Origin of the sequence: Nonomuraea sp. NPDC049607 (assembly GCF_040675375.1) — a bacterium.
In the GTDB taxonomy this organism is placed as follows: Bacteria; Actinomycetota; Actinomycetes; order Streptosporangiales; family Streptosporangiaceae; genus Nonomuraea.
The window spans coordinates 1-57,498 of sequence record NZ_JBFAOV010000029.1; the positions used below are offsets into that span (position 1 = coordinate 1).

Annotated in this window: 46 protein-coding genes (1 of these 46 only partly in view); 14 read left to right on the forward strand and 32 right to left on the reverse strand. The window is 73.2% G+C overall.

Features of this window, described 5'->3' with window-relative positions:
• Positions 1–396: 396 nt before the first annotated feature.
• The 3 genes from AB0J97_RS38295 to AB0J97_RS38305 form a co-directional block, all read right to left on the reverse strand.
• A complete protein-coding gene (locus AB0J97_RS38295) occupies positions 397–2,400 on the reverse strand; it encodes a M14 family zinc carboxypeptidase (RefSeq protein ID WP_364098312.1) in 2,004 nt (667 codons plus the stop codon).
• 103 nt (positions 2,401–2,503) lie between these two features.
• Entirely contained in the window at positions 2,504–3,439 is a 936-nt protein-coding gene (locus AB0J97_RS38300; RefSeq protein WP_364098315.1) for an alpha/beta hydrolase, read from the reverse strand.
• 87 nt (positions 3,440–3,526) lie between these two features.
• A complete protein-coding gene (locus tag AB0J97_RS38305; RefSeq protein WP_364098318.1) occupies positions 3,527–4,945 on the reverse strand; it encodes a helix-turn-helix domain-containing protein in 1,419 nt (472 codons plus the stop codon).
• A gap of 89 nt (positions 4,946–5,034) precedes the next feature.
• On the opposite strand from AB0J97_RS38305, the gene AB0J97_RS38310 reads away from it, so the two are divergent.
• The 5 genes from AB0J97_RS38310 (at position 5,035) to AB0J97_RS38330 (ending at position 11,487) form a co-directional block, all read left to right on the forward strand.
• A complete protein-coding gene (locus AB0J97_RS38310) occupies positions 5,035–6,102 on the forward strand; it encodes a DUF917 domain-containing protein (RefSeq protein ID WP_364098321.1) in 1,068 nt (355 codons plus the stop codon).
• Complete coding sequence (locus AB0J97_RS38315; protein WP_364098324.1) at positions 6,099–7,415, forward strand: hydantoinase/oxoprolinase N-terminal domain-containing protein; 1,317 nt, start codon at positions 6,099–6,101, stop codon at positions 7,413–7,415. Before AB0J97_RS38310 ends, AB0J97_RS38315 begins: the two co-directional genes overlap by 4 nt.
• A gap of 101 nt (positions 7,416–7,516) precedes the next feature.
• Positions 7,517–8,836: a cytosine permease gene (locus AB0J97_RS38320; protein WP_357705804.1), complete on the forward strand. Its 1,320-nt coding sequence runs from the start codon at positions 7,517–7,519 to the stop codon at positions 8,834–8,836.
• 76 nt (positions 8,837–8,912) lie between these two features.
• Positions 8,913–10,430 carry a hydantoinase/oxoprolinase family protein gene (locus AB0J97_RS38325; RefSeq protein ID WP_364098327.1) on the forward strand — a complete coding sequence of 506 codons (1,518 nt, stop codon included), beginning with the start codon at positions 8,913–8,915 and terminating at the stop codon, positions 10,428–10,430.
• A complete protein-coding gene (locus AB0J97_RS38330) occupies positions 10,423–11,487 on the forward strand; it encodes a DUF917 domain-containing protein (protein WP_352329660.1) in 1,065 nt (354 codons plus the stop codon). The genes AB0J97_RS38325 and AB0J97_RS38330 overlap by 8 nt, the downstream gene beginning before the upstream one ends.
• On the opposite strand, the gene AB0J97_RS38335 is transcribed toward AB0J97_RS38330, so the two are convergent.
• The 5 genes from AB0J97_RS38335 to AB0J97_RS38355 all read right to left on the reverse strand — a co-directional run bounded on the left by AB0J97_RS38335 (position 11,457) and on the right by AB0J97_RS38355 (position 16,776).
• Positions 11,457–11,744 (reverse strand): YchJ family metal-binding protein, encoded by a 288-nt coding sequence (locus AB0J97_RS38335; protein ID WP_357705802.1) that lies wholly within the window; start codon positions 11,742–11,744, stop codon positions 11,457–11,459. The two genes, AB0J97_RS38330 and AB0J97_RS38335, sit on opposite strands and share 31 nt — an antisense overlap.
• 228 nt (positions 11,745–11,972) lie before the next feature.
• Complete coding sequence (locus AB0J97_RS38340; RefSeq protein ID WP_364098331.1) at positions 11,973–12,803, reverse strand: NAD-dependent protein deacetylase; 831 nt, start codon at positions 12,801–12,803, stop codon at positions 11,973–11,975.
• A 42-nt stretch (positions 12,804–12,845) separates the two neighbouring features.
• Positions 12,846–13,226 (reverse strand): VOC family protein, encoded by a 381-nt coding sequence (locus AB0J97_RS38345; RefSeq protein ID WP_364098334.1) that lies wholly within the window; start codon positions 13,224–13,226, stop codon positions 12,846–12,848.
• Positions 13,223–15,016 (reverse strand): ABC transporter ATP-binding protein, encoded by a 1,794-nt coding sequence (locus tag AB0J97_RS38350; protein ID WP_364098337.1) that lies wholly within the window; start codon positions 15,014–15,016, stop codon positions 13,223–13,225. The genes AB0J97_RS38345 and AB0J97_RS38350 overlap by 4 nt, the downstream gene beginning before the upstream one ends.
• The gene (locus AB0J97_RS38355; protein ID WP_364098340.1) at positions 15,013–16,776 is read right to left on the reverse strand and encodes an ABC transporter ATP-binding protein; all 1,764 of its coding nucleotides are present in this window, start codon (positions 16,774–16,776) and stop codon (positions 15,013–15,015) included. Before AB0J97_RS38355 ends, AB0J97_RS38350 begins: the two co-directional genes overlap by 4 nt.
• A gap of 280 nt (positions 16,777–17,056) precedes the next feature.
• Between AB0J97_RS38355 and AB0J97_RS38360 the strand changes: the two genes are divergently transcribed.
• From AB0J97_RS38360 to AB0J97_RS38375, 4 genes are all read left to right on the forward strand, one after another.
• The gene (locus AB0J97_RS38360; protein ID WP_364098343.1) at positions 17,057–23,071 is read left to right on the forward strand and encodes a phospholipase A2; all 6,015 of its coding nucleotides are present in this window, start codon (positions 17,057–17,059) and stop codon (positions 23,069–23,071) included.
• A 152-nt stretch (positions 23,072–23,223) separates the two neighbouring features.
• Positions 23,224–26,208 (forward strand): BTAD domain-containing putative transcriptional regulator, encoded by a 2,985-nt coding sequence (locus tag AB0J97_RS38365; protein ID WP_364098346.1) that lies wholly within the window; start codon positions 23,224–23,226, stop codon positions 26,206–26,208.
• Between the two features lie 148 nt (positions 26,209–26,356).
• The gene (locus tag AB0J97_RS38370; protein ID WP_364098349.1) at positions 26,357–26,728 is read left to right on the forward strand and encodes a hypothetical protein; all 372 of its coding nucleotides are present in this window, start codon (positions 26,357–26,359) and stop codon (positions 26,726–26,728) included.
• A gap of 91 nt (positions 26,729–26,819) precedes the next feature.
• A complete protein-coding gene (locus AB0J97_RS38375; RefSeq protein WP_364098352.1) occupies positions 26,820–29,135 on the forward strand; it encodes an excinuclease ABC subunit UvrA in 2,316 nt (771 codons plus the stop codon).
• A 44-nt stretch (positions 29,136–29,179) separates the two neighbouring features.
• Here the strand turns inward: AB0J97_RS38375 and AB0J97_RS38380 are convergent, their stop codons facing one another.
• The 4 genes from AB0J97_RS38380 to AB0J97_RS38395 all read right to left on the reverse strand — a co-directional run bounded on the left by AB0J97_RS38380 (position 29,180) and on the right by AB0J97_RS38395 (position 32,148).
• The gene (locus AB0J97_RS38380) at positions 29,180–29,593 is read right to left on the reverse strand and encodes a S26 family signal peptidase (RefSeq protein WP_364098355.1); all 414 of its coding nucleotides are present in this window, start codon (positions 29,591–29,593) and stop codon (positions 29,180–29,182) included.
• Positions 29,590–31,389 (reverse strand): ABC transporter ATP-binding protein, encoded by a 1,800-nt coding sequence (locus AB0J97_RS38385; protein WP_364098358.1) that lies wholly within the window; start codon positions 31,387–31,389, stop codon positions 29,590–29,592. Before AB0J97_RS38385 ends, AB0J97_RS38380 begins: the two co-directional genes overlap by 4 nt.
• Complete coding sequence (locus tag AB0J97_RS38390; protein WP_364098361.1) at positions 31,382–31,900, reverse strand: hypothetical protein; 519 nt, start codon at positions 31,898–31,900, stop codon at positions 31,382–31,384. The genes AB0J97_RS38385 and AB0J97_RS38390 overlap by 8 nt, the downstream gene beginning before the upstream one ends.
• Before the next feature lie 77 nt (positions 31,901–31,977).
• Positions 31,978–32,148, reverse strand: coding sequence for a hypothetical protein (locus AB0J97_RS38395; protein ID WP_364098364.1), 171 nt, complete (start codon positions 32,146–32,148; stop codon positions 31,978–31,980).
• A 168-nt stretch (positions 32,149–32,316) separates the two neighbouring features.
• On the opposite strand from AB0J97_RS38395, the gene AB0J97_RS38400 reads away from it, so the two are divergent.
• Positions 32,317–35,127, forward strand: coding sequence for a BTAD domain-containing putative transcriptional regulator (locus AB0J97_RS38400; protein WP_364098367.1), 2,811 nt, complete (start codon positions 32,317–32,319; stop codon positions 35,125–35,127).
• Between the two features lie 13 nt (positions 35,128–35,140).
• Here AB0J97_RS38400 and AB0J97_RS38405 read toward each other — a convergent pair whose 3' ends face one another.
• Both AB0J97_RS38405 and AB0J97_RS38410 read right to left on the reverse strand, forming a co-directional pair.
• Positions 35,141–36,016 carry a hypothetical protein gene (locus AB0J97_RS38405; protein ID WP_364098370.1) on the reverse strand — a complete coding sequence of 292 codons (876 nt, stop codon included), beginning with the start codon at positions 36,014–36,016 and terminating at the stop codon, positions 35,141–35,143.
• Positions 36,017–36,057: 41 nt separating this feature from the next.
• The gene (locus AB0J97_RS38410; protein ID WP_357705786.1) at positions 36,058–36,951 is read right to left on the reverse strand and encodes an LD-carboxypeptidase; all 894 of its coding nucleotides are present in this window, start codon (positions 36,949–36,951) and stop codon (positions 36,058–36,060) included.
• A gap of 101 nt (positions 36,952–37,052) precedes the next feature.
• Here AB0J97_RS38410 and AB0J97_RS38415 point away from each other — a divergent pair, with 101 nt between their 5' ends.
• Entirely contained in the window at positions 37,053–37,937 is an 885-nt protein-coding gene (locus AB0J97_RS38415) for a sulfotransferase (protein ID WP_364098373.1), read from the forward strand.
• Here AB0J97_RS38415 and AB0J97_RS38420 read toward each other — a convergent pair.
• From AB0J97_RS38420 to AB0J97_RS38440, 5 genes are all read right to left on the reverse strand, one after another.
• Positions 37,909–39,798 (reverse strand): ABC transporter ATP-binding protein, encoded by a 1,890-nt coding sequence (locus tag AB0J97_RS38420; RefSeq protein ID WP_364098376.1) that lies wholly within the window; start codon positions 39,796–39,798, stop codon positions 37,909–37,911. The two genes, AB0J97_RS38415 and AB0J97_RS38420, sit on opposite strands and share 29 nt — an antisense overlap.
• Before the next feature lie 102 nt (positions 39,799–39,900).
• Complete coding sequence (locus AB0J97_RS38425) at positions 39,901–40,728, reverse strand: enoyl-CoA hydratase/isomerase family protein (protein WP_364098379.1); 828 nt, start codon at positions 40,726–40,728, stop codon at positions 39,901–39,903.
• A gap of 145 nt (positions 40,729–40,873) precedes the next feature.
• The gene (locus AB0J97_RS38430; protein WP_125642298.1) at positions 40,874–41,089 is read right to left on the reverse strand and encodes a helix-turn-helix domain-containing protein; all 216 of its coding nucleotides are present in this window, start codon (positions 41,087–41,089) and stop codon (positions 40,874–40,876) included.
• A 113-nt stretch (positions 41,090–41,202) separates the two neighbouring features.
• Positions 41,203–42,801 (reverse strand): ABC-F family ATP-binding cassette domain-containing protein, encoded by a 1,599-nt coding sequence (locus tag AB0J97_RS38435; protein WP_357705781.1) that lies wholly within the window; start codon positions 42,799–42,801, stop codon positions 41,203–41,205.
• A gap of 157 nt (positions 42,802–42,958) precedes the next feature.
• Positions 42,959–43,537: a helix-turn-helix domain-containing protein gene (locus AB0J97_RS38440; RefSeq protein ID WP_364098384.1), complete on the reverse strand. Its 579-nt coding sequence runs from the start codon at positions 43,535–43,537 to the stop codon at positions 42,959–42,961.
• Between the two features lie 86 nt (positions 43,538–43,623).
• Between AB0J97_RS38440 and AB0J97_RS38445 the strand changes: the two genes are divergently transcribed.
• A complete protein-coding gene (locus AB0J97_RS38445; RefSeq protein WP_364098387.1) occupies positions 43,624–44,448 on the forward strand; it encodes an NAD(P)H-binding protein in 825 nt (274 codons plus the stop codon).
• 83 nt (positions 44,449–44,531) lie between these two features.
• On the opposite strand, the gene AB0J97_RS38450 is transcribed toward AB0J97_RS38445, so the two are convergent.
• Positions 44,532–45,185: an acVLRF1 family peptidyl-tRNA hydrolase gene (locus AB0J97_RS38450; RefSeq protein ID WP_364098390.1), complete on the reverse strand. Its 654-nt coding sequence runs from the start codon at positions 45,183–45,185 to the stop codon at positions 44,532–44,534.
• 119 nt (positions 45,186–45,304) lie between these two features.
• Here AB0J97_RS38450 and AB0J97_RS38455 point away from each other — a divergent pair, with 119 nt between their 5' ends.
• Positions 45,305–46,330, forward strand: coding sequence for an EAL domain-containing protein (locus tag AB0J97_RS38455; RefSeq protein WP_364098393.1), 1,026 nt, complete (start codon positions 45,305–45,307; stop codon positions 46,328–46,330).
• A gap of 31 nt (positions 46,331–46,361) precedes the next feature.
• Here AB0J97_RS38455 and AB0J97_RS38460 read toward each other — a convergent pair whose 3' ends face one another.
• The 6 genes from AB0J97_RS38460 to AB0J97_RS38485 form a co-directional block, all read right to left on the reverse strand.
• The gene (locus AB0J97_RS38460; protein ID WP_357705776.1) at positions 46,362–46,967 is read right to left on the reverse strand and encodes a response regulator transcription factor; all 606 of its coding nucleotides are present in this window, start codon (positions 46,965–46,967) and stop codon (positions 46,362–46,364) included.
• Positions 46,964–48,097, reverse strand: a complete 1,134-nt coding sequence (locus AB0J97_RS38465; protein ID WP_364098396.1) for a sensor histidine kinase — start codon at positions 48,095–48,097, stop codon at positions 46,964–46,966. The genes AB0J97_RS38460 and AB0J97_RS38465 overlap by 4 nt, the downstream gene beginning before the upstream one ends.
• Positions 48,094–48,828 (reverse strand): ABC transporter permease, encoded by a 735-nt coding sequence (locus AB0J97_RS38470; protein ID WP_357705774.1) that lies wholly within the window; start codon positions 48,826–48,828, stop codon positions 48,094–48,096. The genes AB0J97_RS38465 and AB0J97_RS38470 overlap by 4 nt, the downstream gene beginning before the upstream one ends.
• Positions 48,828–49,712 carry an ABC transporter ATP-binding protein gene (locus tag AB0J97_RS38475; RefSeq protein WP_364098399.1) on the reverse strand — a complete coding sequence of 295 codons (885 nt, stop codon included), beginning with the start codon at positions 49,710–49,712 and terminating at the stop codon, positions 48,828–48,830. Before AB0J97_RS38475 ends, AB0J97_RS38470 begins: the two co-directional genes overlap by 1 nt.
• A 70-nt stretch (positions 49,713–49,782) precedes the next feature.
• Complete coding sequence (hisG, locus tag AB0J97_RS38480) at positions 49,783–50,628, reverse strand: ATP phosphoribosyltransferase (protein WP_357705816.1); 846 nt, start codon at positions 50,626–50,628, stop codon at positions 49,783–49,785.
• A gap of 60 nt (positions 50,629–50,688) precedes the next feature.
• Entirely contained in the window at positions 50,689–50,952 is a 264-nt protein-coding gene (locus AB0J97_RS38485) for a phosphoribosyl-ATP diphosphatase (protein WP_189652386.1), read from the reverse strand.
• Between the two features lie 149 nt (positions 50,953–51,101).
• Between AB0J97_RS38485 and AB0J97_RS38490 the strand changes: the two genes are divergently transcribed.
• Positions 51,102–52,124 carry an aminotransferase class V-fold PLP-dependent enzyme gene (locus AB0J97_RS38490; protein WP_364098402.1) on the forward strand — a complete coding sequence of 341 codons (1,023 nt, stop codon included), beginning with the start codon at positions 51,102–51,104 and terminating at the stop codon, positions 52,122–52,124.
• Positions 52,125–52,233: 109 nt separating this feature from the next.
• Here AB0J97_RS38490 and AB0J97_RS38495 read toward each other — a convergent pair whose 3' ends face one another.
• The 6 genes from AB0J97_RS38495 to AB0J97_RS38520 all read right to left on the reverse strand — a co-directional run.
• Positions 52,234–54,141 carry a DEAD/DEAH box helicase gene (locus AB0J97_RS38495; RefSeq protein WP_364098405.1) on the reverse strand — a complete coding sequence of 636 codons (1,908 nt, stop codon included), beginning with the start codon at positions 54,139–54,141 and terminating at the stop codon, positions 52,234–52,236.
• 306 nt (positions 54,142–54,447) lie between these two features.
• Positions 54,448–54,807 carry a metal-sulfur cluster assembly factor gene (locus AB0J97_RS38500; RefSeq protein WP_357705770.1) on the reverse strand — a complete coding sequence of 120 codons (360 nt, stop codon included), beginning with the start codon at positions 54,805–54,807 and terminating at the stop codon, positions 54,448–54,450.
• Entirely contained in the window at positions 54,804–55,241 is a 438-nt protein-coding gene (sufU, locus tag AB0J97_RS38505) for a Fe-S cluster assembly sulfur transfer protein SufU (RefSeq protein WP_357705769.1), read from the reverse strand. Before sufU ends, AB0J97_RS38500 begins: the two co-directional genes overlap by 4 nt.
• Positions 55,242–55,243: 2 nt before the next feature.
• Positions 55,244–56,500 carry a cysteine desulfurase gene (locus tag AB0J97_RS38510; protein WP_357705768.1) on the reverse strand — a complete coding sequence of 419 codons (1,257 nt, stop codon included), beginning with the start codon at positions 56,498–56,500 and terminating at the stop codon, positions 55,244–55,246.
• Positions 56,497–57,243, reverse strand: coding sequence for a Fe-S cluster assembly ATPase SufC (sufC, locus tag AB0J97_RS38515; RefSeq protein ID WP_352325533.1), 747 nt, complete (start codon positions 57,241–57,243; stop codon positions 56,497–56,499). Before sufC ends, AB0J97_RS38510 begins: the two co-directional genes overlap by 4 nt.
• Before the next feature lie 4 nt (positions 57,244–57,247).
• Positions 57,248–57,498, reverse strand: the 3' portion of a protein-coding gene (locus AB0J97_RS38520; RefSeq protein WP_357705767.1) for a non-heme iron oxygenase ferredoxin subunit. It continues 67 nt past the right edge of the window; the window shows 251 of its 318 coding nt (coding positions 68–318); its start codon lies off the right edge, out of view — the gene reads right to left on this strand; it ends in the stop codon at positions 57,248–57,250.

The window sequence follows — 57,498 nt, forward strand, 5'->3', positions numbered from 1 at the left end:
GAAAGAACGCAGGCGAGCAGTCATCAGGTGGTCTCCTTGGTGAAGTGGGATCACGAGAGGGGGGTGTGCGCTCGCAGGAGGTGCATCAGTGAACAAAAAGGGTCGTAGCCGGGCGCGATGGCCGTCGGTCGCTACGTGGAGCGCAACGCGGGCGGACCCTGGTCAAGAGAGGGTCTCTCACCCGCCGATGGGTACAACGTTAACCCAAGAAACGGACAAACGCAAACCAAACACCCCAAAACGGGCAATGATCTACCTCTGAACCGTAAACCCCCAGCAAACAGCCTCAATCACAGCCAAAGCACACCGGGGTATGCGTATGCAAACGACAGGCAAGCCCCGCCCATTCCCCTCATGACCTGGGCATACGTCGGGAGGCAGACGTCGGGCGGCGGGTCACCGCTCGCGGTAGTCGGCCGCCACCCCCACGAGCGAGATCAGGCCGGCGGCGAACTCCATCGCCTCGGCGTGCCCCTCCTCGAACGGCGGCTGGAAGCCCACGCCCTCCCACGTCCGCGCCGCCGGGTTCCACAGGTCGGCGCCGACCTCGAAGTCCCAGCCGTAGATGCCGTGGTCGTACCAGAGCTCGTCGGCGGAGTTGCCGGCCGCCGAGTAGAGCACGTCCGTCACGGGGCCGGTCTGCTGCGGCCAGATCACCGTGCCGCGCTCGCCGGCGATGGCCTGCTCGATCGTCCGGGCCGAACGCATGAAGTACGCCTCCTCCTGGGCGCTCGGCCTGGGCAGCGCCACGCGGCCGTCCAGCTTGTACGCCCCGGGCGGCCACATGAAGTACCCGCCGTAGCTGTGCACGTTCATGGCGAACCGGATGTTGCGGTACGTGTCCGCCAGCCACATCACGTTGCGGCTCTCCGGCTCCGAATGCTCGGCCGGACCCGCGTACGTGCCGCTCTGGCAGTTGGCCGAGGCGCCGAAGTAACCGTCCGACAGGGAGCCCACGGCGTAGTTGCGGTTGACGTCCACGCCCCAGGTGTTGCGCTGCGCCGGGTCGGACTGCGCGGCCGGGCAGTGGTTGGTCATGTTCTTCCGCTGGCCGTTGAAGTCGTAGAAGCTGTAGTTCGCGCCGTCGGGGTTGACCGTGGGGACGATGAAGATGTCGGTGCGCTGCAGCAGCTTGCGGGTGGCGGGGTCGCGGGCGTAGTTGCGCAGCAGCCGTTCGGCGGCCTCGACGGTGACCAGCGGCGCCACCCATTCCCTGGCGTGCTCCTGGGCGTAGGCCAGCACGCCGGTGCGCGAGCCGTCCCGGTGGACGCCGACACGCAGGGCCAGCACCCGCATGGGCTTGCGGGAGACGTCGGCGGGCGCCTTGAGCGAGTCGGTGAGCCGGGTGGCGGGGGCCGCGGCCATGACGCCCGCGCCCGGGTCGGTGCGGTACGTCGCGGCCTTCACGCCGGTGCCCGCCGTGGCGTTGACCGCGGCGACGACCTGGGCGGCGGTGCTGACCGGCGTCCCTGAGCCGTCGGTGGCCAGGCTCACCGTGACCTGCTTGCCGTTCACGCTCACCTGCAGCGGCCGGTCCGGCGCGCCGGGGGCGGCCAGCTCGACGGACAGGTCGTTGCCGCCCTCGGAGCCGTAGGCGTCGGAGGTGACCACGACGGCGGCGCCGGGCGGCGTGCCGATCAGGGCCTGGGCGCGGCGGCGGTAGCCGTTGGTGAGGTTCGGCAGCGGGATGACGTCGGTGAGCGACGGGTAGCGCCGGTGCAGCGCCTGGATCCGCTCGTTGAGCTGGGCGGGCGGCATGTACTGGGTGACGAAGTCCTTCTGGTAGCCCGGCGCCCGGTGGTCGGGGCGTTCGCCGTCGGGCCACTCCCGTACGCGGGCCTCGGCCTTGCCGCCGGTCGCCGAGGTGACCGTGACGCGCTGCGGCTCGACCGTCACCGGGGCCGGCGTGCTGAACTGGTGGCCCATGTAGACGCCGGCGTCCACGAACGGGACCATCGCTACCTGCCCGGTGGCGCCGCGGCGGCCCGTCCAGGTGACGGTGAGCGCGGCCGGCTCGCCCGCGCTGCTGCTCGCCTCGACCGACAGGAAGTACCCGTCGCGGGACTTGTACCAGACGGCCCGTTCGATGACGATCTGGTCCTGCGCGGCGGTGGCCGGAGCCTGCCGGGCCGCGGGCGGCGTGCCGGACGCCAGGCCCACGCCGAACGACCTCAGCTCGGCGAGCTTGCTCGCCGTGAGCACGGCGTCCACCTGGACGCTGCCGTCGGCCTGCGGACGGACCCGCTCGGTCAGGTCGGCGCCGGAGGCGACCAGCCGTACCATCGCGGCCTTGTCGGGCACGGACAGCGTGACCAGAGAGGCGGGCTCGGGGTCGGCCGGCCCGGCCACCGCCGGCAGCGACGACGGCCCGGAGGCGAGGAACGTCGAGACGACGATCATCAGAATGACTGCGGACGCCCTCAAGCCACGCATTCGGCTCCTCCAGGATCACCGGTGTCCCGATCATTGAAAGCCGACTTGACCGAACCGGCAAGACCCAGTTTCACCGTCCGGCGGAGGCGGCGATCTCCCGGATCGCGGCGACGACGAGATCCGGCTGCCGGTACTGCACGTAGTGCTCGGAGGTTCCGGCCACGACCACGCGGCCGCGCCTGGACCGGGCGGCCAACCGTCGGGCCTGGTCCAGGGCCTCCGGCGGCCCGCCGGAGGGGATGACGACCACGACCGGCGGCCCGCCCCGCTCGGCCGCCGCCGCGTCGGCGACCTCCCGCGCGCTGTCGAGCGAGGCCCACGCCTCGGCCCTGGCGGCGGCCATGCTGCCCGGCCCGTAGACGACGGGGGCGGCGGCGCGGCCCGCCGGGGTGGCGTCGCCGGGCACCAGGAGATCCCCCGCCAGCCGGAGCAGGCCGATCCTGGCCAGCGCCTGGTTGGCGGTGAGCTGGGCGGCCACCAGCGGCCTGGACACCCGCATGGCCGCCGCGGCCCCCTCGTCGGTGGCGTCGATCAGCACCGCGCCCGCCGTGAGCTCCCGGTACCGGGCGGCGAACAGGCGGACGATCTCGCCGCCGTAGGAGTGCCCGGCCAGGACGTACGGACCGGGCTCGCCCGCGGCGGCGAGCAGCGCGCGCAGTTCCGCCGCCGCCCGGCCCGCGGTGCGCGGCTCTGGGCCGTCCTCGCTCCAGGCGTAACCGGCCCGGTCGTAGGAGCACACGCGCAGCCCGGTGGACAGCCGCCGCTGGACCACCTCCCAGCTCGCGCCGGACTCGACCAGGCCCGCCTCCAGCACGACCACCGGGCCGCCGGAGCCCGTGCAGCGCAGGTGGAGGCGGTGGCCGCCGACGTCCACCAGACGGCCCGGCGGCGGGTAGCGCGCGGCGTCCCCGCGGCGGGCGGCGGTCTCGTAGCCGAGGCCCGCGCAGGCGACCGCCAGCACCAGGCCGGCGAACCAGGTGAGCAGGCGGCGCGCTCTCACGATCATGTCCCCGAATCTAGGGACCGGGCCGCCGGGTTTCCTCGTCCTGGCGGGCGAACGCGGGCTGGGAGCAGGGTCCCGGGGCGCCGTCCTTCAGCGGGAGGAGGCCGCGCGGCAGGCGAGCTGGAGGGCCAGGCGCTGCCGGGGGTCGTCCAGGTCGGCCTGGAGCAGGGTCTCGATGCGGCGCACGTTCCTGCTGACGGCGTTGCGGTGCAGGTGCAGCTCCTCGGCGGCGCGGGCGGGCGAGCCGTTGTGGTCGAGGTAGGCGCGCAGGATGGCCAGGAGGTGGGCGGCCCGCTCGCCGCCGAGGTCGAGGATCGGCTGCAGCAGTTCCCTGACGGCGTGCTGGGCGGCGTCGGAGGCGTACCATTCCTCCAGCATCCGGTCGAGACCGGCCAGGTCGTAGGTGGCCAGCGGCAGGGAGCTGCGGCGCAGGGCCGTACGCGCCTCGGAGGCGGAGGTGCGCAGGCCGACCAGGCCCTGGTGGGCGGTGCTGACCCCGCAACGCAGCTCGGCGCCCGCCGGGCGGACCCGGTCCAGCAGACGGGCGGCGTCGCGCACCGCCTCCCGCAGGCCCGCCCTGCCCTGGTCGCGGCGCTGGCTGCGGACCACGATGAGCGCGTCCCCGGCGAGCGCGGCGTTCCAGGCGGCGCCGCCCAGCTCGCGGGCCGCGCGCACGGCCCGCGAGGCGACGGTCTCCAGCAGGGCGTAGCGTTCCTGGCCGCCGTCCGCCGGGTCGTCCGTGGCGGTGTCTCTCGCGCTGTCCGTCGGGGGTTCCAGGCGCAGGACGACGTGCCAGTCGTCGATCGGCAGGCCCAGGGCCCTGGCGCGGGGGGCCAGCTCCTGGGCCTGCTTCTCGGGGGCGACCAGCAGCTCGGTGAGGAGCTGGGCGCGGGACCGTCCGGGCAGCTCGTCGGACGGGCCCGCGGCGGCGGCCAGGGCGGCGAGCCTGAGGACGATGCCGGCGGCCCGCTCGAAGTGCGTGCCGGCGGGGTCGTGCGCCCCGACGGCGAAGGCGCCGCCGTCGGCCTGGACGGGAAGGCCCAGGGCGGCCCCGGCCGCCTCGGCGATGCGCTCGGGGACGCCGCCCGCCCGGGCCACGGCCTCGGCGGCGCGCGCCGTACGGACCAGCGCCTCGGCGGCGTCGCCCGCGATGGCCCGGTCGATGGCCACCACCAGCTCCGCCAGGTCGCCGTCGCCCGCCAGCAGCGCGACGCCGCCGCGTTCGGCCAGCGCGGCGGCGCTCCGGTCGACCGCGTTCCCCGTGCTCTCCGTGCTCCCCCCAACCGCCGCGGTGAGCACCAGCGCCACGGCGCCGGCCGCGGCGGCGTCGCGCAGCGCGACGTCGAGCCGGTAGCCGGCCGCCTGCCGCGAGGCCGCGCCCGTCAGGACCAGCACCGACCCCGGCGGCTGGCCCGCGATCAGGCCCAGGTCCTCGACCAGGCGCACGCCCGAGGCCGCCGCCGGCACGCCCGGCCCGGCCAGTGGGCGCAGCTCTTCCAGCAGGAACATGCCATCAGTGTGCCATCGGCACACGAAGCCCGCCAAAAAGGTGCTGCCGGAACATCCGGCTTTACCTGCGGCTTCGTAACCTCGTCAGCATGGACCTCGACACCGGGCTGTTGCCCGCCTTCGCCCGCGGCTGTGCCGTGCTCGGCTCGGGCGGCGGCGGCCCCGTGACCATCGCCCGCGCCGCGGCGCTGCAGGCGCTGGAGGACCACGGGCCGGTGCGCGTCGTCCAGCCCGCCGAGCTGGACCCCGAGCTGCTGGTCATGCCCGTGGGCACCGCGGGCTCCTCGGCCGTCATGTCCGAGCGCGTCGGCGGCACCGACGAGCCCGTCTACCTGCGCGACAAGATCGAGGAGCTGTACGGCGCGCCCGTCGGCGCGGTGCTGGCCAGCGAGATCGGCGGCGCGAACGGCTGCCTGGCGGTGGCCTGGGCGGCCCGCGTCGGGCTGCCGCTGGTGGACGCCGACGGCATGAGCCGCGCCTTCCCCCGCATGGACCAGACGGTGATGCAGCTGCGCGGCATCGCGCCCACCCCCGCCGTGCTGTGCGACGAGCGCGGCCGGACCGTCGTCGTCGACCGGGTGACCGGCGGCTGGCTGGAACGCCTGGTACGGGCGTCGCTGGAGGCGTTCGGCGGCCAGGTCGCGACCAGCGAGTACATCATGCGCGGCGGCCAGGTGGCCGCCTCCACCGCGCTCGGCTCGGTCACCCGGGCCGTGCGCCTGGGGACGCGGCTGCCCGACCCGCTGGTCACCGGCAAGGTCGCGGAGACGGCCGGGTCGATCCTCGTCGAAGGGCTCGGGCCCGACCAGGGGCGGCTGGTCCGCATCCAGGCGGGCAGCGAGTTCCTGGCCGTCATCGAGGACGGCCGCCCGCTGGCCGTGGTGCCTGACGTGATCGCGATGCTGGACACCCGCACGGGCGAGGTCGTCCAGGCCGAGCAGGTCCGGTACGGGCTGCGGGTCAGCGTGGTGCGCCTGCCCTGCGACCCGGTCTGGCACACCCCCGAGGGGCTGCGGCTGGCGGGGCCCGCCGCGTTCGGGCTCACCGGCCTGGCCCCCCCTCCCCCACCGGCCGCCTCCCCCTCTCCCGCGACGCCGGAAACCCCGGCGGGCACGGCCTTCAGCCCCTCCCCCACCGAACGGGAGGCGGGGACGTGAGGGCCGGGGTGGACGTCGGGCCGACCAACACCGACGCGGCCGTCGTCGCCGACGACGGCGCCGTGCGCGCCACCGTCAAGATCGCGTCGATCCCCGGCGACCCGGTGGCCAGCGTGCGCGCCGCGCTGCGACGCCTGCCCCTGGACGGCGGGCCGACCCAGGTCGCCGTCGGCCTGCGCGGCGCCGCCACCGCTGTGACCAGGCGGTCCGGGCTGCGCAGGGTCGCCGTGCTGCGCATCGCCGGCGTCTCGGCGACCGCGGTGCGCCCGCTGTCCGGCTGGCCGCCCGACCTGCGCGCCGCGGTGAACGCGGGCACCGCCGTCGTGGACGGCGGCGGCGGCCTCGACCTTGAGGACCGCACGCCACTCGACCGGGACGCCGTGGCCCGCTTCGCCGCGGGCGTGGCGGGCATCGCGCAGGCCGTCGCCGTCGCGGGCCTGTTCTCGCCCCTGGACGGCGAGCAGGAGCGCGAGGCCGCCGAGATCGTCCGGTCGGAGCTGGGCGGCGGCGTGCCGATCGCGCTGTCGGCCGACCTGGGCTCGCTCGGCCTGCTGGAACGCGAGAACGCGACCGTGCTGGACGCCGCCCTGTCGGGGTTCGCGGGCGCGGTCTCCGGCGGGCTGGCCGCCGCGCTGGCGGGCCTGTGCCCGGGGGCGGCGGCGTTCGTGACCCGCGGCGACGGCACGCTGATGAGCCTGGAGCACCTGGCCCGCCATCCCGCGCTCAGCCTCGGCAGCGGCCCGGCGAGCGTGCTGCGCGGCGCCGGCGCGCTGACCGGACTAGGTGACGCGGTGGTCGCCGACGTGGGCGCCGCCCGCGTCCGCGTCGGCGTGCTGGCCGGCGGCTATCCCGAGGAGGCCGTGGGCGGCGCGGACATCGGCGGCGTGCCCGTCGGGCTGCGCATCCCCGGGCTGATCAGGGTGCCGCGGCCGGTCGACCCGCAGGAGCTGGCCGAGGCCGTGGACCGGCTGCAACCGGGCGCCGGGCTGCTGCCGCTCGTGGTCGTGGGCGGCGGGGAGCAGGCCGTGCCCGAAGGGCTGCATCCCGCGCACGGGCCGGCCGCGGGCGCCATCGGCGCGGCGGTCAGCCCGGTCGGCGGCCAGTACGAGCGGATCGTCCGCCTGCCCGACCGCTCGGCGCTGTCCGCGGCGCTCGAACCCGTGGCCGAGGAGGCCAGGGCGGCGGCCGTCCGCGCCGGGGCCGATCCGCGGCGGGTGCGGCTCATCGGCGTGGAGGAGATCCCGCTCGCCTACCTGCCCGGCCCGTTCGTCCGGCTGCGCGCCCGCGCCGCCGGGCCGCCCTCGCTCCTGTGACCACCCGCCCGCTGTGACCACCCGCCCGCCCTGAGACCACCTGCTGTGACCGCCCGCTCGTGAGCCCCCGCCACGACCCCCCGACGCGAAGGAAGACCGCCATGACCGACTCCGACTACCCCCTGGAGCGGGTGCCGCAATCGGCCCGCTACTCCTGGTTCAACGTGGCCGTGCAACGCTTCGGCCAGCTCTCCGACCTGACGCAGTTCCTGCTGGGCGCCACGCTCGGCGCCGGGCTGTCGTTCTGGGGCGCGTTCTGGGCGTTCACGCTCGGCTCGGTGATCCTGGAGGTGGTGTGCATCTTCGTCGGCATCGCCGGGATGCGCGAGGGCCTGTCCACCTCCATGCTCGCCCGCTGGACCGGCTTCGGCCGGTACGGCTCCACGATCATCGGGGTGATCATCGCCCTGAGCCTGTTCGGCTGGTTCGGCGTGCAGACCGCGGTCTTCGCCTCGGGCCTGCACTCGATCATGTCCTGGCTGCCGCTCTGGGTGTGGGCCATGATCGCGGGCATCGGCGTGACGCTGCTGGTCATCCGGGGGTTCAAGGCGATGGGGATGACGGCGTTCATCACCGTGCCGGCGTTCCTCGGCCTGGCCGGCTGGGCGATGTGGGTGGAAATTTCGCGACATGACCTGGGGTCGCTGGTGGCGTCGCCGCCGTTCGGCGAGCCGATCAGCATCGCGACCGGCGCCACCATCGTGGCCGGCTCCTACATCATCGGCGCGGTCACCACGCCCGACATGACCAGGTTCAACCGCAACACCGGCGACGTCGTCAAGCAGACCCTCGTCGGCATCTCCCTCGGCGAGTACGTGCTCGGCCTGGCCGGCGTGCTCCTGGCCTACGCGGTCAAGTCCTCGGACGTGATCGCGATCATCACGGCGTCCTCCGGCGTGATCGGCGTCATCGTCCTCATCTCGGCCACCGTGAAGATCAACAACTGGAACCTGTACTCCGCCGCGCTCGGCCTGCTCAACGCCGTGGAGTCCACGATCGGGGTGCGGCTGAACCGGGTCGCCGTCACCGTCGGCATCGGCGTGCTGGGCAGCGTGCTGGCCGCCGCCGGGATCCTGGAGCGCTTCACCGACTTCCTGCTGATCCTCGGCGTCATCACGCCGCCCGTGGCCGGGATCATGGTCGCCGAGTACTTCGTGGTGCGGCGCTGGCGTCCGGTGCTGGACGCCTCGCGCGCCACGGGCACGCTGCCCGAGACCGAGCCGACCTGGGTGCCCGCCACGCTGGTCATCTGGGGCGCCTCCGCGCTCGTCGGCTGGCTCAGCGACCACTACCAGTGGATCGGCATCCCGGCCCTGAACTCCCTGATCCTCGCGGGCCTGGGCTACGTCGTCGCGGGCCGGCTCGGCCTGGTCCGCGGCACCCGCGAGGTCCCCGTCGAGCGGCCCGCGCTCACCGTCTGAGCCTCACCGTCCGAACGCTCACTGTCTGAGCCTCACCGTCTGAGCCTCACCGTCTGAGAAGAGAGAGTCCTCCCTGATGCGTATCGGCATCGACGTGGGCGGCACCAACACCGACGCCGCCCTCATCGGCGACGACGGCCAGGTGCTGGCCACCGTCAAGTCCCCCACCACCGCGGACGTCACGGGCGGCGTCGCCGCGGCCCTGGCCGGCCTGGGCGCCACCCGGGTGTCCGCGGTGATGATCGGCACCACCCACTTCGTCAACGCCCTGGTGGAGGCCGCCCGGCTGGAGCCGGTCGCGGCCGTCCGGCTGGGCCTGCCCGCCACCGCCGCGCTGCCGCCGATGGTGGACTGGCCCGAACGCCTGCGCCAGGCGGCCGAGGGCGCGGTCTACCTGTGCCACGGCGGCTGCGAGTACGACGGCGCCCCCATCTCCGCCCCCGACCCGGACGAGCTGCGCGGCGTCGCCGCCGACATCAGGCGGCGCGGCCTGCGCACGGTCGCGATCTCCTCGGTCTTCTCCCCGGTGAGCGACGCCCACGAGCGGCAGGCCGCGGAGATCCTGGCCGCCGAGCTGGGCCCGGAGGTGCACCTGTCGCTGTCCTGCGAGATCGGCCGGGTCGGCCTGCTGGCCAGGGAGAACGCCACGATCGTGAACGCGGCCCTGCGCCCGCTGGCCGACCGCACCGTGGCCGCCTTCGGCGAGGCGCTGCGGGTGGCCGGGATCGACGCGCCGCTGTTCCTGTCCCAGAACGACGGCACGCTCATGGACGTGGACCAGGCCCGCCGCTACCCGGTGGCCACGTTCGCGTCGGGGCCGACGAACTCGATGCGCGGCGCCGCGTACCTGTCGGGGCTGACCGACTGCGCGGTGGTGGACATCGGCGGCACCACCTCCGACGTGGGCATCCTGGTCGGCGGCTTCCCGCGCGAGGCCGCCGGGGAGGCGCTGGTCGCCGAGGTGCGCACCAACTTCCGCATCCCCGACGTGCTGTCGATCGGCATCGGCGGCGGCTCGCTGGTCGCCGAGGACGGCACCACCGGCCCGCGCAGCGTCGGCTACCGGCTGACCGAGGAGGCGCTGGTGTTCGGCGGCGGCACGCTGACCGCCACCGACCTGGCCGTGGCCGCCGGGCTGGCCGACATCGGCGACCGCGCCAAGGTCGCGCACGTGGACCCGCAGCGCCCGCTCAAGCTCATCGCCGAGCGCGTCTCGGAGGCGGTGGACCGCATGCGCACCTCGTCCGCGCCGCTGCCCGTCGTGCTGGTCGGCGGCGGCAGCGTGCTCATCCAGGACCTGCCGGGCTTCGACGACGTGCGCCGCCCGGCGCACTTCGAGGTGGCCAACGCGGTCGGCGCGGCCATCGCCCAGGTCGGCGGCGAGGTGGACCGGGTCTTCTCCGGCCCGCGCGAGCGCATCCTGGAGGAGGCCAAGAGCGAGGCGATCATCCGCGCCGAGCGCGGCGGCGCCCGCGCGGGCAGCGTGCGGATCGTGGACGTGGAGGAGCTGCCGCTCGCCTACCTGCCCGGCGACGCCACCCGGATCAGGGTGAAGGCCGTCGGCGACCTGGACCTGGAGAAGATCGATGCGTGAGATCGGAATCGACCGGCTGGACGACATGGCCCGCGGGGCCGGCATCCTCGGCACCGGCGGCGGCGGCGACCCGTACGTGGGCAAGCTGCTGGCCCGCGAGGCCATCCGCAGGCACGGTCCAGTGCCGCTGGTGGCCATCGACGAGGTGCCCGCGGACGCCACCGTCGTGGCGGTCTCGGGCATGGGCGCGCCGACCGTGCTGCTGGAGAAGCTGCCGGCGGGCACCGAGGAGCTGACCGCGCTGCGCGCCCTGGAGGCGGTGCTCGGGCGTCCGGCCACGCACATCGTGCCCATCGAGGTCGGCGGCGTGAACTCGATGATCCCGATCGCCGCCGCCGCGCAGGCGGGCCTGCCGATCGTGGACGGCGACGCCATGGGCCGCGCCTTCCCCGAGGCGCAGATGGTGCTGCCGACGCTGATCGGCGTGCCGAACACGCCGATGGCCCTGGCCGACGACAAGGGCAACACGCTGGTGCTGGAGACGGTCTCCAACGTGTGGGCCGAGCGCCTGGCGCGGGCGGCGTGCGTGCAGATGGGCTGCCAGGTCTCCTGCGCCGACACCGTCATGCGCGGCGACCAGCTGCGCGACGGTCTCGTGCCGGCCACGCTGACGCTGGCCGAGGACCTGGGCCGGGCCGTGCGGCTGGCCCGCGCGGGCCACGCCGACCCGGTGGCGGCGGCCCTGGACGTGCTGGGCGGCCTGAAACTGTTCACCGGCAAGGTCGTGGACGTGGAGCGCCGCACGACCGGCGGCTTCGCCCGCGGCCAGGCCCGCCTGGAGGGCACCGGCACGCTGGAGCTCAGCTTCCAGAACGAGCACCTGCTGGCCCGCCGGGACGGCGAGATCGTGGCCACCACGCCCGACCTGATCTGCGTGCTGGACACCGACTCGGGCGAGCCGGTCACCACCGAGGCCATGCGCTACGGCCTGCGCGTCACGGTCATCGCCGTGCCCTGCGACCCGCGCTGGACGTCGCCGGGCGGGCTGGAGCTGGCCGGGCCGCGGTACTTCGGCTACGACTGCGACTACCGGCCGCTCGCGACGACCCCGGCGTAGACCCAGCGCCCGTCGAGCCGGACGAACCTGCTGTGCTCGTCGAGCACGCCCGGCACCCGCCGGTTGACGAAGTGGGCGCGGAAGCGCACGGTGCCCTCGGTGTGGACGGGGCTGCCGCCGGTGCTCTCCAGCACCTCCAGCTCCACCCAGGCGACCTTCCTGTCGAGGTCGAGGCGGGCCGGGCGGTCGGCGGGGTGCCAGGTGGCCATGAGGTAGGACTCGTCCCCCACGGCGAACGCGCTGAACCTGGACCGCATGAGCGACTCCGCGGTGGGGGCCGACCCCTCACCGCGGTGGTATCTCCCGCAGCAGTCCGCGTAGGACGCGGGCAGACCGCAGGGGCATGGACGAGGAGGCATGCCCCCCATTGTGCCGCCCCCGCACCGCCCCTGCGCCGTTCCGCACCACCCCCGCGCCGGCCCCGCGCCGGCCCTGCGCCGGCCCCTCCCGTGCCGCCCTGCGGTCCGCCGGGTGCGGGTGTGGGGTCAGAGCCGGGCGGTCAGCTCGGTCAGGGTCGCGCCGAGCGGGGCGTCGAGCAGGAGGGTGGCGTCGGCGTCGGCGCCGGTGGGGCCCTGGTTGACGATGGCGACGGGCAGCCCGAGCTCGGCGGCCCTGGTGACGAAGCGCAGCCCCGACCTGATCGCCAGCGACGACCCCAGCACGAGCAGCGAGCGCGCCCCGTCCACGAGCGCGAAGCACTCCGCCACACGATCCCTCGGCACGTTCTCCCCGAAGAAGATCACGTCGGGCTTGAGCAGCCCGCCGCAGGAGCCGCAGTCGACCACCCGGAACCCGGCGACCTGCGCGTCGGTGAGGGCCGCGTCGCCGTCGGGGTTGGCGTGGCCCTCGGCGGCCCAGCGCGGGTTGGCCGCGCTGAGCCGGCGCTCCAGCTCGGCGCGCGGGGTGCGCTCCCGGCACGACAGGCAGACGACGCGGTCGAGGCCGCCGTGCAGCTCGATCACCCGGCCGGCGCCGGCGGCCTGGTGGAGGCCGTCGACGTTCTGCGTGACGATGCCGGCCAGCAGGCCGCGCCGCTCCAGCTCGGCCACCGCGCGATGGCCGGCGTTGGGCGCGGCCCGGCCGATCTGCCGCCAGCCGACGTGACTGCGCGCCCAGTAGCGGCGGCGCGCCTCCGCGCTGCCGGTGAAGCGCTGGTACGTCATCGGCTCGGCGCGCCGGGACCGCCCGGTCGGCCCCCGGTAGTCGGGGATGCCCGACTCGGTGGACAGCCCGGCGCCACTGAGCACCACGACGCCGCCGCCGGAGACCAGCTCGGTCAGCGACGCGATCGCCGGTGACGTCACGGGCGCCGTCACGGGTGCTGTCGCAGTTTCTTGCACACCATCCATGATGCCCGGTCAGAGATAGTTGCTGAGCTCGACCAGGTTCCCGTCGGGGTCGCGCAGGTAGACGCTCCGGATGGGACCGAGCGCGCCCGTGCGCTCCACCGGGCCCTCCTCGATGCCGACGCCGTGGGCGGCCAGCTCGCCCATGACCGTCTCGATGGGGTCGGCGGTGATCAGGCACAGGTCGGCGCTCCCCGGCGCGGGCCGGGCGGCCTTCGGCTCGAACTCGTGGCCGGCCTCGTGCAGGTTGATCTTGCTCTGCCCGAAGGCCAACGCCCGCCGCCCTTCTCCGAACGTCACCGCCTCCATCCCCAGCACCGTGGTGTAGAAGCGCACCGCGGCCTCGACGTCGGCGACGGTCAGCACCAGGTGGTCCACGCGGTCGATCCTCATGTGGTCCCTCGTTCCTCGATCGTTTCCCCGTTCCATAGTCTGCGCATCTCGGGGCAGGTGCGCAGCAGCTCCGGCAGCGTCCCGTGACCGGCGACGCGGCCCCGGTCGAGGACGACCACCTGCTCGGCGCGTTCGAGCGCGGCCCGGCGGGTGGAGACCACGAGCAGGGTGGCGGGGCCGTGCCGGGCGACGCGCTCCCACAGCAGGTTCTCGGTCCCGACATCCAGGGCGGACGACACGTCGTCCACGACGAGCAGCTCGGGGGCGCGGACCAGGGCGCGGGCGGAGGTGGCCCGCTGTGCCTGGCCGCCGGACAGGCGCACGCCCCGGGGGCCGACGACGGTCTCCAGGCCGTCCGGCATGGCGGCCAGGTCCTCCTCGAAGGCGGCCAGCTCCAGCGCCCGGCCCAGGTCATCGTCGCCCGCCGGCAGGCCGAGGAGCAGGTTCTCGCGCAGGGTCTCCGAGAACAGGCGCGGGATCTGGCTCGCGTACGCCGCCCGTCCCGGCACCAGGAACGAGCCGGGGTCGGGCACCCGGCGGCCGTTCCAGGTGATCGTCCCGGCGTCGAGCGGCAGCAGGCCGAGCAGGGCGCGCACGAGTGTGGTCTTGCCCGCGCCGACGGCCCCGGTGACGACGGTGAACGTGCCGCGCGGCAGCGTCAGGTCCACGCCGTGCACGCCGCGCCCGCCGGGGTGCCGCACGGTCAGCCCCCGCGCCTCCAGCACCTCCAGCACCTCGCCGACCGGGGGCGTCTCCGCAGGAGGGGGCGGTGGGGTGTGGCGGAGGTGGAGGGTGCGGTCGCGGGTCAGGTCGGCGGCGTCCTGGTGCGGGGCGAGCAGCGCCGTCAGCCGCTCGGCCGAGACCTCCGCCCTGGGCAGGCGGTACAGGACGGAGCCGATCGTGCGCGGCAGCGCCGTCAGCCAGCCGACGTAGCTGGTGAACAGCGCCAGGTCGCCCACGGTGAACTCGCCCCGCCGCATCGCCCCGGCGGCCAGCAGCAGCACGACGCCGACGCCCAGCTCGACCGTGGTGCCCGTGGCGGCCTCCATCAGGTCGGTGGCCAGGCGGCTGCGTACGGCGGCGTCGCGGCGGCGGGCGTTGAGCGTACGCAGCCGGTCCAGCGCCGCCCGCTCGGCCCCGGCCGTCTTGATCGCGAGCACGCCGCCGAACAGCTCGCCGACGAAGGCCGTCACGCCCGCGCCCAGCTCCCTGGCCCGCTGGTGCCGCCGCCCGACCACCCGTCCCATGAGCCTGCTCAGCAGGCCGATGGCGAGCATCGGCACGACCAGCGTCACGGTGACAAGGGGGTCGATCGAGACCATGACGGCCAGCGCCGCCCCGCCGAACAGCACGCCTCCGGCCAGGGGGACCGACTCGTCGGCGAGCTCCACCAGCTCGGCCACGTCGTCGCGCAGCCGGGCCAGCGACTCGCCCGGGGAGCTCGGCAGGCGGGCGGCGACCGGGCCGCGCGCCGTCAGCACCGAGCCCAGCACGTTGGCGCGCAGCAGGGTGGCCGCCGCGTCCCACCAGTAGGAGCCGTAGGCCCAGGCGAACGTCAGGACGACGCCGCGCAGCAACTCGACGCCCGCGAACGCCGCGCACAGCCACAACGACTGGCGCAACGTCGCCGGGCTGTGCCCGCTGACCTGGTCGAAGAGCTGCCGCAGCACCAGCCCGCCGCCGAGCGGGAGCACGTGGACCGGCAGCCACAGCAGGATCTGGAGCACGTACAGGCGCGGGTCGAAGCCGATCAGGCGGCCCGTCACGCCCAGGGCCCGGCGCGGGCTCATCGGCTCACCCCCGCGGCGTCCAGGAGCCTGCCGAACCTGCTGTGCGGGTCGGCGGCCAGGTCGGCGCGGCGGCCGTACTCGACGAGCTTGCCGCCGTCCAGCACGGCGACCTTGTCCACGTGCGCCAGGGAGGAGAGCCGGTGGGCGATGAGCACGCCGGTCCTCCCGTCCAGCAGCCGCCGTACGCCGTCCTCGACGTGCCGTTCGGTGGCCAGGTCGAGCCTGCTGGACGCCTCGTCGAGAATGACCAGGCCGGGGTCGGCCAGGAACGCCCGCGCGAAGGCGAGCAGCTGCGCCTCGCCGGCGGACAGGCCGCCGGGTTCGCCGTCGAGCCCGCCGGGCAGGGCCGACAGCCAGCCGCCCAGCCCCACCCCGGCCAGCACGTCCCGCAGGCGGTCGTCGTCGTCACCGGAGAGCGCGCCGAACAGGGTGAGGTTGTCGCGGACGCTGCCGGCGAACAGCCGGACGTCCTGGGTGACCACGCCGACCCGGCGGCGCAGCGACTCCGGGTCGGCCTCGCGCAGGTCCAGACCGCCGAGCGCGACCGTGCCGCCGGTCGGGTCGTACAGGCGCAGCAGCAGCTTGGCGAGGGTGGTCTTGCCGCTGCCGGTGCGTCCCACCAGGCCCAGGCGTTCGCCGGGGGCCAGGGTGAGGGTGATGCCCGACAGCGTGGTCTCGCCGTCGTCGGGATAGGCGAAGCTCACGTCGTCCAGCCGCAGGGCGAGGGCGCCGGAGGCGGGCAGCGTCCGGGGCGCGGCGGGTGCGGGCAGCGCGGGCCGCTCGGCCAGCAGGGCGCCGATGCGGGCGAACCCGGCCAGCGCCCCCTGGAACTGCCTGAGCTGGTCGATGAGCCGCTCGAACGGCGTGCGGATCATCATCGTGTACTGGAAGAGCAGCACGGCGGCCCCGACCGTGAGCGCGCCCGCGTCCAGCAGCCAGGCGGCCAGGGCGAGCATCAGCGCGGTCCCTGCCGCGAACGCCACGTTCGTGGCCGCGAGCAGGCCGCCCGCGATGCGGGAGCCGTGCCACTCGGCGCGGAACCACGCTCCGGCCACCTGGTGGAAGCGGCCGAGCGCGTGCCGGCCTGCGCCGTTGGCCCGCAGGTCCTCGGCCCCGGCCAGCCGCTCTTCGAGGTGGCCGTAGAGCGCGGCGCTCGCCTCCCGCGACCGGGTCGCCGACGGCACGGCGAGCCGCTGCGCGACGGCCATCCCGAGCCCGGCCGCCAGGCAGTACGCCAGCAGCGCCGCGCCCAGCCGCCAGTCGACGGTGAACACGACGGCGAGCACACCGGCCAGCAGCAGCAGCCCGGCCACGACGTCGAGCACGAAGGCGACGACGAAGTCGGCCACGGCCGCCACGTCGCCGTCCACGCGTTCGATCAGCTCGCCGGGCGAGTGGCGGGCGTGGAAGGCCAGGTCGAGGCCGAGCGCATGCCCGGCCAGGTGTTCGCGCAGGCGGTTGGTACCGTCCCAGGCCAGGCGGCCGGCGAGCCACGCGGTGGCCATGCGGACGGCCTGACCGGCGGCGGCCAGGGCGAGGTAGCCGAGCGCGATCAGGATCAGGTGGCGCAGCCCGGCGCCGCCGGCGGCGTCGTCGACGAAGCGGCGGGTGATCTGGGGCGCGGCCAGCGGCAACGCCGTGGCCGCGGTGGTGGCGGCGGCCAGCGCGAGCGCGGCGCGCGGGCCGGGGAGCAGGTGGCGCAGCGCCTGCCGGGCGGGTCTATCTACATGCGGAAACGTCTCGGTACGCGGAGATGTCAAGAAGCGTCATGCCCTCTGAATAGGTGGGATTCCTGTGCTGAAAGGTCATGAACGCTGTTCTCATCGTGCCGCTCCTCCGGCCGGTTACTGGTGCCGCCGGGAAGTACAACAGCCGCCCGCGCCGCGCCGCAACGGGTTTTCGGCCGTCTACGGGATCTATACGCCGCCTATACAGCCGCTGATCACGCTGAGCACCGAACAGCCTTACACCCCCCGCGGAGGTTGGACGGTGTTGAAGAAACGCAGGCGGCTGACTCCCTTACCGCCGATCCTCGTCCTGTTGCTGACGTCCACGGCCCTCGCGCCGCTCCCCGCGCGGGCCGCCCCGCCCGCGCCCGCCAAGGCCGCGGCGACCGCGGTCTGCCCGGACGAGATGCCCACCGAGATCTCCGCCCGGCTGGCCGCCACGGTCTGCGGCAAGCGGATCAAGGCGGTCTCGCTGACCACCGAGACCGACGAGTTCTTCGTCAACCCGGCCGGCACGGTCACCCAGGAGCACCGCTACCGCCCGGTCCGGGTCAGGCGGGGCGAGGCGTGGGTGCCCGCCGACCCGACGCTCGCCCTGGACCAGGACGGCACGGTGGCGCCGAAGGCCGCCGCGGTCTCCTACCGCTTCTCCGGCGGCGGCGACGGCCCGCTGGTGACCGCCACCGAGCGGGGCACCCGGCTCAGCCTCGGCGCGCCGCTCGGCGCCCTGCCCAAGCCGGTGCTGGACGGCGCCACCGCCACCTACCCCGAGGTGCTGCCGGGCGTGGACCTGGTGCTGACCGCGGACGTGGACGGCTTCGCCGAGAAGCTCGTCGTCAAGACCCGGCAGGCGGCGGCGAACCCGGCGCTGAAGGAGCTGACGTTCGCCACGTCGGTGAAGAAGGGCGAGGCCAGGACCGACAAGCACGGCAACGTCTCGATCCTCGACGCCGAGGGCGAGCCGGTGTTCGGCTCGGCGGCCCCGGAGATGTGGGACGCCGCCACCGAGTCGGCCATGACCCGCAACCCCGCCACCCCGGCGCTGGCCGCCCAGCCGGGCCGGCGGGCCAGGATGGGCGTGCGGCTGTCGGGCCGCGAGCTGCGCGTCACCCCCGACGCCGCCCTGCTGGCCGACCCCGCCACGGTCTTCCCGGTGACGATCGACCCGAGCTTCACCTCGGCCAAGTCCGGCTGGACGTACGTGGACTCGGCCTATCCCACCAGCGCGTACTGGAACTCGACGAACGACGCGACGGCCGGCACCAGCAACGGCGGCGGCTACAAGCGGCGCTCGTTCTTCAACATGGGCCTGTCGGGCCTGGCCGGCAAGCACATCACGGCGGCCACCTTCAACATCAAGGAGACGTGGGCCTGGTCCTGCTCGGCGCGGAACGTCGAGCTGCACAGGACCGCCGCCGTCGGCTCGGGCACCACGTGGAACAACCAGCCCGCCTCGAACCTGAACGTCGGCGCCAGGAACGTCGCCTACGGCTGGTCGTCGGCCGGTCAGGGCGGCGCGTCGACCTGCCCGGCGGCCTGGGTCGGCTGGGACGTCACCAGCGCCGTGCAGAGCGTGGTGAGCGCGAACGGCACGTCGGTCACCTTCATGGTCAAGGCCGGGAGCGAGACCGACAACTACTACTGGAAGCGCTTCGCCAACAACCCGAACATCGCCATCACCTACAACTCGCTGCCGGGCACGCCGTCGGCCCTGGCCGTCGCGCCCTGCTCGGTGTGCGCCAGCCCGGCCATGGTGGGCGCGGCGCAGCCGACGTTGTCGGCCAAGGTGAGCGACGCCGACGGGCAGGCGCAGCGGGCCGACTTCGAGGTCTGGACGGCCGACCACGCGACCAAGGTGACCGGCGGCTCGGCCGCGAACGTCGCGAACGGCGCCACCGCGTCCTGGAAGGTCGGCACGGCCCTGGCGAGCACGTCCTACGCCTGGCGGGTGCGCTCCCATGACGGCACCGACTACGGCCCCTGGTCGGCCTGGTTCGCGTTCACGGTGGACGCCGCCCCGCCGCCCGCCCCCGAGGTGTCCTCCGGCGACTACCCCGAGGACGCGTGGGCCAAGGGCGCCGGTCAGCCCGGCCAGTTCACCATCACACCGGCCTCGGCCGACGTGTCCTCGGTGTCGTGGTCCTTCGACGGCGGCACCCAGCAGTCGGCGGCGAGCAGCGGCTCCCCGCACACCGTGAGCTGGACGCCGCCCGCCGACGGCCCGCACACCCTCAAGGCGTGGGTCAAGGACAAGGCGGGCAACCTGTCGGAGGCGACGACGTACGCGTTCAACGCGGGCGGCTCGGCGGTCACCTCGCCCAAGGACGGGCAGTCCACCGCCCGCCGGACGGTCCTGGCGGCGACGGGCAGCGCGGGGCTGAGCGCGGTCACCTTCTCCTACCGGCGCGGCGAGGCCGACTCCTGGCACCAGGTGCCGGCGGCCGACGTGCGCAGGAAGTCCGACGGGTCGGCGGTCGCCTGGCCGGTGGCGATGAGCGCGGGCGCCTCGCCCGAGCTGGTCTGGGACACCACGCACACGCTGACCGAGGACGGCTCGATCGAGATCAGGGCCGAGTTCACCACCTCCTCGGGCACGGCCGCCTCCCAGCCGGTGGACCTGGTCGTGGACCGGGACGGCGAGGGCGCCTCCACCCAGCCGGTCGGCCCGGGCTCGGTCAACACGCTCACCGGCGACTTCAGGATGGCCGCGACCGACGCCAATGTGTACGGCATCGGCCTGATGCGCTCGTTCTCCTCGCGTGACCCGCGCAAGGGCTCGGCGCTGCCGGGCGTGGCGGCCGTCTTCGGCACCGAGTGGACGCCGACCGGGCTCGCCCAGTCGGGCCAGGGCACGTTCGCCCAGCTCCGGGCCACCTCCTCCACCTCGGTGGAGCTGAGCGGCGAGGGCTCGGCGCTGGCCTTCACCAAGAACGCCGACGGCTCGTACGAGCCGCAGCAGGACGCGGCGAGCCTGAAGCTGACCTTCGACGCCGCGGCCGACCGCTACACCCTGTCGGACACGAACTCGGCCGAGCGCACGGTGTTCGCCAAGGTGGACGCCGCGGCGCCGATCTATCTGGTGCGGGCGGTCTACCCGGCCAGCGGCAAGGGCAGCACGGCGTTCGTGTGGCAGTCGGTGACCGGCTCCGACGGCAAGGCGCTGGCCCGGCCGGTCAAGATCATCGCGCCGTCGTACACGCAGGCCGACTGCGACGTGGACACGCTGGCGAGCCTGCCCCAGGGCTGCCGGCTGATCAAGCTGGACTACGCCACGACCACGACCGCGGGCGCGCAGCTCGGCGACGTGGCCGGGCAGGTCAAGGCGATCAGCCTGTGGGAGGGCGGCGCGAGCGCGCCGATGGGCCTGTCGGAGTACCGCTACGACGACCTGGGCCGCCTGCGCGAGCAGTGGAACCCGGCCACCCCCGAGATCAGGACGCGCTACGACTACGACCTCGGCGGCCGGGTGAACCGCTACACCCCGCCGGGCGAGCTGCCGTGGACGTTCACCTACGGCAAGGCGGGCAACGCCGACACCGCCGCGGACGGCATGCTGCTGGCCGTCTCCCGGCCGACGCTGCGGCCCGGCACGCCGAGCGAGACGAACGGCACCGCGGTCACGTCGGTGGTCTACGACGTGCCGATCAGCGGGGCCGGGGCGCCGTACGGGCTGGGCGAGACGGCCACGGCCGCCTGGGGGCAGAGCGACTCCCCGGTGGACGCGACCGCGATCTTCCCGGCCGACCAGGTGCCGGCCAACCACACCGGGCGGGGCGGGCTGGCCGCCTCCGACTACGGCCGCGCCACGATCACCTACCTGAACGCCTCCGGCCAGACGGTCAACCGGGTGGAGCCCGGCGGCGCGGTCTCGACCAGCCAGTACGACGCGCAGGGCAACACGGTGCTGTCGCTGTCGGCGGGCAACAGGGCGCTCGCCCTCGGGCAGTCGCCGAACGCCGGGACCGAGCTGACCCGGCTCGGGCTGCTCAACGCCTCGACCGCCGACCGGGCGCGGCTGCTGGCCGAGGAGTCCGCCTACAGCTCCGACGGGCAGCGGATGGTCTCCGAGCTGGGCCCGCTGCACCTGGTCACGCTGAACGGCACGCAGGCCGCGGCCAGGAAGCACACGGTCAACACCTTCGACGAGGGCCGGCCGGCCGACGCCAAGGTGTCGAACCTGGCCACGACGGTCGCGGTGGGCGCGTACGTGCCCGGCGCGGCCTCCGACGCCGACGTGCGAACGAACCGGACGTACTACGACTGGAACACCGGTAAGAGCGTCAAGACCGTGGAGGACCCCGGCGGTCTGGCGATCACCAAGACGACCGTGTACGACTCCGACGGCCGGGTGGCCGCCACCACGATGCCGAAGTCGTCCGGCGACGACGCGGGCACCACGACCAGCGAGTACTACACCGCCGACGGCACCGGCGCGTGCGGCGGCAGGGCCGAGTGGGCCGGGCAGCTGTGCCGGACGAAGTCGAAGACGGGCGTCGGCGACAACGGCACCCGTCCGGCCGAGCTGGTCACCAAGGTGTACGCCTACGAGCCCGGCGGCCGCGTGTCGTCGGTGACCGAGACGGCGAACGGGGTGACCAGGACCACGACGACCACGTACAACCCGGCGGGCGACATCGTCAAGACCGTCGTGAGCGGCGGGGCCGGCACGGCGGTGCCGGAGGTGAGCACCACCTACGACGCGGCCGGACGGGCCGTCAGGACCACGGCCTCCAACGGGACCGTGATCACCCGCGAGTACGACGCGCTGGGCCGCCAGACGGCCTACACCGACGCCGACGGCGGCGTGACCAGGGTCGAGTACGACGCCCTCGACCGCATCACCAAGAAGACCGACGGCGCCCCCTCGACGGTCACCTACGCCTACGACGACGTGCGCGGCGCGCTGGCCACCATGACCGACTCGGTGGCCGGGACGTTCACCGCCACGTACACCGTCGACGGCTCGATCAGCCACGAGAACCTGCCGGGAGGCATCTCCTACGACCTCACCCGCGACCCGTCGGGCGCGCCCTCCACCCGCGTCTACCAGACGGCGGCCGGGGTGCGGCTGCTGGACGACTCGGTGACCTGGACGATCCACGGTCAGCAGGTCACGCACAACGGGCTGTCCGCGCAGAAGATCGGCTACGACAAGCTGGGCAGGATCGCCTCGGTGGACGACACCGTCAGCGGCACCTGCTCGCGCCGGGCCTACGGCTACGACGCCAACTCCAACAGGACCGGGCTGACCACGAGCGCCTGCGACGGCTCGGGGGCGGTCACCGAGAACCACGCCTACGACGGCGGCGACCGGCTGGCCGACGCCGGTTACGAGTACGACGCCTACGGCCGCACGACGGCCACGCCGGCCGGGCTGAAGGCGGAGTACTACACCACCGACCTGGTCAGGCAGATGACGTCCGGCTCGGTGCGGCAGTCGTACACGCTGGACCCGGAGCTGCGCCGCAACACCACCACGCTGGAGCAGCTGTCCGGCGGCACGTGGAGCCCGGCCGGCAAGCGGGTCGAGCACTTCGACGCCGACGACGACACGCCCGCCTGGGTCGTGGAGGGCGGCGCCGTCACCAGGAACGTGCACTCCATCTCCGGCGGCCTGGCCGCGGTCACCTCGGCGACCGGGGACGTGCGGCTGCAACTGACGAACCTGCACGACGACATCAACGTGGTCTACGCCGGCGGCGTGCCGCTGGCGCTGGACTTCGACGAGTTCGGCAACCCGCGCGCCGGCCAGCCGGCGATGCGGTACGGCTGGCACGGTGCGGCCGAGCGGGCCGCCGACACCCCCGACGGCACGATCCTCATGGGCGTCCGGCTCTACCAGCCCAAGCTGGGACGGTTCCTGCAGACCGACCCGGTGGAGGGCGGCAGCGCCAACGCCTACGACTACGCCAACCAGTCGCCGACCTCCAACGCCGACCTGGACGGCAAGAAGTGGTACTGGTGCACCAACTTCTGGCACTTCGCCTTCAACCACTGCGGCGTCAGCTACGCCTACTACCACGGGAGCTGGCGTTACGTGCAGTGGAAGAAGACGCCGGCCGGCTGGTGGGTGCGCGGCGTGTACTACGACTACTGCACCAAGTCCCCCGACAAGCCGCTCGGCTACGACTTCCGCCAGGCGTGCATGATGCACGACTACGGGTACGCCCTGCGCAACATGGGGTACGTCCATAGCAAGTACCAGGTGGACTACATCTTCTATTACGTCCTTTACTGGGGCGTCTGCTCCCACTACTTCTTCAAGGGGACATGTCGCAGCATCGCGTACGCGTACTTCCTTTCGGTGGTCGCCTTCGGCCACCCGTGACCTAGGATGAGCCACCGGCGGGAGCTACCACGAAAGGCTCCCGCCGGTGCCCTTTTCTCCCGGTCGGCACAGGGTTGACGGGAGTCGGACGTTGATGCACATTGAAGCAGCTTTGATCTTCCTTGTGCACCAACGTCCTTGCCGGGAGCGCGATGGAGTTCGCCGTACTTGGGCCGCTTCACGTCTCGGGTGACCAAGGGCCGCTGCCGCTCGGCGTCGGCAAGCAGCGCACCCTGCTGGCCGAGCTCCTGTGCCGGGCCGGCCGCCCGGTCTCCCCCGCCACCCTCATCGAGGCCCTGTGGCAGCAGCGCCCGCCACGCACCGCCGCCGACAACCTCCGCCTGTACGTCCACCAGCTCCGCCGCACGCTCGGCCAGGACCGCATCACCCGCACCGACGCCGGCTTCGTCCTGGCCGTGCACCCGGGCGAGCTGGACGCCGAACGCTTCGAGACCCTGGCCGGCCGGGGCGGCGCCGCGCTGACCGGCGGCGACCACGAACGGGCCGCCGCGCTGCTGCGCCAGGCGCTGGAGCTGTGGCGCGGCCCCGCGTACGCGGGGCTGAACCTCACCGCCGGGCTCCGCGACCACGCCCGCCGCCTGGAGGAGGAGCGCCTGGCGGCGCTGGAGCAGCGGATCGAGGCGGACCTGGCCCGCGGCCTGCACGCCGTGCTCATCGCGGAGCTGACCGAGCTGGTCGCCGAGCACCCCCTGCGCGAACGCCCGCGCCGCCAGCTCATGCTCGCCCTGGCCAGGTCAGGACGGCAGGCCGAGGCGCTGGCCACCTACCGCGAGGCCCGCCGGGTGTTCGCAGCCGAGCTGGGCCTGGACCCCGGCGACGAGCTCAACCGCCTGCACCAGGCCATCCTCACCGGCACCCTCGACCCGGCCCCCGCCGGCGCCGCGACGCCCGCCGCGCGGCCGCCCGCCCAGCTCCCGACCGACATCTCCGACTTCACCGGCCGCGACGAGCAGCTCGCCCAGCTCGCCGCCCTCCTCGGCGACGAACCGCCGCAGGGCCCCGGCCAGGTGCGCATGTGCGTGATCGCGGGCATGGGCGGCGTCGGCAAGACCACGCTGGCCGTGCACGCCGCGCACCGCATCGCCCGCCACTACCCCGACGGCCAGCTGCACACGAACCTGCACGGCGCCGAGGCCAACCCCGCCGACCCCGGCCAGGTGCTGGCCGCCTTCCTCACCGCGCTCGGCGTGCCGCGCTCCACCCTGCCCGAGACCGTGGACGAGCGGGCCGCGCTGTTCCGCAGCAGCCTGGCCGAGCGGCGCATGCTGATCGTGCTCGACAACGCCGCCTCCGAGCAGCAGGTGCGCCCGCTGCTGCCCGGCACGTCCGGCTGCGCCGTCGTCATCACCAGCAGGGCCAGGCTGAGCGGCCTGTCCGGCGCGGCCCTGATCGAGCTGTCGGTGCTGCACCTGCGGCAGGGCGTGCGCCTGCTGGCCAGGATCGCCGGCGCCGGACGCGTGCAGGCCGAGCCCGAGGCGGCGGCGGAGATCGTCCGGCTCTCCGACGGGATCCCGCTGGCCGTGCGGGTGGCCGGGGCCCGGCTGGTGGCCCGGCCGCACTGGCCGCTGACCCGGCTGGCCGGCCAGCTCAAGGACGAGCGGCGGCGGCTCGACCAGTTCGCGACCGGCGACCTGGCGGTCCGGGCCAGCCTGGCGCTCAGCTACGTGGGGCTGGAACCGGCCGCGCGGCGGGCCTTCCGGCTGCTCGGCGCGCTGGAGGTGCCCGACTTCGCCGGATGGGTGGCGGGCGCGCTGCTGGACGTGCCCGTACCGGTGGGCGAGGAGCTGGTGGAGTCGCTGGTGGACAGCCAGCTCGTGCTGATCAGCGGCGTCGACCCGGCCGGGCAGCCGCGCTACCGCTTCCACGACCTCGTCCGCCTGTACGCCCGCGAGCGCGCCGAGCTGGAGGACCGGCCCGAGGCGGTCGCGGCGGCGCTCGGCCGGGCCTTCGGCGGCTGGCTCGCACTGGCCGAGCAGGCGACCGAGCGCGTCCAGGGCAGCTCCTCGGCCATCATCCACGGCTCGGCCGCGCGCTGGAGCTCGCCCGACGGCACGCCGTGGGAGATCCGGCAGGACCCGATGGCCTGGTTCGACACCGAACGCACCGCGCTGGTCGCGGCGATCCGGCAGGCGTGCGCGCTCGGCCTGGCCGAGGTCGCCTGGGACACCGCCTGCTGCGCCGAGCGCTACTTCGACGTGAGCGGCCTGTTCGACGACTGGCGGGCGCTGCACGAGCGGGTGCTGGCCGCGTGCCTGGCCGCCGGCGACCGGCTGGGCGAGGCGGTGATCAGGCGCGGCCTCATGCACGCCACCACCTGGACCGAGACCGGCGAGGCCATGGCCGCCCAGTACGACGGCGCCGAACAACTCATCGCCCTGTTCACCGACCTGGACGAGCGGCGCGGCCTGTCGGACGCGTACGTGCTGCGCGCCTGGGGCGAGGCCGCCAGGGGCGACATGGCGCAGGGCCTGCGCTCGGGCCGCCTCGCGCTGGAACTGGCCGAACGCAGCGGCCACCAGGGCGGCGAGGCCAGGGCGCACGTGTGCATGGCCGTGGCCTACGGCACCAGGGACATCAAGATGGCCATCGTCCACCTGCTGCGCGGCCTCGACCTGGCCACCAAGCTCGGCAACCCGCGTTTCGAGGCCACGACCCTGCAGTTCCTCGGGCTCGCCCACGCCCACGCCAAGGAGTTCGAGGCCGGGCTGGAGTACATGGTCCGGGCGCTGGCCATCTACCGGCAGATCCGCGACCCGCTGCTGGAGGCGATGGGCCTGGTCGCGCTGGCCAAGCTGTACGCCGGGCACCACGACCCGCGGGCCAGGGCGGTCGCCGAGGCGGCCGAGCTGCTGAGCCGCTCCCACCGGCTGGCCCACCACCGGGCCGACGCGCTGTGGGTGCTGGGCGGGGTGGACCTGGCCGAGGGCCGGGTGGGCGAGGCGGTCACGCACCTGGAGGAGTCGGTGCGGCTGTGGCGCACGCGGGGGTGGCAGGAGTTCCTGGCGGGGGCGCTGGGCAGCCTGGCCGAGGCGTACACGGCGGCGGGCGACCACGCGGCGGCGGCCACGGCCCGCCTGGAGGCCGAAGAACTCGCCGGCTCCCCTCAGCCGGGCTGAGCCAGGCGGCCCGCCTGCTTGCCTGCTCTCCCCAGGCGGGTCGAGCCGACGCTTGCCTGTTCTCCTCAGGCGGGTTGAGTAGGTGAGCGCTCGTGTCCCCGGGCCCGGCGCGGGCATGCTGGCCCTCAGGACCAGTGTGAGGAGTGAGATGCCGCGTTCCGCCCTGCTGTGGGCAGTGATCCTGATCGCCGGAGGCGTCGCCGCCGTCGCCGTGTGCGTGCTGACCGCGCCCGCGGTCGCCCCGGACGCTCCCAAGGACGTCCTCGACTCGCCCGCGCTGCTTCCGGCCTTCGCCGCGCTGGCGGTCCTGGCCGGGCTCGCCGCGTGGGCCGTCCCGCATCCGCTGTGGGGGGCCGTCGCCGCCGCGCCGTTCTTCGTGCACTTCGCCGCCGGGGTGGTGGGCGAGCTGCGGTCGGGCGGGCAGGGGTTGTGGCCGGTCGGGCTGCTGTTCCTGGCCGGCCTGACGCTGCTGCCGCTGGCCGCCTCGCTCGTCACGTCGTTGATCGCCCGGTCCCGCTGATCGCCGGTTTTCCTGGAGCCCACGGCCACCGTATGGCGTACGGTACGATCGCCTACCCTGCTCCCCATTTGATGTGACAAGAAGGGATTCCGTGGCCACCAGCGCCAAGACCGACGCCGTACGCGCCCGCTCCTCCGATCACACCGCCGCCGACAGCCACGACATCATCCAGGTACGCGGCGCCCGCGAGAACAACCTCACCGGCGTCGACCTCGACCTGCCCAAGCGCCGCCTCACCGTGTTCACCGGCGTGTCCGGGTCCGGGAAGTCCTCGCTCGTCTTCGACACGATCGCCGCGGAGTCCCGGCGGCTGATCGACGAGACGTACACCACGTTCGTCCAGAACTTCATGCCGAGCCTCGCCCGTCCGGACGTCGACTCGCTGCGGAACCTGAGCGCGGCGATCATCGTGGACCAGGAGCGGATGGGCGCCAACGCCCGCTCGACCGTGGGGACCGCCACCGACACGTACACGATGTTGCGGATCCTGTTCAGCCGGCTCGGCTCTCCGCAGGTCGGGCCGCCGTTCGCGTTCAGCTTCAACCGCGCCGAGGGCATGTGCCCCGAGTGCGAGGGGCTCGGCAAGGTCGCCGGCGTCGACGTCGACGAGCTGGTCGACCGGGACAGGACCCTGAACGAGGGCGCGATCAAGGTCCCCGGTTTCGCGGTGGACACCTGGTACTGGCAGATCATGGTCGGCTCCGGCCTGTACGACCCCGACACCAAGCTGCGCGACTTCACCCCCGAGCAGTGGGCGGACCTGCTCGACAAGCCCGCCACGAAGATCAAGTACGGCACGAGCAACTTCACCTACGAGGGGCTCGTCACCAAGGTCAAGCGCCAGTACCTGGCCAAGGACCGCGAGTCGATGCAGCCGCAGGCGCGCGCCTTCGCCGACCGGGCGCTCAAGCTGACCGGCTGCACCGCCTGCGGCGGCTCCCGCCTGAACGAGGCCGCCAGGTCCTCCCTCATCGGCGGCCACAACATCGCCGACTGCTCGGCCATGCAGATCAACGACCTGGCCGAGTTCGTCAAGGGCATCGACGAGCCGAGCGTCGGCCCGGTGCTGCTCGGGCTGCGCGACACGCTGGACTCGCTGGTCGAGATCGGCCTGGGCTACCTCAGCCTCGACCGCGAGTCCGGCACGCTGTCGGGCGGCGAGGCCCAGCGTGTGAAGATGGTGCGGCACCTGACCTCCAGCCTGACCGACGTCACCTACGTCTTCGACGAGCCGACCGCCGGGCTGCACCCGCACGACATCCAGCGGATGAACAACCTGCTGCTCCAGCTCCGCGACAAGGGCAACACCGTGCTCGTGGTCGAGCACAAGCCCGAGGTGATCGAGATCGCCGACCACGTCGTGGACCTCGGTCCCGGCGCGGGCACCGGGGGCGGCCGCATCTGCTACGCCGGCGACCTCGGCGGGCTGCGCGACTCCGGCACCCTGACCGGCCGCTACCTCGGCCACCGGGCCGCGCTGCGCACCGGCGTCCGCCCGGCCAAGGGGCACCTGGAGGTCCGCGGCGCGACCCTGCACAACCTGCGCGGCGTCGACGTGGACATCCCGCTCGGGGTGCTCACCGTCGTCACGGGCGTGGCCGGCTCGGGCAAGAGCTCGCTCATCCACGGGTACGTCTCCGGCCGCGAGGGCGTGGTGGTCGCCGACCAGTCGCCGATCCGCGGGTCCAGGCGCAGCAACCCGGCCACGTACACGGGCGTGCTCGACCCCATCCGCACGGCGTTCGCCAAGGCCAACGGGGTCAAGCCGGCCCTGTTCAGCGCGAACTCCGAAGGCGCCTGCCCGGCCTGCAAGGGCATCGGCCTGATCTACACCGAGCTGGCGATGATGGCCGACGTGGCGTCGGTGTGCGAGGCGTGCGAGGGCCGGCGGTTCACGCCGGAGGTGCTGACGTACCGGCTGCGCGGCAAGAACATCAGCGAGGTCCTGGAGATGCCGGTGGCCGAGGCGCGCGAGTTCTTCACCACCGGCCAGGCCAGGACGATCCTCGACCGCCTCCACTCGGTCGGCCTGGGCTACGTCGGGCTCGGCCAGCCGCTCACCACGCTGTCGGGCGGCGAGCGCCAGCGGCTCAAGCTGGCCATCAACATGGCCAGGAACGGCACCACGTACGTGCTGGACGAGCCCACCACGGGCCTGCACCTGGCCGACGTGGACAAGTTGCTGGCCCTGCTGGACCGGCTGGTGGACGACGGCAACACGGTCATCGTGATCGAGCACCACCAGGCCGTGATGGCCCACGCCGACTGGATCATCGACCTCGGTCCGGGCGCCGGCCACGACGGCGGCCAGGTGGTGTTCACCGGCACCCCGGCGCGGCTCGTGGCGGAGGGCGACTCGCTCACCGCCGTGCACCTGCGCGACTACGTGGGACACCAGGCCCCGTAGCGGGCCGGACCTCCCGGGCCGCCGAGCCCGGGGAGGTCCGCGCGTCAGCCCGGCGTGCCGCCGCTCCCCCGCTGCCGGGACCTGACGACCGCCACCACGTCGGAGGCGCGCAGCAGACCGAAGTGCCGCGAGTCCACGCTGCGCCGCGGGTTGTCACCCAGGACGGCGATCCGCCCGGCGGGCACGCGCCCGCCGCCCAGGACGGCGGGCAGCCGCTCGCCCCCGCCCGCGACCAGCCGCTTGACCAGCAACGGCGGGTTGGGGGCGGTGGCGTTCGGGTTGCGCACGATCACGATGTCGCCGGTCGTCCCCTCGGCCCGCCGGGCCAGCAGCCGCTGCCCCGGCCGCAGCGTCGGCTCCATGCTGACGCCCTCGACCCGTACCGACAGGAACCGCCGTCGCGCCCACACCAAGGCGGCGGCGGCCACCACCAGCACGAGCCCGGCCAGGTAGCTCATCCGGCCGGCTCCTCGACGTAACCGGCGGACTGCAGGGTGAAGAGCCGGGCGTAGGGGCCCTGCCTGGCCATCAGCTCCTCGTGCCGTCCCCGCTCGGCCACCCGTCCCTCCTCCAGCACGACGATGAGGTCGGCGTCGCGGACGGTGTTGAGCCGGTGCGAGACGAGCAGCCCGGTACGCCCCGCCCGCCCGGCCCGCATCCGGACGTGCACGTCGTGCTCGGCCTCGGGGTCCAGGCCGGAGCTGGGCTCGTCGAGGATCATCAGGTCGGGGGCGTCGCGCAGCAGCGCGCGGGCTATGGCGACGCGCTGCCACTGCCCGCCCGACAGCTCGACCCCGGCCTGCGCGCCGTCTCCCTCTCCGTCGTCGCCGACGAAGAGCCTGGTCAGCGGGGTTCGGTAGCCGTGCGGGAGGGCGGCGAGCGTGTCGTGCACGCCGGCCTGCCGGGCCGCGGCCTCGATGGCGGGCCGGTGGCCGAGCTGGGCGAGGTTGCCCAGGCCGATGTTCTCGGCGGCGGTCAGGTCGTAGGCCATGTGGTCCTGGAAGACGGCGCCGATGCGGGCGCGCAGGGTGGCCGGGTCGAGGCGGCGCAGGTCGGTCCCGTCCCACAGGATCGTGCCCCTGGTGGGGTCGTAGAAGCGGCACAGCAGCTTGACCAGGGTGCTCTTGCCCGCGCCGTTCAGGCCGACCAGGGCGAGGCTGTGGCCGCGCGGGATGAACAGGCTCACGCCCCGCAGGATCCAGGGATGCTCGTCGCCGTAGCGGAACCACACGTCGCGCAGTTCGATGCCGTGCCGCAGCTCCGGCGCCGGGGCCGCCGCCACGGGCAGGTCGGAGGGGGTGCCGGCGACGTCCAGGTAGTGGCCGAACAGGCGCAGGCTCTGCGCCATCTGCGCGATCATCTGCACCATCGTGTTGAGCCCCGCCTGCGTGCCGGCCATCGCGCCGATGAACATGGCCACGTCGCCGACGCCGATCCGGCCCGCGCCCGCCGCCACGCCCGCCCAGAGCAGCCCGCCTCCGGCCACCAGCGCCGCCAGCAGTTCGAGCGCGCCGTTCGCGGCCAGGCGGCGCAGGTCGAGGCGGCGCTCGGCGCGGTCGATGCGGGCCCGTTCGGTCAGCATCCGCCCGCGCAGGAACCCGCCGATGCCGAACAGCCGGACCTCCTTGGCGGCCTCGGCGCTGGTCAGGAGCTGGCCGTAGAACAGCTCCCGCCGCTCGGCATGGCTGGTCTGCCAGAGCATCGCCACCTGCCTCCTGGCCAGGCGCAGCTGTACGGCGAGCGCCGGCACCAGCGAGGCCAGCACGACGGCCGCCAGCCAGGGATCGACCACGGCCAGCACGCCGAGGAACCCGGTGACCGTCAGCGCGGCCCTGCCGACGTCGAAGGCGGACCCGAGCAGCGTGGGACAGGTGACGGTGGCCTGCTGCGCCAGCCGCAGCCGGTCCAGGAACGCGGGGTCCTCGAAGTGGCGCAGTCCGGCGAAGCGTTCGGTGGCGGCGAACAGCCGGTCGGTGGCGCGCAGCCCGGCGGCCCTGCCCAGGGCGGCGTTGGCGTAGCCGGACAGGCTCGGCAGCACGCCGGCGGCCAGCCCGCTCGCCGCCAGCCCGAGCGCCGGGCCCGTCACCGATCCGCCGTGGGCGGTCAGCACGTCGAACACGCTCTTGGTGAACCAGGCCGCCGCGATCGGGACGGCGGCCTGCGCCAGGGTGGCCGCCAGGTAGCCGACGACCATGGCCGGCGCGCTGCTCCAGGCCAGCCGGGCCACCGCGAGCGGCCCGGACCGCTCAGCCACGCGCGACCGCCGTCACGCCGGCCAGGTCGTGTCCGGCCGCGAGCACGGTACGGCTGTCGTCGACGAGGAAGACCTTGGGGAAGACCTCGACCTTGAACGCCCGCGCCGGCTGCCCTCCGTCGGGCTCGCCGGCGAAGACCGTGGCCACCGGGTCGAGCAGTGCGCGCATGGGCTCCGCCTCGCCGGGCGGGCCCGCGATCACGGCGACGACCTGCGCGCGCGGCATCGTGGCGGCCAGTTCGGCGAACCGGGGGGCCAGTTCCTCGCACGGCGCGCAGGACGGGGAGAAGAAGCCGACCAGCGTGCGCGCGGGCAGGTCGGCCCCCGGCAGGAACTCCGCGGCCGTGTCGCCGGGTTCGAGCGAGGGCGGCGGGCCGCCGGCGGATCCGTCCAGGGCGTCGAGCCGTTCGGCGTGCGCCCGCAACCGGCGGACGATCCCCAGGCCCACCATCAGGTTGAGCACGGTCAGCGCCGCCAGCACCAGCACGGCCGCCGCCAGGGCGTGAATCACTGAGACCTCCTCGTCACGGGGGACAGCGGGCCGGACCCCGTCGGCGGAGCCCGGCCCGTCACGTCAGATCGCGGTGCCTACAGGCAGTACGTCGACCAGCCGTTGCACCTGACGCCCTTGTCGCCGTAGTCGCAGCAGCGGCGGCACAGACCGTTCTTCCGCTCGACCCAGCAACCGGCCGCCGCGGCGGTCACCTGGGGGACGAGACGCGCGACGAGACGGTCGCAGAATCCGGTGAGAATACGCATGTACCCCTGCCTTCCGTGATCCCCGCCGGATCCGGCCCGGCGGGAGGACGAACTGACCCGGGCAGCCTCACCCGGCCGTCTGAGCGATTTCTCAATGACTTCTCAATGCCGTCTCGAAGACGTGACAACGCGGGATGAACCGGTCCCCCTTGATTAGGCTCGAAGATCATGATGATTCGGTTGCTCGGACCGGTGGAGCTGGAGCGCGCGGATCAGACCAGGCCGGTACGGCCTCCGCAGGCCGCGCTCGCGCTCGCCGCGCTGGCCTGGGAGGTGGGCCGGGTCGTGCCCGCCGAGACGCTGGAGGCCCGGATCTGGGGCGAACGCGTGCCGCCGGGCGCGCGGAACACGCTGTACACGATCATCACCCGGCTGCGTCGCGAGGTGCTCGGCGACGAGGGCCGCGTGCTGCGCCGGGTCGGCGGCTATCAGCTCGACGTGGCCGAGCCGGGCGTGGATCTGCGGCGCTTCCGGAGCCTGGCCGAGGTGGCGGCGACGGCGGCCGATCCTCGTCCACCGCTGGAGGAGGCGCTGGCGTTGTGGCGCGGCGACCCGCTGACCGGGCTACCGGGCGAGTGGACGGAACGGGTGCGCCGGCGGTTGTGGGAGGAGCGCAAGGAGGTCGTGCTGCGCTGGGCCCGTACGGTGTCGGCCGAGGACCCCGGGGCCGCGGTCGCGGCACTGTCGCCGCTGGCCGAGGCGTACCCGCTGGACGAGCTGGTGGCCGTCGCGCTCATCGAGGCGCTGCACGAGGGCGGCCGGACCGCCGAGGCACTGGCCCGCTACGCCGGCGTACGTCGCACAATCGCCGAGGAACTGGGCGTCGAACCCGGCGCCGCCCTCCGCGACCTCCACCACCTGCTCCTCCGAACAGGCGGGACAGGCCGGACAACCGGAACAGGCCGTCAGGCGGCACCGGAGCGTCGGCCAGGCCCTCCGGGCGGGGACGCTCCGGGCGGGACGGCGCCGGGCGTGGACGCGCCGCCGGTTCCCGCGCAGTTGCCCGCCCGGCTCGCCGGTTTCGTGGGCCGCAAGGCCGAGCTGGAGCGACTGGCCGGCTCCGCGGCCGTCTGCGTGATCTCGGGACCGCCCGGCGTCGGCAAGTCCTCGCTGGCGCTGCACTGGGCGCATCACCACCGCGACCGGTTCCCCGGCGGCCAGCTCCACGCCCACCTCGGCGCCCTCGACCCGGCCGACGCCTCAGCCGTCCTGTCCCGCTTCCTGGGCGCGCTCGGCGTGCCGGAGACCCGGATCCCGCCGGGCGTCGAGGACCGGACCGGGCTCTACCGCAGCCTGCTGGCCACCCGCCGGGTGCTCGTCGTGCTGGACGACGTCCGCGCCGCCGAGCAGGTCACCCCACTCCTGGCCACGGCGCCCGGCTGCCTGACCGTGATCACCAGCCGGACGGAGCTGCCCGCGCTGTCGGTCACCGTGGGCGCGTCCCTGCTGCACCTGGACGTCCTGTCCGCCGACGAGGCGCACGGTCTGCTGGCCGCCCGGGTGGGCGCGGACCGCCTGGCCGCCGAACCCGAGGCCGCGGAGCTGATCGTCGACAGGTGCGGCCGCCTGCCGCTGGCCCTGGCCATCGTGGCGGCCCGTACGGTCCGCCGCTCCGACCTCCCCCTGGCCGAGATCGCCGCCGGTCTGGACCGCGCGGGTGCGGATCTGGAGCCGTTCGCCGACACCGATCCCGCGATCGACCTGCGGACCGTGTTCGGCCGGTCCTACCGCGAGCTGCCCGAGGAGGCCGCGCGGCTGTTCCGCCGGCTCGGCGGCCAGGCCGGACCGCACCTCGCGCTGGCCGCGGTCGCGAGCCTGGCCGGCCTGCCCGTGGAGCGCACCCGCGGGCTCGTCGACCAGCTCGACCGCGCCAACCTGGTCGAGCTGTCGGCCCGCGGCCGGCCGCGCCTGCACGACCTGCTGCGCGCGTACGCCGCCGAGCAGGCACGGGCCGCCGACCGCCCGGCCACCCGCCGGGCCGCCACGCGCCGCCTGCTGGACCACTACCTGCACTCGGCCTGCGCGGCCAGCGCCGCCTGCTACCCGCACCGCGAGCACCTCGCCCCGGCGCGGCCCGCCCGCGGCGTCACCGTCGAGCGCTTCACCGCCCCGGAGGAGGCCCTGCGCTGGTACGCCGCCGAGTCGGTGGCGCTGCCCGCGCTGGTGGCGGAGGCGGCGCGGGCCGGGCTGGACCGGCACGCCTGGCAGCTCGCCTGGGGGTTCGGCGAGTTCATGCAGCGCCGCGGCCCCTGGGAGGAGATCCTGGGCGTCCAGGAGGTGGCGCTGGAGTGCGCGGAGCGGCTCGGCGACCTCCTGGCCCAGGCGGGCTGTCACAGCCGCCTGGCCCGCGCCCACGCCAAGCTCGGTGCCGACCAGCAGGCGGTCGCGCACTTCGAGCGGGCCGTCGAGCTGCACCGCGACCTCGGGGAGCCGGTCCTGGAGGCGCACCTGCACCTCGGCCTGGCCGTTCCGGTCAGCCGGGTGCGGCCCGGCGAGGAGCTGCGCCACGCGCTGCGGGCCCTGGAGCTGTTCGAGGCGGGCGGCGACGCCATCGGCCAGGCCCGCGCGCTGAACAACGCCGGCTGGTGGCGCGCCCAGCGCCGCGAGTACGACCAGGCGTACGCGGACTGCAGCCGGGCGCAGCGCATCCTGGCCGACCTCGGCTACGCCCAGGGCGAGGGCCACGCCTGGGACAGCGTCGCCTACGTCCTGGACGCCATGGGCGACCACGGACGGGCCGTGGCCTGCTACGAGCGGGCGGCCGAGCTCCTGCTGGCCTGCGACGACCCGCACCCGGCCGCGGAGACGCTGGTGCGGCTCGGCGACACGCACGCCGCCGCCGGCGACCCCGCCAAGGCCCTGAACGCCTGGAGGCGGGCTCTGGAGTGCTACGACACCCTCGGGGACGCCCAGGCGGAGTCGGTCCGCGCCCGCTGCGCGGCCCTGCGCCACGGGGAACACCCGCCGCGGGGCCGGTGAGCCGTCCGGCGGGTCAGACGGCCAGGCGGGCGATGATGCGGGCGAACTCCGGCGGCGGCGTCACCACCAGCCTCGTCTGCCCCTGCTGCACCACGATGTCGGCCCGGATCAGCGTCAGCCGCCCCTGGTGCCACCAGTAGACCTGCGAGCTCAGCCCACCCGTACGCGCCGCGTGCACCCGCAGCCGCTCGATGGCCCGCACCACCCCGATGCCGTCCACCGGGTGCACCAGCATCGTGTACGGGTCCGGCAGCACCACCAGCACCCCGTCGGCGGGCACCGCGAGGTGGTCGCCGAGCCAGCGCAGATGGGTGGCGGCCGCCGGGGTCATGCCGGTCAGCCGGGTCACCGGCGTGCCGCCCAGCTCGATGCTCTCGGCCCGCAGCCGCTCCTCCCGCCGGACGTTCGCGACGGCCAGGTCGAGCGCCTGAGCGGTCGGGACGGGCCAGCAGCCGGCCTCCTCGGGCCGCACCAGGCGGGAGCCGACGGTCAGCAGCTCCACCAGGTCGGCGTTGAGGTGCCGCCCCACCACCCGGGTCAGGTCGGCGACCTCGTCGACGGCCTCCACCCGGGTGCGCAGCAGGGACGCGACCTGGTCGAGGTCGCAGGCGTCGTAGCGCTCGTCGGCGGTGGCGAGGGCGTGCGCGAGGTGCTCGGAGACCAGCACCGGCCAGTCCTCCCTGGCCCGGCGCCCGGCCTCGCGGCGCAGCCCGGTCAGCTTCACGACCAGCTCGGCGATGCCGTCGCCGCGCAGGGTCAGCGACGCGCCATCGCGGGCGAACTCGCACACGAACCGCAGGGACTCCGCCACGAGGCCGAGCAGGGAGTCGAGGTCGACGTCCTCGATCGGCCGGCGGGAGGGCTCAGGGTCGCGCCTGAAGAAGCTCACACACCGTCCCTTCTGTCGGGTTCGTCCCTTTACGTGTCTTCCTACCTTGCCTGCTCCCCGTCGCGGAACGGACCAGCCAGGGAGCACGATTCGGTATCGATAGCCCCAAGCTCCCCCAGCCACACGCTCATCTGTGGTGACCCGTGTCCCACCGGAAGCCCGGCCACCACGGGCACCCCGAGCGGCGCCAGCCGGTCCACCAGCACCGGGTACGGATCGCCGCAGTCCACCCACGACCCCAGCACGATCCCGCGCACCCCGTCGAACGCCCCCGCCTGGAGCAGTTGCGTCACCATCCGGTCGATCCGGTACGGCTCCTCCCCGATGTCCTCCAGCAGCACCAGCCTGCCGTCGAACGAGGGCTGGTACCGGGTGCCGCACATCGAGGCGAGCAGCGACAGGTTGCCGCCGGTGAGCACGCCCTCGGCCCGGCCGGGCACCAGCACCCGGTCGCCGCGCACGGTCGCGCGCTCCCCGGCCAGCGCCGCCCACAGGCTCTCCCACGAGCTCGGCTCGGGGCCCTGCTCGCCGGCGATGAGGTCGCAGGCCGGCATCGGGCCGTGCAGCGTCGGCACGCCCAGCTCGATCGCGAAGGCGTTGTGCAGGGCCGTGATGTCGCTCGACCCGACGAGCACCTTCGGCCCGGCCGCGCGCATGGCGTCCCAGTCGAGCAGGTCGAGCAGCCTGGCCGCGCCGTAGCCGCCCCTGCCGCAGAAGACCACCGAGACGGCCGGGTCGCACCAGGCGGCCTGGAGGTCGGCGGCGCGGGCGGCGTCCTCACCGGCCAGGTAGTCGAGGTCCTGGCGGTCGAGCGCGTGCGGCCCGGCCACCACCTTCAGACCGCGGGCCTCCAGCCGCTCGACACCCCGCCCGAGCAGGACGGCCGAGGGCGGCCCCGACGGCATGACGATCGCGACGGTGTCACCTTGCTGCATCGATCAACTCCTGGACGCCTGGGAGCGCCGGGGCCCGCGTAAGCACCGAAACGCTGATTGGCTCGTTCACCTGCCAAACGGTGTCACACTTGTGGTCCAGTATGCGACTTCCGCCCCACATCCTCGTGGTCAACGGCATCAAGGTCCGCAGGCCCGTCTTCCTGCTCGGCGCCCCGCACTCCGGCGCGGACCTGCTGGCCCGTGCCCTGAAACGCTCCCCGGGCTTCCACGTCACGATGGGCCGCGCGAACGTGGCGCACGTCGTGTACGCCTTCGCCCGCAAACCGTCCATCGGCCGCACGTCGGGGGCGGTCCGCGTGCTGCGCGACGCGCTGGCCGAGTCCTGGCAGGTCTCCCCGCGTTCGTGCGCGCAGTGCGCCGAGCCGTGCCGGGAGGCGGGCGGCGTGACCGGCAGCGGCCCGTGCGTGGCGGCGGAGGAGGTGACGCGGTTCGGCGACGGCAGCCCCGACCTGCTCTACAGCGCGCTCGTGCTGCTCCAGGCGTTCCCCGACGCCCGTTTCGTCCAGTTGATCAGGGACGGCAGGGACGCCGTCGCCGGCATGCTCGGCGACCCGGCGTGCCTGGCCTGGTTCAAGCCCGCCATGCTCTCCGAGAGCACCGAGTTCCCCAACACCTTCCTCGGCGTCAACAAGGACGAGCACCTCGACCGGTGGAAGGGCATGCCCGCGGCGGGCAAGGCGGCGCTGCGCTGGCGCAGCGCCGTGCGGCTGAGCGCCGAGCTGCGCCGGGAGCTGCCCGAGCAGCAGCTCCTCACCGTCCGCTACGAGGACCTGGCGCTCAAGCCCGCCGAGACGATCGCCGCGCTCACCGGCTTCCTGGAGACGCGGGTGTCCAAGATCGCCCTGTACGGCTCCCGCGCCCCCGAGGTCGGCGCCTGGCGCGAGCGGCTGCGGCCGGCCGACCTGGAGCTGGTGGAGAAGGTGGCCCGCCAGGAGCTCACCCGGCTGGGCTACCTCCCGAGCTGAACTGCGTGCGGTAGAGCTCGGCGTAGTGGCCGCCGCGCTCCAGCAGCTCCTCGTGCCGGCCGCGCTCGGCCACGCGCCCGTCGTGCACGACGAGGATCTCGTCGGCCTCCCTGATCGTGGACAGCCGGTGGGCGATGACCAGCGACGTACGGCCCTGCAGTGCCTTCTTGAGCGCGAGCTGCACGGCCGCCTCGGACTCGGAGTCGAGGTGCGCGGTCGCCTCGTCGAGCACGACCACCCGCGGTGCCTTCAGCAGCAGCCTGGCCAGCGCGAGCCGCTGCTTCTCGCCGCCGGACAGCCGGTAGCCGCGGTCGCCGACGACGGTGTCGAGCCCGTCGGGCAGCCCCTCGACGAGGTCGCCGATCTGCGCGGCGCGCAGGGCGTCCCGGATCTCCTCGTCGCTCGCGCCGGGCCGGGCGTAGCGGAGGTTGGCGCCGATCGTGTCGTGGAAGAGGTGGGCGTCCTGCATGACGACGCCGACGGTGTCGCGCAGCGAGTCGAGCGTGGCCTCGCGCACGTCGAGCCCGTTGATCCGGACGGCCCCCGCGCCGACGTCGTAGAGGCGGGAGACCAGGGAGGTGATGGTGGTCTTGCCCGCGCCGGAGTGGCCGACCAGGGCGATCATCTCCCCGGGACGGGCGGTGAACGAGACGCCCTTGAGCACCTCCTGCGACGGCCCCCCGGAGTCCTGCCGGGCCACCGACTCCAGCGAGGCCAGCGAGACCTCCTCGGCCGACGGGTAGCGGAAGCGCACGTCGTCGAAGTCGATGGTGACCGGCCCCTCGGGCACCGGCCGCGCGCCGGGCCGCTGGGCGACCATCGGCTTGAGGTCGAGGATCTCGAAGACGCGGTCGAAGCTGACCAGCGCCGTCATCACGTCGACGTGCACGTTGGACAGGGACGTCAGCGGGCCGTACAGGCGCATCAGCAGGGCGGTCAGGGCCACCAGGGTGCCCAGCTCGAAGGCGCCCCCGACGGCGAGCACGCCGCCGATGCCGTAGACCAGCGCGGTGGCCAGGGCGGCGACCAGGCCGAGCGCGACCCGGAACACCGTGCCGTACATGCCGACGGTCACGCCGACGTCGCGGACGCGGGCCGCGCGGGCGGCGTAGGTGGCCGCGTCGTCCTCGGGCCGGCCGTAGAGCTTGGCGACCATGGCGCCGGCCACGTTGAAGCGTTCGGTGGTGACCGAGCTCATCTCGGCGTCGAGCTGCATCTGCTCGCGGGTGAGCGCGGACATGCGCCGGCCGACGTACTTGGCGGGCACGATGAAGATCGGCAGCAGCACCAGCGCGACCAGCGTCACCTGCCACGACAGCGCCAGCATCGCGCCCAGCACCAGGACCAGGCTGACCACGTTGGACACCACCGACGACAACGTGCTGGTCAGCGCCCGCTGGGCGCCGATCACGTCGCTGTTGAGCCTGCTGACCAGCGCGCCGGTCTGGGCCCGCATGAAGAAGGCCACCGGCATGCGCTGCACGTGGTCGAACACCTCGGTGCGCAGGTCGTAGATGAGCCCCTCGCCGATGCGCGCGGAGAACCAGCGTTGCGCCAGCGTCAGCCCGGCGTCGAGGACCGCGAGCGCGGCGATGGCCACGGCCAGGCCGATCACCACGCCGGTGCGCCCGGTCAGGATGCCGTCGTCGATGATCGCCTTCATCAGCAGCGGGTTGGCGACCACGATCACCGCCCCCACCGTCACGAGCAGCAGGAACGCCACGATCTTCCTGGTGTGCGGGCGCGCGTGCCGCCCGATGCGCCGGACCGTGCCCGGCGCGATGCGCTGCTTGGTCACCGAGCCGTCACGGCGCAGCGACGTCCAGACATGAGGGCCGAAGCCCCCTCCCATCATCGCCATACGGGGGATCCCTCCTCCTCCCCCGGGTCAGCGTCACGAGGACACCCGGCGATTCCACGATCCGCTCACGGCGAACCAGAGCCCCGCCCCCGAGCGGTGGCTCTAACGCGGTCCGAACAGGGATCTGATGCGCTTGGCCTGTTCCCTGCCCTCGGCCGCACTCTGCTCCTCCAGGGAGCGCGCCCGCGCCCCCTGGAGGAGGCGCTTCGTCGCCACCGCCGCGTCCCGGTTCGTCGACAGCAGCTCCGCGATCTTGTTCTGTACGGTCTTGTCCAGGTCGCCCCCGGCGACCACCTGCTCCGCGAGGCCGATGCGCATGGCCTCCTCGGCGTACACGTTCCTGGCGGTCAGGCAGATGTCGATCGCCTTGGCCAGTCCGACCAGCTCGACCAGCGGTTTGGTCCCCGTCAGATCCGGGACCAGGCCCAGTGCGGGCTCTTTCATGCAGAAGGTGACGTCGTCGGCCACGATGCGCAGGTCACAGGCGAGCGCGAGCTGGAATCCCGCGCCGATCGCGTGCCCCTGCACGGCGGCGATGGAGACGATCTCCGGGCGGCGCAGCCACAGGAACCCGTCCTGGGCCTGACGTATGCGCTGCTCGAAGGTCTCGCCGTCGGTTGCGGCGGCCGAACTGAACGAGCCCTGTCCGGGCACTCCCTCTGGTGTGAACATCCGCAGGTCGATTCCTGCCGAGAAGGACGGTCCCTCACCTTTGACGACGACGACGCGCACCTGCTCGGGCAGGCTCTCGCCGATGCGAGCCAGCGCCGACCATGTCGCGAACGTCTGTGCGTTGCGCTTTTCCGGCCGGTCCAGCGTGATCGTCGCTATCTCACCGTCCACCTCATGACGAAGCCCGATCTCCGCCAGCCTTTCGGCAGAGACGTCCTCCGCGTTCCCCCCGCGCTGTTGCGCCTGTGCTTCCGCCATCGCCTGCTCCCTCCGTCCGGTCGCGCACGGGGTGCGAGACCAAGGCTGACCGTCGCGCCCGAGCTTACAGAATATGATTCTGGCTCGGGCGCGACAGCGACTGACAAGGGACGGGCGGCTGCGGTCGCACGTACCGAGGCAGCCGTCAGCGCTTGGACTTGCCTCGAGTCGCCCCGCCGCGCCCGCGCAGAGTCACACCGGACTCGCTAAGGATGCGGTGGATGAACCCGTAGGACCGACCGGTCGAAGCGGCCAGGGCGCGGATGCTCTCGCCCTGCGCATAGCGCTTCTTGAGATCGCCGGCCAGTTTTTCCCGGTCGGCCCCGGTGACCCGGGTGCCCTTCTTCAGTGTCTCGGCCACGAGTACCTCCTGTAGTGCCGGACTTCCGCAGCGTTACTCCGCCATGATCAGTCATTTCAGCGGGATCGGCTACCTACTCCACGGGAAAAGATCCGTACCCACTCAAATTAAGATCAGGCAAGTGCCACAAGATCGGAAAATTCGTCGCTCCACGCGTCTTCAGTTCCGTCAGGCAGCAAGATCACCCTATCCGGTGACAAGGCGTCAACGGCACCCTCGTCATGGGTGACGAGGACGATTGCTCCTGAATACGACCTCAGAGCGTTGAGAACCTGCTCGCGGCTGACCGGATCGAGGTTGTTCGTGGGCTCGTCGAGCAGCAGGACGTTGGCGCTCGACAACACCAGGATGGCCAGCGCCAGCCGGGTCTTCTCGCCGCCGGACAGGACACCGGCGGGCTTGTCGACGTCGTCGCCGGAGAACAGGAACGAGCCGAGGACCTTGCGCAACTCGGTGTCGGTGAACTCGCCGCCCGCCGAACGCATGTTCTCCAGCAGCGTACGAGAAGGGTCGAGAGTCTCGTGCTCCTGGGCGTAGTAGCCGACCTTCAGGCCGTGGCCGGGCTTGAGGTCGCCGGTGTCGGGGGACTCGATGCCGCCGAGTATGCGCAGCAGCGTGGTCTTGCCGGCGCCGTTGAGGCCGAGGATGACGACCCTGTGACCTCGGTCGATGGCCACGTTGACGTCGGTGAACACCTCAAGGGAGCCGTAGGACTTCGACAGGCCCTCGGCCATGAGCGGCGTGCGGCCGCACGGCCGGGGCTCGGGGAAGCGCAGGCGGGCGACCTTGTCGCTCTGGCGCTCCTCCTCGGTGCCGGCCAGCAGGCGGTGGGCCCGGCGCATCATGTCCTGGGCCGCCTTGGCCTTGGTGGCCTTGGCGCGCATCTTGTCGGCCTGGGCCAGCAGCGCGCCCGCCTGCTTCTCGGCGTTGGCCCGCTCGCGCTTCCTGCGCTTCTCGTCGGTCTCGCGCTGGGCCAGGTAGGCCGTCCAGCCGACGTTGTAGTGGTCGATCACCGAGCGGTTGGCGTCGAGGTGGAGGACCTTGTTGACCGTGGCTTCAAGAAGGCCGACGTCGTGACTGATGATCACCAAGCCACCTTGATGAGAGCGCAAAAAATCACGAAGCCACCCGATTGAGTCCGCATCTAGGTGGTTTGTCGGCTCGTCTAGAAGGAGAGTTTCCGCTCCGCTGAAAAGAATTCGCGCCAATTCCACGCGACGCCGCTGACCGCCGGAAAGCGTTTGCAACGTCTGGCCGAGGACCCGGTCGGGCAGACCGAGGCTGGAGGCGATGGAGGCGGCCTCGGACTCGGCCGCGTAGCCGCCCAGCACGTGCATCTGGTCTTCGAGCCGGCCGTACTTCCTGACGGCCTTCTCGCGGGTGCGCTCGTCGGCCGAGGACATGCCGACCTCGGCCTCGCGCAGCTTGCGCAGGACCTCGTCGAGGCCGCGCGCGGACAGGATGCGGTCGCGCGCCAGCACCTGCAGGTCGCCCTGACGGGGGTCCTGGGGCAGGTAGCCGATGCTGCCGGAGGAGGTGACCGCGCCCGCGGCGGGCAGCGCCTCGCCCGCGAGCACCTTGGTCAGCGTGGTCTTGCCCGCGCCGTTGCGGCCGACCAGACCTATCTTGTCGCCGGGGTTGACCCGGAAGGAGGCGTTCTCGATGAGCAGACGCGCGCCCGCGCGCAGCTCGATGTCACTGGCGATGATCATGTTGGCGGACACTCCCGAGCTAGGAAACGAGGATTGGGCGTGCGACCGCCGGTCAATCGGGAGTATGCATACAGATCAGTGTAGGGCCCCCGTGCCAGGCGCTACCTCTGCTTATAGGGGCTCCAGGTGCCCCGCGGTACGCGTGGGACGGGCGGTCTCAGCCGGGAAGAGGGGTCGCCGCGCCGGCGGCCATCCCGTCGAGCATGAGGTGCAGATACTTCTCCGGACGGGCGGCCACCGGACCGGGCAACCCGTCCGGATGGCAGGTGAAGACGTTGAGCAGGCTGACGACGTCCTCCCAGGTCACGTCGTGACGCATGCCACCCTCCGACTGGGCCCGGCGGACGAGCCCCTGGAGCAGGCCGAGCCAGCGCTCCTTGCTCTCGGCGAACTCCGCCGTGCCCGCGATCGCCTCCCGCGGCAGGTGGGCCAGCGCGGCGGCCAGCGCGACGCGTCCGGGGGCGGCGGCCCACAGCACGAAGCCGCGCAGCGCGCTCCAGGCGTCCCGCTCGCCGTCCGTGGCGTGTTCCAGGGCCTCGGCCAGCGACTGGACGTAATGCTCGCCGAGCGCGGCGATGAGCGCCTCGCGATCGGGGAAGCGGCGGTAGAGGGTGCCCACGCCGACGCCCGCGTGCCGCGCGATGAGCTCCATGGGCGCGTTGACGCCGCGTTCGGCCATGACCTGGGCGGCGGCGTCGAGGATCTTGACCAGGTTCCTTCTGGCGTCCGCGCGCACGTGGCGACCTCCTAAGTGGACGAATTGTTTCCGCTTAGTGTACCGTCCAGCCAAGCGGACGAAGAGATTCCACTTAGGAGGCCATCATGATCGTGATCACCGGCGCGACCGGTTCCATCGGCCGGGCCCTGGTCGCCCAGCTCGCCGGCCAGGACGTGCTCGCGGTGTCCCGTAAGCCCGCCGACCTGGGCGTACGGCACGCCGTCGGCGACTTCACCGCCCCGGAGACGATCGGCAGGCTGCTGTCCCCCGGCGACCGGCTGTTCCTCAACAGCTCGCCGTTCCCCGCGTTCGCCGAGCGGCTCAACGAGGTGATCGACCTGGCCGCCGAGGCGGGCGTGGCGCAGATCGTCGAGGTCTCCGTACGCGACGCCGCCCCCGGAGCCGCGCTCAGCGCCGGACCCCACGGCGAGGTCGACGAGCACCTGCGGGCCTCGGGCGTGCCGCACGCGATCCTCCAGCCGACCGGGTTCATGCAGAACCTCCTCGGTGAGGTGCGCGGCGACCGTTTCCACGGCTCCTGGGGCACCGGCGGCATGAACTACATCGACGCCAGGGACATCGCCGCCGTGGCCGCCGCCCTGCTGACCCGGCCGGTGGGGGCCTCGGGCTCCTACCTGCTGACCGGGCCCGAGTCGCCCAGCCACGAGGAGATCGCCGCGACGATGACCGGCGTGCTCGGGCGTCCCGTCTCCTACGTGGACCTGCCGGCGCCCGAGATGGCCGCGCGGCTGGCCGGGCAGGGCATCCCGGAGCCGTTCGCCACCGAGCTGGCCACCGCGCAGGCGACGCTGAGCCGGACCGGCTGGGCGGAGATCACCACGACCGTCGAGGAGGTCACCGGCCGGCCACCGCGCACCCTGGCCGCCTTCCTCGCCGACCACGCCGACGCCTTCCTCCCCGCCTCCTGACCGCTCCCCGGCCTTCTGCCCGCGCCACCGACCGACCGCTCCCCCGGCCTCCCGACCCCGCCACCGACTACCGCGCGGTCGCCTCAGGACGGGTCGACCACGCGGATCCGTACGGCACGGAACTGGGCGGGCGTCTCGCGCAGGACCGCGAGCCGCGGGTCGGGCACCGTCAGGAACGGCTCGCTCTCCAGCGCGAACACCGGCGCGAGCCGCCGGTCGCCGCGCAGCGCGTCGACCGCCCGCCGGTCGCCGCCCAGCACCACCGCCGCCAGCTCCCCCAGCCGCGGCACGAGCACCCGCACGGCCGTGTCCGCCGCGCTGTCGTACGCCTGGGCCGCCTGCTTCTGCCGCCTCCTGGCGAAGCGCTGCTGCGACCACCCGCCGGCCGCCGTACGCCCCTGCACCAGCCGGGAGCCGACCTTGGACTCCAGCAGCTCGGCGCCGTGGAACACCCCGGCCGCGTAACCGCCGAGCCGCACCAGCAGGACGCCCACCCGCCGCGCGGCCCGCGCGTGCGCGACCAGCCCGGTCACGTACGGCGGGCCGGGGGCCATGGGCGGGAACGGCGCGTGCAGCTCGGCCAGCGCGCCGTCGACGGCGGTCAGGCGGACCACGCGGTCGTCGCCGGCGGCCTCGAAGGGCCCGTGGCGGGCGGCGAACCCGTCGATCCAGGGGTGCACGCGCTCGGGCGGCACCGTCACCCACCGGCCGCCGCCTCTGGCCGGACGCGCGCTCATGCGGGAAGGGTAACCGAACGACATTCCCTTCACGGAAAGGGGGGAACTATAGCGGAAATGTCGGTGAACTTCGTTTCGGGGGACTTCTGCCGTACCCGTGCCGGCCGGATCATCTGAACGTGTCCTCCCTGCTCACCAGCCCCATGGTGGATCTTGACACCGGGGCAGTCATCGCGCAGCCCGCGGTCGTCGACCCGGCGGGCGTCCTCCGGGCGGCACCGCTGCCCATGGTGCTGGAACTGCCCCTGCACGTGGTGCTCGCGGGCGCCGGGGCGCTGGCCCCCCTCCACGAGGCCCTCCGGCGGGCGGGCAGGCACCCCCGGGAGGCGATCCTGATGCTCACTGGATCGTGCCAGGAGTCGGACCGCCCGCTGCTGAAGGTCGGCCTCGACGGGCTGCGCACGATCGGCTACCTGCTGGGCTTCGCCGACGTGGGCGCGGGCGGCCCGGCGCTGGACGTCGTCACCGACTCCGCGCCGTACCTGCTGGCGCTGGACGAGGAGCTGGTGACCAGGTTGCCGGGCGACCACCGGGCGGCGGCGGTGGCGCGCGCGGTGGTGACGCTGGCCCGCGGGATCGGCGCGCACGTGCTGGCCCCCGGCGTCGAGCGCGAGGGGCAGGTGGCGGTGGCCAGGGGGCTGGGCGTGCGCCTGGCCCACGGCCCGCTGCTGGCTCCCGGCCCGGACGGCAAGATCCGGGTGCCGCTGCCCGTGGCCGACGAGTCGCCGGACACGCTGATGCTCGGGCCGCGCGTGCAGGAGATGCTGCTCCCGGCGGTGACGCTGCCGGCCGGGGCCAGGGCGGAGGAGGCGGTGGCGGCGTTCGGGCACGAGCCCACGATCACCAGCGTCATCCTGGTGGACGAGTACCAACGCCCCAAGGGCAGCCTCGACCGCAGCCGCTTCCTGCTGTCGTTCGCCGCCCGGTACGGGCACGCCCTGCACGGCTCCAAGCCCGCCCAGCGCCTGGCCGACCCGCCGCGCACCGTCCCGAGGACGACCCCGGCCATCGCCGCCATGCAGGCGGCGGGCCGGGACGCGGCCCGCGTCTACGACGACCTGGTGGTGACCGACGAGCTCAATCGCTGCCTGGGCATCGTCCGGGTGGCGGACCTGATCCGGCAGATCGCCGCGATGCGGACCTGAGCCCCGGCCGGACCCGGCCTGAGGCCCGGCCTCAGACCCAGCCCTGCGCCCTGGCCCGGCGCACGGCCTCGATGCGGTTGCGCGCGTGCGTCTTCTGGATGGCCGAGGACAGGTAGTTGCGCACGGTGCCCTCCGACAGGTGCAGGCGCAGGGCGATGTCCCCGATCGTGGAGCCGTCGGCGGCGGCGGCCAGCACGTCGCGTTCGCGCGCCGACAGCGGGTTCGGCCCCGCGCTCAGCGCCGCCGCGGCCAGCCCCGGGTCGATGACCCGCTCCCCCGCCTGCACCCGGCGGATGGCCGCCGCGAGGTCCTTGGCCGGACTGTCCTTGACCAGGAACGCCACCGCCCCGGCCTCCATCGCGGTCCGCAGGTAGCCGGGCCGCCCGAACGTCGTCAGGATCATCACCCGGCAGCCCGGCACCCGGCCGGCGATCTCGGCGGCGGCGGTGAGCCCGTCCTTGCCGGGCATCTCGATGTCCAGCAGCGCGATGTCGGGGCTCACGGCGAGCGCGACGGCGACGGCCTCGTTCCCGTCGGCGGCCTCGCCGACGACCTCGATGTCGGGCTCCAGGCCGAGGAGCGAGGCCAGCGCGCCGCGGATCATCCCCTGGTCCTCGGCCAGCATCACCCGGATCACGCGGCCGTCCCCACCTGGGCCGGGACGAGCACCCGCAACCGGAACCCGCCCTTGGGCGCGCTGCCGGCCTCCATGGTGCCGCCCGCGCCCGTCACCCGTTCGCGCAGGCCGCTGAGCCCGCTGCCGGTGCCCTGCGGCTCGCCGCCGCGTCCGTCGTCCATGATCTCCAGGGTGGCGCTTGATCCGTCGTACGTCACCTGGATCTCGCAACGGGCGGCCCGCGCGTGCCGCACGACGTTGGTGACGCCCTCGCGCACCCCCCAGCCGAACAGCCCGTCGAGCAGGTCGGGCAGCGGCGTTCCGGACACCCGCACCTCGGCCCGCACGCCCGCCGCCCGCAGCACCGACCGCGCGCCGTCGAGCTCCTCCGACAGGCTGCGCTGCCGGTAGCCGGTGACCGCCTCGCGCACCTCCACCAGCGCCTGCCTGGCGACGGACTCGATGTCGGCGATCTCCTGCCGCACCTGCGGCGACTCCTCGGCCAGCCGCCCGGCCAGCTCGCTCTTGAGCACGATCAGCGACAGGCTGTGGCCGAGCAGGTCATGCAGGTCGCGGGCGATGCGCAGGCGCTCCTCGGTGGCCGCCAGCCTGGCCACCTCGCCCTGCGCCTCGTGCAGCCTCATCGTCAGCACCCTGCTGTTGCGGATGCTGATGAACAGCACCCCCAGCGTGACGACCTGAAGCCCCAGGACGATGACGCCGGCGAACTCGTCGCCGGTCACCAGCCCGGCCGCCACGACCACCGCCAGGTTCACGCCCACCCCGGCCAGCGCCCAGGCGGGCGGCAGGGTGAACCCGTAGAGCACGACCGTGTAGACCGGCAGGGTGAGCCAGGCGCCGCCGAAGGCGAACGCGCTGACCAGCGCGATCGACGAGGTCACCGCGAGCAGGGGGAAGGTGGCCCGCGAGCGCTCGTGGAAGCTCTTGGCGCTGACCACCGTGCCGACGAAGCAGCCGACGAAGGCGAGCAGCGCCACGGCCCCCCACACCGCGCGGGCGCCCGTGACGCCGCCCGCGACGATCTCGGCGATCGGGAAGACGAGGTAGACCATGCCGACGGACATGCCGAGCAGCCTTCGTCTGGGCGAGGGCCGCCCGTCCCCGAAGTGCAGCTTGTCGGCGAAACTCATGCCCGAACAGTAGCCCGGCGGTAGAGGTAGGCGGCAGCCCCGCCCAGGACGACCGCCCATCCGGCGACGACCAGCACGTCCGTCAGCTCCACGCCGTGCCCGGCGACGATGCTCCAGCCGAGGCTGGCGTAGTGGTAGGAGGGCATGACGTTGGCGACGGTCCGCATGGTCTCGCCGAACACCTCGGGCGGGAACCACAGGCCGCCCGCGATCGCCAGCACGAACATGCAGATCATCGAGGCCGGCTGCGCCGCGTCGGCCGTCAGCAGCGACCCGATCGCCAGGCCCAGCGCGATGAACGGGATCGTCCCCAGCCACATGGCCAGCATCAGCGGCACCCACTGGCCGACCGGCATCGACACGCCCTGCTGGACGACGCCGACGACGGCCACCAGCAGCAGCGAGGGCAGCACGAGCAGCATGGCGGTGCCGAGCTTGGTGGCGATGATCATCCAGTTCGGCAGCGGGGTGATCTGGAGCTGGCGCAGCCAGCCGGACTGGCGTTCGGTCGCCCACGGCACCGCCGAGCTCATCATCGACGAGGCCAGCGCCCCGTACGCGGCCATGGAGACCATCAGCACGACGCTGTAGCGCACGCCGGCGCCGTCGGTCTGCTTGCCGTAGATGTTGGCGTTGATCAGGTACAGCACGACCGGGAAGACCACGACGAAGATGATGTAGCGCCGGTTGCGCAGCATGCGCATGGCCTCGGTCTTGGCGTAGAACAGCATCAGGACTCCCTGGTGAGCGCGAGGAAGGCGTCTTCGAGGTCGGCGCCGGCGAGCTGGATGCCCCGGATGTCGAGCTCGGTGCCCCGGTACAGGGCGGCCACGGTCGCGTCGGGGTCGGAGGTGTGCAGCGTGGCGGTGCCGGCGGCGACCTCGACGGCGGTGACGCCGGGCAGCCGGTCGAGCCCGGCCGCGGGCTGGTCGCCCAGGGTGAAGCGGACGACCTGCCCGCCCACGCCCGCCTTGATCTCGGCGGCGGTGCCGTCGGCGGCCAGCCGGCCGCGGGCGATGACGATCACCCGGTCGGAGTGCTCGTCGGCCTCCTCCAGGTAGTGGGTGGCGAACAGCACGGTCCTGCCGCCGGCGGCGTAGTCGTGCATGCTGGCCCAGAAGCGCAGCCTGGACTCCACGTCCATGGCCGCGGTCGGCTCGTCCAGCAGCAGGATCTTCGGCGCGCCCGCGATGGCCAGAGCGAACCGCACGCGCTGCGTCTGGCCGCCGGACAGCTTGTTCGCGCGCCGCTTGACCAGCTCCGACAGGTCGGCCAGCTTGAGGATCTCCTCCAGCGGCAGCGGGTCGGGGTAGAGCCTGCGGACCAGGTCGATGAGTTCCTTGACCGACAGTTCGGGGATGAGGGCGCCGTTCTGGAGCATCGCGCCCAGCTCACCGGCCCGCACCGCGTGCTCGGGCGAGCGGCCGTGGATGGTGACCGTGCCGCTGCTGGGCCGCAGCAGGCCGAGCAGCATGTTGATCGACGTGGACTTGCCCGCGCCGTTGGGGCCGAGCAGGGCCACGGTCTTGCCCGGCTCGATGGCGAGCGAGAGGTCGTCGACGGCAAGCACGTCCCCGTAGCGCTTGCTGACCTGGTCGAACACGATGGCGTTCATGTCAGCAAACGCTACGGGCGCGGCCTTTTCCCCGTTAGTGCGATCCTTCCGGGGTTGACCGTGACATTTGTCAGAGGCGGCAGGCGTAGATGTCGGTGACCAGGATGGCCCGCGCGCCGATGTCCCAGAGCTGGTCCATCACCTGCTGGTGGCCCTTGCGCCGGACCATGGCCCGGACGGCGACCCAGCCCTCGCGGTGGAGCGGCGAGACCGTGGGCCCCTCCATGCCGGGCGTGAGGGCGATGGCCTCCTCGATGCGCTCGGCGCGGATGTCGTAGTCCATCATGACGAAGTCGCGGGCGTGCACGACGCCCTGGAGGCGGCGTACGAGCTGGCCCATGCCCGGCGTCTCCGGCGCGCTCTGCCGCTTGATCAGCACGCCCTCGGAACGCATGATCGGGTCGCCGAACACCTCCAGGCCGACGTTGCGCAGCGTGGTGCCGGTCTCCACGACGTCGGCGACCGCGTCGGCGACACCGAGCCGGATCGCGGTCTCGACGGCGCCGTCGAGCTTGATCACGCGGGCGTCGACGCCCTGGTCGGACAGGTACTTGTCGAGCAGCCCCGCGTAGGAGGTGGCGATGCGCTGCCCGTCGAGGTCTTTGACCGACGACATCGTGCCCGCCTTGGCGGCCAGGCGGAAGGTGGAGCCGCCGAAGCCGAGCGGCATGATCTCCTCGACCGGCGCGCCGGAGTCGATCAGCATGTCGCGGCCGGTGATGCCGAGGTCGAGGGTGCCCTCCCCGACGTAGACGGCGATGTCGCGGGGACGCAGGAAGAACAGCTCGCAGCCGTTGTCCTCGTCGAGGACGACGAGTTCCTTGCTGTCCCTGCGGGGCCGGTAGCCGGCCTCCTTGAGCATGTTCTGGGCGGCATCGCTGAGCGCGCCCTTGTTCGGTACTGCCAGACGCAGCATGTTCGGGTCTTCTTCCTCACTCATGGATCGACGGGACGCCGGGGCGGGCGCGGAAGCGCCCTAGAGATGCTTGTACACCTCGTCGAGCCCGATGCCCTTGGCGATCATGAGCACCTGCACGTGGTAGAGGAGCTGGGAGATCTCCTCCGCCGCCCTGTCGTTCGACTCGTGCTCGGCGGCCATCCAGCTCTCGGCGGCCTCCTCGACGACCTTCTTGCCGATGGCATGCACGCCGGCGTCGAGCGCGGCCACGGTGCCCGAGCCCGCGGGCCTGGTACGCGCCTTGTCTGACAGCTCGGCGAACAGCTCTTCGAAGGTCTTCATGGTCTCTCTCGTCGGTCGGTTGGCGTGCCTGACAAGCCTAGTCTGCGCACGACGATGACACCGCCCGGAGTCCGCCACGCGAGACGGCGACTTCCTGCCCGCCGTACGGGGGCGGCTTGGCCGGGGAGGGCCGTTCTAGGCTGGTGGTCATGGACATCGCGACCGTGGGCAAGCTCTGGGACGCCGATCCGGGCTGGCTCAACACCCCTTCGTACGGCCTTCCGCCGCGTCCGGCCTTCGAGGAGCTGCAGGCCGTGCTGACCCAGTGGCGGCACGGCAGCAGCGACTGGACGCCCTGGGACGCCTTTGTCGGCCGGGCCCGCACGGCCTTCGCGCACCTGGTCGACGCCGACCCCGCCGACGTGACGATCGGCTCGACGGTGTCGCAGATCATGTCCACGGTGGCCACCGCGCTGCCGCCGGGGGCGCGGGTGCTGGTGCCGGAGATCGAGTTCACCAGCAACCTGTTCCCGTGGGCGGTGGCGGCCGAGGTCGAGACCGTGCCGGCCGACCGCCTGGCCGACGCCGTCACGAACCGGACCGACGCCGTCGCCTTCAGCCTCGTGCAGTCGGCCACCGGCTACGTCACGCCGCTGCACGACGTCGTCGCCGCCGCCCGCGCCCATGACGCGCTGGTCATCGCCGACGGCTCCCAGGCGTGCGGGTGGCTGCCGGTGTCGGTGGCCGACGGGATCGACGTGCTGGCGTGCGCGGCGTACAAGTGGCTCATGGCACCGCGCGGGGCCGCGTTCGGCTACCTGTCTCCCCGGGTGCGCTCCCGGATGCGCCCGCTGGCGGCCAACTGGTACGCCGGCGAGGACCCGGGCGGCTCCTTCTACGGGCCGCCGCTGCGGCTGGCCTCCGACGCCCGCGCCTTCGACCTGTCGCCGGCCTGGTTCTGCTACGTGGGCGCGGCGCCCGCGATCGAGCTGCTCAACGAGATCGGCGTCCAGCGCGTCCACGAGCACGACGTCGCGCTGGCCAACCGCTTCCGGGCCGGGCTCGGGCTGGAGGCGTCCGACTCGGCGATCGTGTCGGTGGAGGCTCCGGGCGAGCGGCTGGCGGCGGCCGGCATCCGCGCCGCCGTACGGGCCGGCCGCGTCCGCGCGGGCTTCCACGTCTACAACACCCCCGACGACGTGGACCGCGCCCTTGACGCCCTGACCTCGTGACGTCCCGACCTCGTGACGTCGCCGACCTCGTGACGTCTCCGGGAACGACGAAGCCCGCCGCGCCTTCCCCGGAGGGAGGCGCGACGGGCAGTCGGTCGTTCAGGCGGGATCAGCGCTCGAAGCGGCGGCCGCCGCCGCCGTTGTTGCGGCGGAACCCGCCGTTGCCGCGCTCCTCGGGACGGTAGCCGCCGCCGGAGCGGAAGCCGTCGCGGGGGGCGCGCTCGTCGGAGCGGGCGGGCCGGTCACGGTCGCCCGAGACCGGACGGCCGCGGTCGGCGCCGAAGCGGCCACGGTCGTCGGACCGGAAACCGCCGCCGCGCTGGCCGTCACGGTAGCCGCCGCCACGCGGGCCCTCGGACCGGTAGCCGCGGTCGTCCTGACGGAACGGCCGGTCGTCGGAGCGGAAACCGCCACGGTCGTCCTGACGGGCGGGACGGTCGTCGGCGGGACGGAACCCGCCGCGGTCGTCCTGACGCGCGGGACGGTCGTCGGAGCGGAAGCCGCCGCGCCTGCGGTCGTCGCCGAACGTGCGCGGCTCGGAGGAGCGCTGCCCGCCGCCGAACGGCCGCTCGCCCTCGGCGTGCCGGCGCGGACGACGGTCCTCGCCACCGGACTCCTCGTGGCGGCGCGGACGGCGGTCGTCGCCACCGGCGAAGGAACCGTCCTCGTGCCGGCGCGGACGACGCTCGCCGTCGAACTCGCGGCGCGGACGACGCCCGCCCCGGCGCTCGGCGCCGCCGTGACCGCCCTCACGGCGCGGGCGCAGCGGCTTGCGCACGTCGGGCTCCCACACGGGGATGGCCTCGCCGCTCGGCGTCCTGGCCCCGGTCACCTCGGCCAGCCGGGGGTGCCCCGGGGTGGCCTTGAGCCGGAACGGGTGGATCCCGGCGCGCCTGGTCAGCGCGTCGGTCGAGCGGCGCTCGTTGGGCAGCACCAGCGTGACGACGGTGCCCTTCTCGCCCGCGCGGGCGGTACGGCCGCCGCGGTGCAGGTAGCTCTTGTGGTCCTGCGGCGGGTCGACGTGCAGCACCAGGCTGATGTTGTCGACGTGGATGCCGCGGGCCGCGACGTCGGTGCAGACCAACACGTTGATCGAGCCCTCGCGGAACTCGGCCAGGATGCGGGTGCGCTGGTTCTGGCGCTTGCCGCCGTGCAGGCCGCCGGACTTGATGCCGACCCGGGCCAGCTGCTTGCACAGCCGGTCGACGCCGTGCTGGGTGCGGACGAAGATGATCGTCCGGCCCTCGCGGTTGGCGATCTCGGCCGTGACGTCGAACTTGTCGTCACGCGTGACCTGCATCACGTGGTGCTCCATGGTGTCGACCGGAGAGGTCGCCGGGGCCACGGAGTGGGTGATCGGGTCCTTGAGGAAGCGGCGCACCAGCTTGTCGACGTCGCCGTCGAGGGTGGCCGAGAACAGCAGTCGCTGCCCCTCGGGCGCGGTCTGGGCCAGCAGCTCGGTGACGACCGGGAAGAAGCCGAGGTCGCACATGTGGTCGGCCTCGTCCAGGACGGAGACCTCGACCTGCGCGAGCGAGCACTCGCCCTGCCGGATCAGGTCGCCCAGGCGGCCCGGGGTGGCGATCACGATGTCGACGCCGCGGCGCAGCGCCTCGATCTGCTTGCCCATGGACATGCCGCCGACGACGACCTTCATCCGCAGCCCGAGGCCGCGTCCGAGCGGTTCGAGCGCGTCGTGCACCTGAAGCGCCAGCTCACGGGTGGGCACAAGGATCATCGCGCGCGGGTGGCCGGGAGCGGGCCGCACCCCCGCGATACGCGCCATGGTCGGCAAACCGAAGGCCAGGGTCTTGCCCGAGCCGGTCTGGCCGCGGCCGAGGACGTCATGGCCGGCCAGCACGTCGGGGATCGTCGCACTCTGGATGGGGAAAGGGCTGTCGATGCCCTGCTTGGCCAGACCGCTGATGAGCGGCTTGGGAAGGCCGAGCAGTTCGAACTCCGACGGGCCCGTCTCGGGGGCGGTCTCGTCGAACGCGGGCATGACAGAGTCAAGCATGGTCACGAAATTCGTGCCTTTCAGTCGAAGTGGCGCGTCACTTCTGCGAAAGGACGAGCCGGGACATACGGCCTGATGCCGTACACGTTGCAGTACGCCCGCCATCGAGGCGGGACTTCACAGGGGAGATACACCGGGGCACCGGCCGCAGGCGGCGCGATGACGCGAGATGAGGCGTCTGGTGTATACCTGGTGCCAACGCCGGGGATGTTAGCGGATATTCCCTGGCTGGTTACGGACCTTCCGAAACCCCTCCTTGGCACACTGAAACGGCTGACGCCGAACGCCAGCCATTTCAGCTAAAGATCAGACGTTGAAGCCTAGCATACGGAGCTGCTCACGCCCCTCGTCAGTGATTTTGTCAGGGCCCCACGGCGGCAGCCAGACCCAGTTGATCTTGACGTCGGAGACCATGCCCTCAAGGGCCGAGTGGGCCTGGTCCTCGATGACGTCGGTCAGCGGGCAGGCCGCGCTGGTCAGCGTCATGTCGATGGTGGCCACCGGCTGACCACCCTCGGACGGGTCGAGGTTGAGCCCGTAGATCAGCCCCAGGTCCACGACGTTGATGCCGAGCTCGGGGTCGACGACGTCCTTGAGCGCCTCCATGACCTCCTCGACGGTGGTGTCACCGTCGAAACCGGTCGGAGTCTCCACAGGCTTGCTCATCGGGCACTCCTCACAACAGCGTCCTTGTAGGCCATCCACGACAGCAGCGCGCACTTGACGCGCGCCGGGAACTTGGCCACGCCCGCGAACGCCACCGCGTCCCCGAGCACCTCCTCGTCGGCCTCGACCTGCCCCCGGCCCTGCATGAGCCGGGTGAACTCGTCGACCACCGACAGCGACTCCTCGACCGTCGAGCCGGTGGTCAGCTCGTGCAGCACGGAGGCGGCCGCCTGGCTGATCGAACAGCCCTGGCCGTCGTAGGAGACGTCTTCGATCTTACCGGCGTCGCCCACCCTGACCCGCAGCGTGATCTCGTCGCCGCACGTCGGGTTCACGTGGTGAACCTCCGCGTCGTACGGCTCGCGCAGCCCCCGCCCCTGCGGGTGCTTGTAGTGTTCCAGGATCAGCTCCTGGTACATCGACTCGCCGATCATGGCTATGCGAACACCTTCTGAACGTGATGGAGGCCGCGCACCAGGGCGTCGATCTCGCCCGTGGTGTTGTACAGGTAGAACGACGCCCGGGTGGTCGCCGGTATTCCGAACCGCAGGTGCAGCGGGCGCGCGCAATGGTGCCCGACGCGTACGGCCACCCCGAACTGGTCGTCCAGGATCTGCCCCACATCGTGGGGGTGTATGCCTTCCAGCGTGAACGACAGCGTGCTGCCGCGCTGGTCGAGCGAGTCGGGCCCGATCAGGCGCAGCGACGGCACCTCGCGCAGGGCGTCGAGGGCGTAGGCCGTCAGCGAGCGCTCGTGCGCCTCGATGGCGTCCATGCCGACCCCGGTGAGGTAGTCGACCGCCGCGCCCAGGCCGATGGCCTCGACGATGGGCGGCGTGCCCGCCTCGAACTTGTGCGGGATCGGCGCGTACGTCGAGCGGTCCATCCAGACCGCCTCGATCATCTCGCCGCCGCCCAGGAACGGGGGCATGGCCTCCAGCAGCTCGGTACGGCCCCACAACACGCCGATGCCCGAGGGGCCGACCATCTTGTGACCGGTGAAGGCCACGAAGTCGGCGCCCAGCGCGGCCATGTCCACCGGGTGGTGCGGCACGGACTGGGAGGCGTCGAGCATGATCAGCGCGCCGACCTCGTGCGCCCGCGCGGCCACCGCGGCGACCGGGTTGACCGTGCCGAGCACGTTCGACTGGTGGGCGATCGAGACGATCTTCGTCCGCTCGGTGACGACGGCCGGGTCGAAGTCGAGCCGCCCGTCGTCGGTGACGCCGAACCACTTCAGCGTCGCGCCGGTGCGCTGCGCGAGCATCTGCCACGGCACGATGTTGGAGTGGTGCTCCATCTCGGAGATGACGATCTCGTCGCCGGGGCCGAGGGCGAAGCGGGGGTCGGTGTTGGCGGGGTTGCCGAAGGAGTAGGCCACGAGGTTGAGGGCCTCGGAGGCGTTCTTGGTGAAGATCACCTCATCGCGCGAGCCCGCCCCGACGAACGCCGCCACCTTGTCGCGCGCGCCCTCGTACGCCTCGGTCGACTCCGCGCCGAGGACGTGCATGGCCCGCCCGACGTTGCTGTAGTGCAGCGCCAGGTGGTCGCGCATGGTGTCGATGACCTGGTTGGGCTTCTGTGAGGAGTTGCCCGAGTCGAGGTAGACGAGCGGTCGCCCGTCGGGCAGCTCGCGGGAGAAGACCGGGAAGTCCTTCCTGATCTTCTCCACGTCCAAGCTGGTGGAAGTCATGCAGACGCCTTCGTGTACTGCTCGTAGCCCTCGGCCTCAAGCTTGTCGGCCAGCTCCGGCCCACCCTCCTCGACGATCCGGCCGCCGGCGAAGACGTGCACGAAGTCGGGCTTCACGTACCGCAGGATGCGGGTGTAGTGGGTGATCAGCAGCACGCCGGTCTCGCCCGTGGAGCGGAAGCGGTTGATGCCCTCGGAGACCACGCGCAGCGCGTCGACGTCGAGGCCGGAGTCGGTCTCGTCGAGCACGGCGATCTTCGGCTTGAGCAGTTCGAGCTGGAGGATCTCGTGGCGCTTCTTCTCGCCGCCGGAGAAGCCCTCGTTGAGGTTGCGCTGGGCGAAGGCGGCGTCGATGGACAGCGCGTCCATGCCGGCCTTGAGGTCCTTGGCGAACTCGCGCAGCTTGGGCGCCTCACCGCGGACCGAGGTGACGGCCGAGCGCAGGAAGTTCGACACCGACACGCCGGGGACCTCGACCGGGTACTGCATGGCGAGGAACAGGCCGGCGCGGGCGCGCTCGTCGACCGACAGCTCCAGCAGGTCGACGCCGTCGAGCAGCACCTGGCCGCCGGTGATCGTGTACTTGGGGTGACCGGCGATCGCGTAGGCGAGCGTGGACTTGCCCGAGCCGTTGGGGCCCATGATGGCGTGCGTCTCGCCGGACTTCACCGTCAGGTTGACGCCGCGCAGGATTTCCTTGTCCTCGACGGCGACCTTGAGGTCACGGATCTCTAGGGTGGACATGTTGTTATGACTCCTTCGAGAGCGAGACGAGGACGTCATCGCCGTCGATCTTGACTGTGTAGACGTTCACGGGCTTGGTGGCGGGCGGGCCGGTCGGCTTGCCGGAGCGCACGTCGAAGCACGAGCCGTGCAGCCAGCACTCCAGCGTGCCGTCGTAGACCTCGCCCTCGCTGAGCTTCACCTCGGCGTGCGAGCAGACGTCGTGCAGGGCGAAGACGTCGTCGCCCTTGCGCACCAGCGCCACCGGGGTCTCCC

Bases quoted from the DNA above. Each gene is read 5' to 3' on its own strand.
- AB0J97_RS38310 (WP_364098321.1), top strand. From the start codon at position 5,035: ATGGACCTCGACACCGGGCTGTTGCCCGCCTTCGCCCGCGGCTGTGCC.
- AB0J97_RS38495 (WP_364098405.1), bottom strand. From the start codon at position 54,141: ATGCTTGACTCTGTCATGCCCGCGTTCGACGAGACCGCCCCCGAGACG.
- AB0J97_RS38305 (WP_364098318.1), bottom strand. From the start codon at position 4,945: ATGTTCCTGCTGGAAGAGCTGCGCCCACTGGCCGGGCCGGGCGTGCCG.
- AB0J97_RS38490 (WP_364098402.1), top strand. From the start codon at position 51,102: ATGGACATCGCGACCGTGGGCAAGCTCTGGGACGCCGATCCGGGCTGG.
- AB0J97_RS38420 (WP_364098376.1), bottom strand. From the start codon at position 39,798: ATGGCGATGATGGGAGGGGGCTTCGGCCCTCATGTCTGGACGTCGCTG.
- AB0J97_RS38365 (WP_364098346.1), top strand. From the start codon at position 23,224: ATGGAGTTCGCCGTACTTGGGCCGCTTCACGTCTCGGGTGACCAAGGG.
- AB0J97_RS38445 (WP_364098387.1), top strand. From the start codon at position 43,624: ATGATCGTGATCACCGGCGCGACCGGTTCCATCGGCCGGGCCCTGGTC.
- AB0J97_RS38510 (WP_357705768.1), bottom strand. From the start codon at position 56,500: ATGACTTCCACCAGCTTGGACGTGGAGAAGATCAGGAAGGACTTCCCG.
- AB0J97_RS38300 (WP_364098315.1), bottom strand. From the start codon at position 3,439: ATGATCGTGAGAGCGCGCCGCCTGCTCACCTGGTTCGCCGGCCTGGTG.
- AB0J97_RS38345 (WP_364098334.1), bottom strand. From the start codon at position 13,226: ATGAGGATCGACCGCGTGGACCACCTGGTGCTGACCGTCGCCGACGTC.
- AB0J97_RS38470 (WP_357705774.1), bottom strand. From the start codon at position 48,828: ATGCTGTTCTACGCCAAGACCGAGGCCATGCGCATGCTGCGCAACCGG.
- AB0J97_RS38330 (WP_352329660.1), top strand. From the start codon at position 10,423: ATGCGTGAGATCGGAATCGACCGGCTGGACGACATGGCCCGCGGGGCC.
- AB0J97_RS38320 (WP_357705804.1), top strand. From the start codon at position 7,517: ATGACCGACTCCGACTACCCCCTGGAGCGGGTGCCGCAATCGGCCCGC.
- AB0J97_RS38370 (WP_364098349.1), top strand. From the start codon at position 26,357: ATGCCGCGTTCCGCCCTGCTGTGGGCAGTGATCCTGATCGCCGGAGGC.
- AB0J97_RS38415 (WP_364098373.1), top strand. From the start codon at position 37,053: ATGCGACTTCCGCCCCACATCCTCGTGGTCAACGGCATCAAGGTCCGC.
- AB0J97_RS38400 (WP_364098367.1), top strand. From the start codon at position 32,317: ATGATGATTCGGTTGCTCGGACCGGTGGAGCTGGAGCGCGCGGATCAG.
- AB0J97_RS38475 (WP_364098399.1), bottom strand. From the start codon at position 49,712: ATGAACGCCATCGTGTTCGACCAGGTCAGCAAGCGCTACGGGGACGTG.
- AB0J97_RS38485 (WP_189652386.1), bottom strand. From the start codon at position 50,952: ATGAAGACCTTCGAAGAGCTGTTCGCCGAGCTGTCAGACAAGGCGCGT.
- hisG (WP_357705816.1), bottom strand. From the start codon at position 50,628: ATGCTGCGTCTGGCAGTACCGAACAAGGGCGCGCTCAGCGATGCCGCC.
- AB0J97_RS38450 (WP_364098390.1), bottom strand. From the start codon at position 45,185: ATGAGCGCGCGTCCGGCCAGAGGCGGCGGCCGGTGGGTGACGGTGCCG.
- AB0J97_RS38395 (WP_364098364.1), bottom strand. From the start codon at position 32,148: ATGCGTATTCTCACCGGATTCTGCGACCGTCTCGTCGCGCGTCTCGTC.
- AB0J97_RS38325 (WP_364098327.1), top strand. From the start codon at position 8,913: ATGCGTATCGGCATCGACGTGGGCGGCACCAACACCGACGCCGCCCTC.
- AB0J97_RS38295 (WP_364098312.1), bottom strand. From the start codon at position 2,400: ATGATCGTCGTCTCGACGTTCCTCGCCTCCGGGCCGTCGTCGCTGCCG.
- AB0J97_RS38410 (WP_357705786.1), bottom strand. From the start codon at position 36,951: ATGCAGCAAGGTGACACCGTCGCGATCGTCATGCCGTCGGGGCCGCCC.
- AB0J97_RS38380 (WP_364098355.1), bottom strand. From the start codon at position 29,593: ATGAGCTACCTGGCCGGGCTCGTGCTGGTGGTGGCCGCCGCCGCCTTG.
- AB0J97_RS38335 (WP_357705802.1), bottom strand. From the start codon at position 11,744: ATGCGGTCCAGGTTCAGCGCGTTCGCCGTGGGGGACGAGTCCTACCTC.
- AB0J97_RS38425 (WP_364098379.1), bottom strand. From the start codon at position 40,728: ATGGCGGAAGCACAGGCGCAACAGCGCGGGGGGAACGCGGAGGACGTC.
- sufC (WP_352325533.1), bottom strand. From the start codon at position 57,243: ATGTCCACCCTAGAGATCCGTGACCTCAAGGTCGCCGTCGAGGACAAG.
- AB0J97_RS38500 (WP_357705770.1), bottom strand. From the start codon at position 54,807: ATGAGCAAGCCTGTGGAGACTCCGACCGGTTTCGACGGTGACACCACC.
- AB0J97_RS38435 (WP_357705781.1), bottom strand. From the start codon at position 42,801: ATGATCATCGCCAGTGACATCGAGCTGCGCGCGGGCGCGCGTCTGCTC.
- AB0J97_RS38465 (WP_364098396.1), bottom strand. From the start codon at position 48,097: ATGAGTTTCGCCGACAAGCTGCACTTCGGGGACGGGCGGCCCTCGCCC.
- AB0J97_RS38350 (WP_364098337.1), bottom strand. From the start codon at position 15,016: ATGAGCCCGCGCCGGGCCCTGGGCGTGACGGGCCGCCTGATCGGCTTC.
- sufU (WP_357705769.1), bottom strand. From the start codon at position 55,241: ATGATCGGCGAGTCGATGTACCAGGAGCTGATCCTGGAACACTACAAG.